General features: G+C 71.8%; 52 protein-coding genes (2 of these 52 cut by a window edge). 26 read left to right on the top strand and 26 right to left on the bottom strand.

The window, feature by feature from the left end; genetic code table 11:
- Positions 1–576: the start of a penicillin acylase family protein gene (locus K1J60_RS35780; protein WP_220649831.1), read on the bottom strand. It extends 2,238 nt beyond the left edge of the window; only the first 576 of its 2,814 coding nucleotides appear in the window; the start codon lies at positions 574–576; its stop codon lies beyond the left edge, outside the window.
- A 368-nt stretch (positions 577–944) separates the two neighbouring features.
- Here K1J60_RS35780 and K1J60_RS35775 point away from each other — a divergent pair, with 368 nt between their 5' ends.
- Positions 945–1,547: a hypothetical protein gene (locus K1J60_RS35775; protein WP_033531609.1), complete on the top strand. Its 603-nt coding sequence runs from the start codon at positions 945–947 to the stop codon at positions 1,545–1,547.
- A 73-nt stretch (positions 1,548–1,620) separates the two neighbouring features.
- On the opposite strand, the gene K1J60_RS35770 is transcribed toward K1J60_RS35775, so the two are convergent.
- Positions 1,621–2,142, bottom strand: a complete 522-nt coding sequence (locus K1J60_RS35770) for a hypothetical protein (protein ID WP_220649830.1) — start codon at positions 2,140–2,142, stop codon at positions 1,621–1,623.
- A gap of 233 nt (positions 2,143–2,375) precedes the next feature.
- Here K1J60_RS35770 and K1J60_RS35765 point away from each other — a divergent pair, with 233 nt between their 5' ends.
- The gene (locus K1J60_RS35765; RefSeq protein ID WP_220649829.1) at positions 2,376–3,452 is read left to right on the top strand and encodes an RNA ligase (ATP); all 1,077 of its coding nucleotides are present in this window, start codon (positions 2,376–2,378) and stop codon (positions 3,450–3,452) included.
- Between the two features lie 127 nt (positions 3,453–3,579).
- Here the strand turns inward: K1J60_RS35765 and soxR are convergent, their stop codons facing one another.
- On the bottom strand, positions 3,580–4,065 hold the full coding sequence (gene soxR, locus K1J60_RS35760) for a redox-sensitive transcriptional activator SoxR (RefSeq protein WP_220649828.1): 486 nt from the start codon (positions 4,063–4,065) through the stop codon (positions 3,580–3,582).
- Positions 4,066–4,172: 107 nt separating this feature from the next.
- On the opposite strand from soxR, the gene K1J60_RS35755 reads away from it, so the two are divergent.
- On the top strand, positions 4,173–4,634 hold the full coding sequence (locus K1J60_RS35755; protein ID WP_220649827.1) for a MaoC family dehydratase: 462 nt from the start codon (positions 4,173–4,175) through the stop codon (positions 4,632–4,634).
- A gap of 48 nt (positions 4,635–4,682) precedes the next feature.
- On the opposite strand, the gene K1J60_RS35750 is transcribed toward K1J60_RS35755, so the two are convergent.
- The 5 genes from K1J60_RS35750 to K1J60_RS35730 all read right to left on the bottom strand — a co-directional run bounded on the left by K1J60_RS35750 (position 4,683) and on the right by K1J60_RS35730 (position 8,602).
- On the bottom strand, positions 4,683–5,396 hold the full coding sequence (locus tag K1J60_RS35750) for a polysaccharide deacetylase family protein (protein ID WP_220649826.1): 714 nt from the start codon (positions 5,394–5,396) through the stop codon (positions 4,683–4,685).
- Entirely contained in the window at positions 5,393–6,097 is a 705-nt protein-coding gene (locus K1J60_RS35745) for a glycoside hydrolase family 11 protein (RefSeq protein ID WP_259408065.1), read from the bottom strand. The genes K1J60_RS35750 and K1J60_RS35745 overlap by 4 nt, the downstream gene beginning before the upstream one ends.
- Positions 6,098–6,302: 205 nt before the next feature.
- Positions 6,303–6,929: a TetR/AcrR family transcriptional regulator gene (locus tag K1J60_RS35740; RefSeq protein ID WP_220649825.1), complete on the bottom strand. Its 627-nt coding sequence runs from the start codon at positions 6,927–6,929 to the stop codon at positions 6,303–6,305.
- 124 nt (positions 6,930–7,053) lie between these two features.
- A complete protein-coding gene (locus K1J60_RS35735) occupies positions 7,054–7,341 on the bottom strand; it encodes a YiaA/YiaB family inner membrane protein (protein WP_220649824.1) in 288 nt (95 codons plus the stop codon).
- Positions 7,342–7,450: 109 nt separating this feature from the next.
- The gene (locus K1J60_RS35730) at positions 7,451–8,602 is read right to left on the bottom strand and encodes an acyl-CoA dehydrogenase family protein (RefSeq protein ID WP_220649823.1); all 1,152 of its coding nucleotides are present in this window, start codon (positions 8,600–8,602) and stop codon (positions 7,451–7,453) included.
- A 73-nt stretch (positions 8,603–8,675) separates the two neighbouring features.
- On the opposite strand from K1J60_RS35730, the gene K1J60_RS35725 reads away from it, so the two are divergent.
- Positions 8,676–9,314 (top strand): TetR/AcrR family transcriptional regulator, encoded by a 639-nt coding sequence (locus K1J60_RS35725; protein ID WP_220649822.1) that lies wholly within the window; start codon positions 8,676–8,678, stop codon positions 9,312–9,314.
- A gap of 128 nt (positions 9,315–9,442) precedes the next feature.
- Here the strand turns inward: K1J60_RS35725 and K1J60_RS35720 are convergent, their stop codons facing one another.
- The 10 genes from K1J60_RS35720 to K1J60_RS35675 form a co-directional block, all read right to left on the bottom strand.
- Entirely contained in the window at positions 9,443–10,768 is a 1,326-nt protein-coding gene (locus tag K1J60_RS35720) for an MFS transporter (protein ID WP_220649821.1), read from the bottom strand.
- Positions 10,769–10,965: 197 nt separating this feature from the next.
- On the bottom strand, positions 10,966–12,051 hold the full coding sequence (locus tag K1J60_RS35715) for a Zn-dependent alcohol dehydrogenase (RefSeq protein WP_220649820.1): 1,086 nt from the start codon (positions 12,049–12,051) through the stop codon (positions 10,966–10,968).
- 23 nt (positions 12,052–12,074) lie between these two features.
- Complete coding sequence (locus K1J60_RS35710; RefSeq protein WP_220649819.1) at positions 12,075–13,463, bottom strand: aldehyde dehydrogenase family protein; 1,389 nt, start codon at positions 13,461–13,463, stop codon at positions 12,075–12,077.
- Positions 13,464–13,705: 242 nt separating this feature from the next.
- Positions 13,706–14,194, bottom strand: coding sequence for a DUF3574 domain-containing protein (locus K1J60_RS35705; protein ID WP_220649818.1), 489 nt, complete (start codon positions 14,192–14,194; stop codon positions 13,706–13,708).
- A gap of 179 nt (positions 14,195–14,373) precedes the next feature.
- Positions 14,374–15,255, bottom strand: a complete 882-nt coding sequence (locus K1J60_RS35700) for a class F sortase (RefSeq protein ID WP_259408064.1) — start codon at positions 15,253–15,255, stop codon at positions 14,374–14,376.
- Positions 15,256–15,313: 58 nt separating this feature from the next.
- Entirely contained in the window at positions 15,314–16,021 is a 708-nt protein-coding gene (locus K1J60_RS35695; protein ID WP_220649816.1) for a hypothetical protein, read from the bottom strand.
- Between the two features lie 100 nt (positions 16,022–16,121).
- On the bottom strand, positions 16,122–17,444 hold the full coding sequence (locus K1J60_RS35690) for an MFS transporter (protein ID WP_220649815.1): 1,323 nt from the start codon (positions 17,442–17,444) through the stop codon (positions 16,122–16,124).
- A gap of 78 nt (positions 17,445–17,522) precedes the next feature.
- Positions 17,523–18,995, bottom strand: coding sequence for a CitMHS family transporter (locus tag K1J60_RS35685; RefSeq protein ID WP_220649814.1), 1,473 nt, complete (start codon positions 18,993–18,995; stop codon positions 17,523–17,525).
- A gap of 121 nt (positions 18,996–19,116) precedes the next feature.
- Positions 19,117–21,372 carry a molybdopterin oxidoreductase family protein gene (locus K1J60_RS35680; RefSeq protein ID WP_220649813.1) on the bottom strand — a complete coding sequence of 752 codons (2,256 nt, stop codon included), beginning with the start codon at positions 21,370–21,372 and terminating at the stop codon, positions 19,117–19,119.
- 233 nt (positions 21,373–21,605) lie between these two features.
- A complete protein-coding gene (locus tag K1J60_RS35675) occupies positions 21,606–22,223 on the bottom strand; it encodes a TetR/AcrR family transcriptional regulator (protein WP_220649812.1) in 618 nt (205 codons plus the stop codon).
- Between the two features lie 316 nt (positions 22,224–22,539).
- Between K1J60_RS35675 and hmgA the strand changes: the two genes are divergently transcribed.
- From hmgA to K1J60_RS35660, 3 genes are read left to right on the top strand one after another with little or no spacing between them, the layout of a single operon-like run.
- Complete coding sequence (gene hmgA / locus K1J60_RS35670) at positions 22,540–23,865, top strand: homogentisate 1,2-dioxygenase (RefSeq protein ID WP_220649811.1); 1,326 nt, start codon at positions 22,540–22,542, stop codon at positions 23,863–23,865.
- Positions 23,866–23,893: 28 nt separating this feature from the next.
- Positions 23,894–24,643 (top strand): GntR family transcriptional regulator, encoded by a 750-nt coding sequence (locus tag K1J60_RS35665; protein ID WP_220649810.1) that lies wholly within the window; start codon positions 23,894–23,896, stop codon positions 24,641–24,643.
- A gap of 12 nt (positions 24,644–24,655) precedes the next feature.
- A complete protein-coding gene (locus K1J60_RS35660; protein WP_220649809.1) occupies positions 24,656–25,849 on the top strand; it encodes a type ISP restriction/modification enzyme in 1,194 nt (397 codons plus the stop codon).
- Between the two features lie 5 nt (positions 25,850–25,854).
- Here the strand turns inward: K1J60_RS35660 and K1J60_RS35655 are convergent, their stop codons facing one another.
- Positions 25,855–26,562 (bottom strand): TetR/AcrR family transcriptional regulator, encoded by a 708-nt coding sequence (locus tag K1J60_RS35655; protein ID WP_220649808.1) that lies wholly within the window; start codon positions 26,560–26,562, stop codon positions 25,855–25,857.
- Between the two features lie 63 nt (positions 26,563–26,625).
- Here K1J60_RS35655 and K1J60_RS35650 point away from each other — a divergent pair, with 63 nt between their 5' ends.
- The 3 genes from K1J60_RS35650 (at position 26,626) to K1J60_RS35640 (ending at position 29,718) form a co-directional block, all read left to right on the top strand.
- Positions 26,626–27,594 carry an ATP-binding cassette domain-containing protein gene (locus K1J60_RS35650; protein ID WP_220649807.1) on the top strand — a complete coding sequence of 323 codons (969 nt, stop codon included), beginning with the start codon at positions 26,626–26,628 and terminating at the stop codon, positions 27,592–27,594.
- A complete protein-coding gene (locus tag K1J60_RS35645; RefSeq protein WP_220649806.1) occupies positions 27,591–28,373 on the top strand; it encodes an ABC transporter permease in 783 nt (260 codons plus the stop codon). The genes K1J60_RS35650 and K1J60_RS35645 overlap by 4 nt, the downstream gene beginning before the upstream one ends.
- 121 nt (positions 28,374–28,494) lie before the next feature.
- On the top strand, positions 28,495–29,718 hold the full coding sequence (locus K1J60_RS35640) for a CaiB/BaiF CoA transferase family protein (RefSeq protein WP_220649805.1): 1,224 nt from the start codon (positions 28,495–28,497) through the stop codon (positions 29,716–29,718).
- A 40-nt stretch (positions 29,719–29,758) separates the two neighbouring features.
- On the opposite strand, the gene K1J60_RS35635 is transcribed toward K1J60_RS35640, so the two are convergent.
- The 3 genes from K1J60_RS35635 to K1J60_RS35625 all read right to left on the bottom strand — a co-directional run bounded on the left by K1J60_RS35635 (position 29,759) and on the right by K1J60_RS35625 (position 31,530).
- On the bottom strand, positions 29,759–30,025 hold the full coding sequence (locus tag K1J60_RS35635; RefSeq protein WP_220649804.1) for a hypothetical protein: 267 nt from the start codon (positions 30,023–30,025) through the stop codon (positions 29,759–29,761).
- A gap of 115 nt (positions 30,026–30,140) precedes the next feature.
- Positions 30,141–30,953, bottom strand: coding sequence for an anti-sigma factor (locus K1J60_RS35630; RefSeq protein WP_220649803.1), 813 nt, complete (start codon positions 30,951–30,953; stop codon positions 30,141–30,143).
- Between the two features lie 34 nt (positions 30,954–30,987).
- Positions 30,988–31,530 carry a sigma-70 family RNA polymerase sigma factor gene (locus tag K1J60_RS35625; RefSeq protein ID WP_033531579.1) on the bottom strand — a complete coding sequence of 181 codons (543 nt, stop codon included), beginning with the start codon at positions 31,528–31,530 and terminating at the stop codon, positions 30,988–30,990.
- Positions 31,531–31,763: 233 nt separating this feature from the next.
- Between K1J60_RS35625 and K1J60_RS35620 the strand changes: the two genes are divergently transcribed.
- The 4 genes from K1J60_RS35620 (at position 31,764) to K1J60_RS35605 (ending at position 39,346) form a co-directional block, all read left to right on the top strand.
- Positions 31,764–33,287 carry a DUF4331 domain-containing protein gene (locus tag K1J60_RS35620; protein WP_220649802.1) on the top strand — a complete coding sequence of 508 codons (1,524 nt, stop codon included), beginning with the start codon at positions 31,764–31,766 and terminating at the stop codon, positions 33,285–33,287.
- Between the two features lie 654 nt (positions 33,288–33,941).
- Positions 33,942–35,708: a tetratricopeptide repeat protein gene (locus K1J60_RS35615; protein ID WP_220651857.1), complete on the top strand. Its 1,767-nt coding sequence runs from the start codon at positions 33,942–33,944 to the stop codon at positions 35,706–35,708.
- A complete protein-coding gene (locus K1J60_RS35610; RefSeq protein WP_220649801.1) occupies positions 35,705–37,504 on the top strand; it encodes a nickel transporter in 1,800 nt (599 codons plus the stop codon). Before K1J60_RS35615 ends, K1J60_RS35610 begins: the two co-directional genes overlap by 4 nt.
- Positions 37,505–37,576: 72 nt before the next feature.
- On the top strand, positions 37,577–39,346 hold the full coding sequence (locus K1J60_RS35605) for a serine/threonine-protein kinase (RefSeq protein WP_220649800.1): 1,770 nt from the start codon (positions 37,577–37,579) through the stop codon (positions 39,344–39,346).
- A 43-nt stretch (positions 39,347–39,389) separates the two neighbouring features.
- Here K1J60_RS35605 and K1J60_RS35600 read toward each other — a convergent pair whose 3' ends face one another.
- Positions 39,390–40,196: an SGNH/GDSL hydrolase family protein gene (locus K1J60_RS35600; RefSeq protein ID WP_220649799.1), complete on the bottom strand. Its 807-nt coding sequence runs from the start codon at positions 40,194–40,196 to the stop codon at positions 39,390–39,392.
- A 314-nt stretch (positions 40,197–40,510) separates the two neighbouring features.
- Between K1J60_RS35600 and K1J60_RS35595 the strand changes: the two genes are divergently transcribed.
- From K1J60_RS35595 to K1J60_RS35565, 7 genes are all read left to right on the top strand, one after another.
- The gene (locus tag K1J60_RS35595; protein WP_220649798.1) at positions 40,511–41,716 is read left to right on the top strand and encodes a S8 family peptidase; all 1,206 of its coding nucleotides are present in this window, start codon (positions 40,511–40,513) and stop codon (positions 41,714–41,716) included.
- A 233-nt stretch (positions 41,717–41,949) separates the two neighbouring features.
- Positions 41,950–42,312 carry a hypothetical protein gene (locus tag K1J60_RS35590; RefSeq protein WP_317619734.1) on the top strand — a complete coding sequence of 121 codons (363 nt, stop codon included), beginning with the start codon at positions 41,950–41,952 and terminating at the stop codon, positions 42,310–42,312.
- A 3-nt stretch (positions 42,313–42,315) separates the two neighbouring features.
- On the top strand, positions 42,316–43,437 hold the full coding sequence (locus K1J60_RS35585) for a GNAT family N-acetyltransferase (RefSeq protein ID WP_220649796.1): 1,122 nt from the start codon (positions 42,316–42,318) through the stop codon (positions 43,435–43,437).
- Positions 43,438–43,789: 352 nt separating this feature from the next.
- Entirely contained in the window at positions 43,790–44,593 is an 804-nt protein-coding gene (locus K1J60_RS35580; protein WP_220649795.1) for a glycosyltransferase family 2 protein, read from the top strand.
- Positions 44,590–45,612 (top strand): glycosyltransferase family 2 protein, encoded by a 1,023-nt coding sequence (locus K1J60_RS35575; RefSeq protein ID WP_220649794.1) that lies wholly within the window; start codon positions 44,590–44,592, stop codon positions 45,610–45,612. The genes K1J60_RS35580 and K1J60_RS35575 overlap by 4 nt, the downstream gene beginning before the upstream one ends.
- Positions 45,609–46,433, top strand: coding sequence for a polysaccharide deacetylase family protein (locus K1J60_RS35570; protein ID WP_220649793.1), 825 nt, complete (start codon positions 45,609–45,611; stop codon positions 46,431–46,433). Before K1J60_RS35575 ends, K1J60_RS35570 begins: the two co-directional genes overlap by 4 nt.
- Positions 46,426–50,298 carry a lipopolysaccharide biosynthesis protein gene (locus K1J60_RS35565; RefSeq protein ID WP_220649792.1) on the top strand — a complete coding sequence of 1,291 codons (3,873 nt, stop codon included), beginning with the start codon at positions 46,426–46,428 and terminating at the stop codon, positions 50,296–50,298. Before K1J60_RS35570 ends, K1J60_RS35565 begins: the two co-directional genes overlap by 8 nt.
- Before the next feature lie 3 nt (positions 50,299–50,301).
- Here the strand turns inward: K1J60_RS35565 and K1J60_RS35560 are convergent, their stop codons facing one another.
- The gene (locus K1J60_RS35560; RefSeq protein WP_220651856.1) at positions 50,302–51,717 is read right to left on the bottom strand and encodes a GH39 family glycosyl hydrolase; all 1,416 of its coding nucleotides are present in this window, start codon (positions 51,715–51,717) and stop codon (positions 50,302–50,304) included.
- Between the two features lie 146 nt (positions 51,718–51,863).
- Between K1J60_RS35560 and K1J60_RS35555 the strand changes: the two genes are divergently transcribed.
- Both K1J60_RS35555 and K1J60_RS35550 read left to right on the top strand, forming a co-directional pair.
- Positions 51,864–52,958, top strand: coding sequence for a DUF5925 domain-containing protein (locus K1J60_RS35555; protein ID WP_220649791.1), 1,095 nt, complete (start codon positions 51,864–51,866; stop codon positions 52,956–52,958).
- A 30-nt stretch (positions 52,959–52,988) separates the two neighbouring features.
- On the top strand, positions 52,989–53,765 hold the full coding sequence (locus K1J60_RS35550) for a DUF72 domain-containing protein (protein ID WP_220649790.1): 777 nt from the start codon (positions 52,989–52,991) through the stop codon (positions 53,763–53,765).
- A gap of 28 nt (positions 53,766–53,793) precedes the next feature.
- Here K1J60_RS35550 and K1J60_RS35545 read toward each other — a convergent pair whose 3' ends face one another.
- Entirely contained in the window at positions 53,794–54,162 is a 369-nt protein-coding gene (locus K1J60_RS35545) for a GntR family transcriptional regulator (protein WP_220649789.1), read from the bottom strand.
- 71 nt (positions 54,163–54,233) lie between these two features.
- On the opposite strand from K1J60_RS35545, the gene K1J60_RS35540 reads away from it, so the two are divergent.
- Complete coding sequence (locus K1J60_RS35540; RefSeq protein WP_220649788.1) at positions 54,234–55,163, top strand: GNAT family N-acetyltransferase; 930 nt, start codon at positions 54,234–54,236, stop codon at positions 55,161–55,163.
- Positions 55,144–55,656 carry a DUF402 domain-containing protein gene (locus K1J60_RS35535; protein WP_220649787.1) on the top strand — a complete coding sequence of 171 codons (513 nt, stop codon included), beginning with the start codon at positions 55,144–55,146 and terminating at the stop codon, positions 55,654–55,656. The genes K1J60_RS35540 and K1J60_RS35535 overlap by 20 nt, the downstream gene beginning before the upstream one ends.
- Positions 55,657–55,727: 71 nt before the next feature.
- Here the strand turns inward: K1J60_RS35535 and K1J60_RS35530 are convergent, their stop codons facing one another.
- Positions 55,728–56,417, bottom strand: a complete 690-nt coding sequence (locus K1J60_RS35530; RefSeq protein ID WP_220649786.1) for a class I SAM-dependent methyltransferase — start codon at positions 56,415–56,417, stop codon at positions 55,728–55,730.
- Between the two features lie 138 nt (positions 56,418–56,555).
- Here K1J60_RS35530 and K1J60_RS46300 point away from each other — a divergent pair, with 138 nt between their 5' ends.
- Positions 56,556–56,589 carry the 5' portion of a hypothetical protein gene (locus K1J60_RS46300; protein WP_086785113.1) on the top strand. It continues 101 nt past the right edge of the window, so the window shows 34 of its 135 coding nt (coding positions 1–34); it begins with the start codon at positions 56,556–56,558; the stop codon falls past the right edge of the window.

Raw genomic sequence — 56,589 nt, 5'->3', positions numbered from 1 at the left:
GACGTGCCGGAAGACGTCCATCAGCCACAGCCGGTCCTGTGCGGCGGCGTAGCCCGCGCCGAACTCCGTGCCGTAGCGGGTGGTGCCCGTGATGTGCGGCACACCGGTCTTCTTGTCGCGGACGATCGTGACGTCGGTGCGGCCGGCCGGCTTCAGGGTGGAGGCGACCTGGTCGGAGGCGACGCCGAAGGAGGCGTCGTTGAAGAAGGTGTTGATCGTGGAGTTGGTGAGGCCCGGGTAGCCGGTGGCCAGGTTGTTGTAGGGGCCGAGCTGGTTGCTCGCGTTCTCCGGCATGGAGCCGAACCCCTGGTTGAGGAGGATCTGGGCGAGGGTGGCGTTGCCGTTCTGACCGGGCGGCAGGATGTCGGAGCACTGTCCGCCGCAGTGGTCGGTCACGGCTGCCGCCTGCACGGCGTCGGTGTCGGCGGCCGCCGCCGGGGAAGCCGGGGAAAGAGGCGACAAAAGACCGGCAACGAGTGCGCATATGGAGGCGGCCTTGAGGAACTCCGGGAATCTGTGGGGAGTTCTCAGTCCGTCGGGTGCGGTTCGTGAGGTGCGTGGGGTGCGCCAGGGCATGGCAGCTCCTCCTGACGGGGGTGGGCCGGATGTTACCGCCGGTATCCCCGACTTTGAAGATGAACATGCGTCACGTTTTTGGGAGCACCGTCGACGGACAGGTGGCTGACAGCGTGAACAGGTACTCAGAAGTAGTCGTAAGCCCAAGAGGAAGCACAACAACAAGCGCAAGAAGAAGCACCACGAGAAGTCAGAGGCAGTCAGACGTAGGCAGGAACGGTCCGTGAACGGCTCAGCAGACGACTTATGGAGGTCATCGGAAATCGGATGGAGCCGAATCGCGTGTCGATACGTCTATTCGGCGACGTCCCGACGACGACGCCGAAGTGACCGAAGTACAGGTGCAGGTGTGACGGAGGTGCAGGGCGATGGCCGGTTTCCGGAGTCTGGCAAGACAGGTGCGAGATCCGAGGTGCGACCTGGCGCTGCGGCGTTATTCGCTGCGCAAGTGCCTTGAGCGTTTCGCCCCCTACGGGCATCGGGCGACCTGGGACCACTTGTGCTCCCGGGCCGGGTTCGGTCCCGAGGACCGCGACCCCGATCCAGCGCGGCTCGTGGCCGCACTGGACGAGTTGGAGGAGGCCCGCTCCGTCTGGCTCGACTACGAGGTGCAGTTCGCGCAGCGCCGCAAGAAGGAGAAGCACGACGGTCTGCGCAGGCCGGGCAGTGTCGACGACTGGCACCGGCTGACCTGGGGCGGTTTCGGCGTCGCGTGGTGCGACGACCCGAAGGTCCATCCCCGGGAACCCCTGGCGGAGGTGTTGCGCCGGCTCATCGCCGCGCTGGAGCGCGAACCGGGCTCGACCTGCCCGGTGTGCGAGGGCGAGCGCCTCGTCTGGATGTACGACCTGGCCCATGAACCGTCCTCGGGCCCGGTCTGTACGGAGTGCGGAATCGTGGTGCCCCGACCGGTGCTCACGCCCGAGGCCCTGGCGGAGTCCAGGCGCGGACGGCTGCTGGTCTCGGCCTAGCGCGGCGGGGGTGCGCCGGGGATGCCGCACCCCCGTGTATGTGCGTGTACGACGCTCCGGAACGGGGTGACGACTACGGTCTTTTGACGTCCGTGTGGATGGCGAGCTTGAACTCGGCGAGGGTGATCGCCGTGGCCCGTTTGACGTCCCCCGCCCCACGCGCGGATATCTTCAGGCCCAGCGGCATGCCCTTGTGCACGAACATCTGCCACACGCAGGTCCGGTACTGGCCGCCCCGGGTGCTCACGCTGTCCGTCGTGCCCGTGGAGTCGTACTTCTTCTTCGTCAGGTTCAGGGGATCGCGCACGAAGCGGGTGCGGTACTCCAGCGTCCTGGCGTCGGCCTCCCAGAACACCATGGCCGACAGCACGCCCCAGCCGTCGTGACTGGGCCAGATCAGCCCGGAGCGCGGGTCGGGGAACTTCGAGGGGGTGCCCCCGCCGCCCGCCGGGTCGTGCATCTTCCAGGGGTCGTACGACTCCTCGGTCGCCTCGTACGGGAAGCGCACCAGGTGGTAGCCGTCCGAGTCGTAGCTGATCCGCTGCGTCCCGGAGTGGGCCTTCTCCCACTTCAGCGAACAGATGACGACGCTCATCGGCGCTCCTTGCCCTTGCTGTGTCCTTACCCTGCCCTCTGCCGGGGGACGCACCGCGCCACCCCTCCGTGTCCATGACACAGTTTCGGTGAAAGCGGTTGCGGCGTGGGACCGGAAAGCACCGGGCGCGCGCCCTCTTACCAGTCCGAAATCCGGTCGCTCCACCCCTTTCCCGTCCGGACAGTTGGGGGCGATGAGACAGCCCTGAGGGACCCCGGACCGAGGAGAGGCCGATGTCGACGCTGCGTGTCACCGCCGAAGTGCTGACGATCCACGAGCACCCGAACGCCGACGCGCTCGAACTGGCCCAGGTGGGCCTGTACCGCGCGGTCGTGGCGAAGGGGGCGTACCGCACCGGTGACACCGCCGTCTACATCCCGGAGCAGTCCGTGCTCCCCGCCCCGCTGATCGAGGAGCTGGGGCTCACCGGACGGCTGGCGGGCGGCAACGCGGACCGTGTGAAGGCGGTTCGGCTGCGGGGCGAGCTGTCGCAGGGCATCGTCTGCCGCCCACGGGCCCTCGCGGACGTCGATCTCACGGCCGCCGTCGCCGACGGCACGGATTTCGCGGAGCGGCTCGGCATCGTCAAATGGGTGCCGGCGATCCCGCCCACGATGAGCGGGGAGGTCGAGTCGGCGCCGGATCTGCTGCCCTGGGTCGACATCGAGAACATCCAGCGCCACCCCGGCATCTTCACGCCCGGCGAGCCGGTCGTCCTGACGGAGAAGCTGCACGGCACGGCCTGCCTGGTCACGTACGCCACCGGGGACGGCCGGATCCAGGTCTCCTCGAAGGGCTTCGGGTCGAAGTCCCTCGCCCTGAAGGAGGATCCGCGCAATCTGTACTGGCGTGCCGTCCGCGGCCACCGGGTGGGCGAGGTCGCCGCCCGGCTCGCCGAGCGGCTCGGCGCGCGCCGGGTCGGGATCTTCGGCGAGGTCTACGGCGCCGGGGTGCAGGACCTGACGTACGGCGCGGACGGCCGCCGCGACACCCTCGGGTACGCCGTGTTCGACGTGTCCGCGGACATCGACGGCCGGGTCCGCTGGCTGGACTCCGCGGAGCTGTCCGACCTGCTCGACGGTGAACTGCCGCTGGTGCCACGGCTGTACGAGGGTCCGTACGCCATCGACCGCGTCCTGGAGGTGGCGAGCGGTCGGGAGACGGTCTCCGGGCGCGAACTGCACCTGCGCGAGGGCGTCGTGATCCGGTCGGCCACCGAGCGGTACAGCCCGGTGACCGGCGGGCGGGCCGTCGCCAAGGCGGTCAGCCCGGCGTATCTGACCCGCAAGGGCGGCACGGAGTACGAGTGAAGGCCCGGGGCGGGTGAGACCGGGTCCGGAGGGGACCCGGTCGAAACGCGGGCCGAGGCCGGGTGACATGGGCCCCCCACGGGATCTCCGGGGGACTCGTGGGGTCCGGGGCCCGGGAGCTGCCGCGTCAGCTCCCGGGTTCCCGCTGTTCGGACCTGCGGCGCTCGACCAGGAGGCGGGAGCCGCTCTGCCGTTCGCCGAAGATGTCGTCGGGGTTGGAGAGCACACAGGTGTCCATGGACAGACAGCCGCAGCCGATGCAGTCGGTGAGATGGTCCCGCAGCCGGTTCAGCTGCTTGATCCGTTCGTCCAGCTCGGACCGCCAGGCCTCGGAGAGGTGGGCCCAGTCCTCGCGGGTCGGCGTCCGCTCCTCGGGCAGTTCGGCGAGCGCCTCGCGGATCGTGGCGAGCGGGATGCCGACGCGCTGCGCGGCCCGGACGAAGGCCACCCGCCGCAGGGCGTCCCGGCTGTAACGGCGCTGGTTTCCCGTGGTGCGGCGGCTGCTGATCAGCCCTTTGGACTCGTAGAAGTGCAGCGCGGAGACGGCGGCACCGCTACGGGCCGACAGCTGGCCGACGGTCAACTCGTGGATCTTCTCAGGGATCTGGGGCACCCCTCCGAGCCTACCCACACCCGACAGGGGCACGGTCCGTTGACAGGGATCGCACGGCCGACCATGCTAAGCAGTCGCTTAGACATCAGGATCAGGGAGGCCGAGACATGGCAGAGCCGAGGATCTTCACGTCCGCCGAGGAGCTGAAGGCGGCGGTGGGTGAGTCGCTGGGGCACAGCGACTGGCTGGAGGTCGACCAGAAGCGGATCGACCTCTTCGCCGAGGCCACCGGTGACCACCAGTGGATCCACGTGGACCCGGAGAAGGCGGCGGCCGGGCCCTTCGGGACGACCATCGCCCACGGCTATCTGACCCTGTCCCTGCTGCCGTTGCTCGTTCCGCAGATCCTCAAGGTCGACAACGTCACCATGGGCGTGAACTACGGCACCAACAAGGTCCGCTTCCCGGCGCCGGTCCCGGTCGGTTCCCGGTTGCGTGCCACCGCGACCCTCCAGGACGTCACGGAGGTCGGCGGGGGCGTCCAGGTGACGGCCGCGGTCGTCGTGGAACGCGAGGGCGGCGAGAAGCCGGTGTGCGTGGCCGAGTCGGTGTCCCGGTACTACTTCTGAGCTCGCCGGTGGCGCGGCGTTCGCGACCGCCGCGCCACGAGCGGAGCCCTACCCGGGCGCCACGGCGCGGCCGGTCTGCGGCGAGATCATCCCCGCGCACAGGCCGCGGCCGGACAGTTGCTGCGCGATGCGCGGCAGCGCCGCGCGCGCGTTCGCGGACCAGTCGTGCATGAGGATGACCTGGCCGTTCGTGAGCCGGGCCGCGGCCTGCACGATCGCGTCGGTACTCGCGCCGTTCCAGTCCTGCGAGTCGACGTTCCAGAGGATCTCGGTCAGGCCGTACCTGGCCGCCACCGATCTCACCGTCGCGTTCGTCTCGCCGTACGGCGGCCGGAACAGCTTCGGAGTGCCGCCGCCCGCGCCCGCGACCGCCTGCTGGGTGCGGGAGATCTCCGAGTCGATCTGCGCCTGGCTCAGTTGCGTGAGGTGCGGGTGGGTGTAGCTGTGGTTGGCCACCCACATGCCGGCGGCGACCTGTGCCCGGACCAGGGCGGGGTTGGCGGCGGCGTACTGCCCCTGGTTGAACATGGTGGCCCGCAGTCCGTTCTGCCGGAGCGCGTTCAGCAGGGCCGACGTACTGCCGGACGGACCGTCGTCGAACGTGAGCCCGACATAGCCGGTGCAGGCGGCGGCCCGCTCCGGTGCGGCGGTGGCGGCGGTGGCGGCGGTGCACGTCAGGGGGACGACGCTCGCCAAGACCGTCGCGACGACGGCCAGCCGTCTGACCGAGCGACGCGGCGAGCGGCGCGGCCCGGTGTTCACGGGGACACCGTGATACTGGAGCTGCCGCTGCTCTGGTACCCCTCGGTGGCCATGATCATGTAGTACCGGAAGCTGCCGAGGGGCATCCCCGCGCGGGCCCAGGCGTCGAAGTGGTTGCCGGTGGTGATGTTTCCGCCCGTCCGCTTCGACTGACGCACGCTCCAGTACTGGTCGAAGGTGCGGGTGCCCTCGACGGAGGGGGCGTTGTACCGGGTGGTCCTGTAGATGTCGTACGTGCCGCCGTCGCTGGCGACCGTGCCCTTGTACGTTCCCGTGGGCCGGTAGGTGCCCCAGTTGTCGACGATGTAGTACTCGATGAGCGGACTGGCCGTCCAGCCGTAGAGGGTCAGATAGGCGTTGCCGGACGGACTGAACGTGCCCGAGTAGGTCACGGTCCTGCGGGAGCCGTTGCTCCAGCCCTTGCCGGCGACGAAGTTTCCGGTGTTCCTCCAGGAGGTCCGGTAGGTGCCGCCGGCGGCCAGGGTCATCGAGACCGTGCCCGGGGCGTCGGTCCAGAACGAGTAGTAGAAGCCGTTGTCGGTGCCGGTCCGGTTGCTGGTGATCACCGTGTCCGCGCGGGCCGTGCCGGGCAGGGCCAGCGTGGTCGCGGCGGCCATCGCGGTCGCGCAGACACCGCTCATGAAGAGCCTGCGACTGGGGGGCGGGATGGGTGCGGGGGTGGGTGCGGGTGCGTCGCTCATACGCGCGCGTCCTCCTCGGGCTTGGGGGGTTCGCCCTGTCACCCCGGGAGTGTTGGCCTGCCCCTGCCAACTGTCAATGCTTCGGCACCGATCCCGAAACATTCGCTCCCCGCACCAGCGACAATGCGCCAAGACCCTCGGAGGAGGAATCAGCGGACCGGCCCGAATCCTCGAATGTTGCGAAGGCCGGCCCGATCGCCGAGGTTCACTTCTTCGCGCCCACCATGCGCAGGACGAGGTCCGCGTACAGCGCGCCGACCTCGTCCGGGGTGCGGGAGCCGTTGACGTTGAACCAGCGGGCCACGTCGATGCAGAGGGAGAGGATGGCGATCGTCGTGCCGCGGACGTCGGGGACGTCGAAGTCGCCCGAGGCGACGCCGTCCTCGATGATGCCGCGCACGGCCGCGTCGTTCTCGCGGCGCAGGGTGACGATCTCGGCGCGGGCCTCGGGCCCGAGGGCGTCGAGTTCGTACTGCACGACACGGGCCACGGTGTGCTGCCCCGCGTGCCAGCGGACGAAGGAGCGCACAGCCTCGGCGAGCCGGTCGGCCGGGCCGCCCTCGGACCGGGCCGCCGTACGCAGTACGTCGAGGGCCTTCTCGTGGCCGATGCGGCTGATCCGGTGGAGCAGCTCTTCCTTGGTCTTGTAGTGGATGTACAGCGCGGCGGGGCTCATCCCCGCGCGCCCCGCGATGTCCCGGGTCGTCGTCGCGTGATAGCCGCGCTCGGCGAAGGCCTCCACGGCGGCCACCAGCAGCCGCCGGGCCGCGTCCGGGTTGACCTCGCCCCACGGCTGCGGCTCGCCGCCCGCCGTGTCCTCCGCCGTACTCATCGCTCGTTCGCCCCTTCCGATGGCTCGGCACCACCATACCGCCGAAGGTGAGCGGGCGCTTAGAAGCCCCGCTCAGGGCTGTGGCGTAGGGAAGCCGGGCGCGCGCCGGGGTCGCGCGCCGGCCTCAGAGCTTCTCGAAGGGGTCGTGCTCGGCGAGGAGCTTCTCCAGCCGGGCCTGGTCGACCCTGCTGACGATCCGCCCGGCCTCCTGCCGGTCGCGGATCACCTTGGCCAGGGTGAAGGACGAGGTCACGAGGTAGAGGACCGCGATGGCCAGGAAGGCGCGGACCCAGGTGTCGGCGTCGAGGTGGTAGATGCCGACGGTGGTGGCCGCCATGGCGACGCCGAAGGAGGCGACGGCCTGGCCGTAGAAGGCCGCCGTGTTCTGCTGCTTGACCGGTGTCTCACTCATGGGGACATGGTCCGACGGATGTGGCCCGAACCACATCCGTCGGGATACTCAGTCGCCGGCCCTCGCGTACTCAGCCCACAGGCGCCCGAACTCGCGTACGGACCGGGGCTCAGAAGGCCGAAACGCCCGTCAGCGCCCGCCCGATGAGCAGCTTCTGTATCTGACTGGTGCCCTCGTAGAGGGTCATCACCCGGGCGTCGCGCAGGAGCTTTCCGGCCGGGTACTCGTCGATGTAGCCGTAACCGCCGAAGACCTGGAGAGCGTTGTTCGCGGCGCGGACGGCGGCCTCGGAGGCGAACAGCTTGGCCTTGCTCGCCTCGGTGGCGAAGGGCTGTCCCCGGTCGACGAGATCGGCGACGCGCCAGGTCAGCAGCCGGGCCGCGTCGACGTCCACCGCGATGTCACTGAGGAGTTCCTGGACGAGCTGATGGTGGGCGATGGACCTGCCGAACTGCTCGCGCTCGCCCGCGTATCGGACCGCCGCGTCGAGCGCGGCCTGGGCTATGCCGACACAGCCGGCGGCGACCGACATCCGGCCCTTGGCGAGCGCGGACATGGCGACGGTGAAGCCCTTGCCCTCGGGGCCGAGCAGGGCGGAGGCGGGGACGCGGACGTCCTCCAGGACCAGCTCGGCGGTGGCCTGGCCGCGCAGGCCGAGCTTGCCGTGGAGGGTGCGCCGGGTCAGGCCCGGGGCGCCGGTGGGGACGAGGAAGGCGGAGACGCCCTTGTGTCCGGGGGCGTCGGTGGAACGGGCGAAGAGCAGGACGACGTCGGCCCAGGTGCCGTTCGTGATGAAGGTCTTGGTGCCGCTGATGACGTAGTCGTCGCCGTCGCGGACGGCCCGGGTGGCGAGGTTGCCCGCGTCGGAGCCGGTGCCGGGTTCGGTGAGACCGAAGCAGCCGACGTACTCCCCCGCCGTGAGCCCCGGCAGCCAGCGGCGTTTCTGCTCCTCGTCGCCCCAGGCCGCGATCGTCTTCGCGACCAGGCCGAGGGAGACGGAGACGATGCCGCGCACGGAGGAGTCGCCGCGGCCCAGCTCCTCGGTGACCAGGCAGTACGTGACATGGTCGCCGCCGGAGCCGCCGTACTCCTCGTCGACGGTGAGCCCCAGGAAGCCGACCTCGCCGAGCTTCTTCACGATCGCCCGGTCGACGTTCTCGGCGCGGTCCCATGCGATGACGTGCGGGGCGATCTCGCGCTCCACGAAGTCGGCCGCGAGCCGGCGCGCGGCGGTCTGTTCCTCGCTGAGCTCCAGGTTCACGCGGCCCGCCTCTCGTCCGTTCCCCGTTAAATTATCACTGCTAGTTTTAGGCTGCAGCCCTACTATGTGCGCCATGGCCCGACCGCGCAAGCCCCTGTTGAGCACCGACCGCATCGTGGAGACGGCGCGGGCACTGGTGGACGCGGAGGGGCTGGCGGCGGTCTCCACGCGACGGCTCGCCGCCGAACTCGGGGTGAGCGGACCCTCCCTCTACAACCACTTCCGCACCATGGACCAGATCCTGGAGGCGGTCGCCGACTCGGTGAGCGCGCAGGTCGACCTGTCGATGTTCCGGGACGGGCGGGACTGGCGGACCGCGCTGCACGACTGGGCCGTCTCGTACCGGGCCGCGCTGCGCGACCACCCCAACATCGTGCCGATCCTCGCGCGGGGACCCGGTCGGCGGCCAGCGGGGCTGCGGGTCGCCGACGTCGTGTTCGGGGCGATGGTCGAGGCGGGGTGGCCGGCGGCCCAGGCCACGTCCATCGGGGCGCTGATGCGGTACTTCATCATGGGGTCCGCGATCGGGTCGTTCGCCGGTGGGTTCGTGGACGACGAGAGCGCCTACGACCCCGACGACTACCCCCACCTCGGGCAGGCCCACCTGCTGGCCGAGCAGCAGCAGAAGGTCGACGAGCGGGCGTTCGAGGTGGGGTTGCGGGCACTGCTGGACGGACTGGAGCAGCAGTATGAGCGGGTCGCGCCCCGATAGGGCCGCGAGGAGCCGCGCCCGACAAGCCACGAACGGCCCGGTTCCCGCGGCCCCGGAGGATTCCGGAGCCGCGGACCGGGCCGTCGGCGCGCGGCCGGAGCCGGAGCCGGAGCCGGAGCCGGAGGTGCCTAACCCTCCGCTCGTGAAGTCGCCCTCCCCGCAAGGATCTTGATCGAGACGAGGGCGATCACCGAGAGCCCGATGATGTACGCCGACACCGCCATGGACGTGCCGGTGGCCTCCAGCAGGAGGACCATCAGGAACGGGGCGAGGCCGCCGCCGAACACCGCCGCGATCTGGTAGCCGAGGGAGGCGCCGGTGTAGCGCATCTCGGGGGTGAACAGCTCGGCGAACAGGGCCGCCTGGGGCCCGTACATGATGCTGAGGAAGCAGCTGGCGACGAACGTGCCGACGGCGAGCCACAGCAGGGAGCCGGTGTCGATGAGCAGGAACAGCGGGACGGCCCACAGGGCGATGCCGGCCGCGCCGAACGCATAGATCCGGATCCTGCCGACGCGGTCGGAGAGGGCCGCGGCGGCGGGGATCAGCACCAGCTGGGTGAGGCTGACGCACAGGGAGACCGCGAGGACGGCGCTGCGCTTCATGTCGAGTTCGCGGGTGGTGTAGTCGAGGACACCGGTGATGAGGATGTAGAACGTCGCGGTGTTCACGGCGAAGGAGCCGCCGGCCAGGAAGACCGTGCCGAGATGACCGCGCAGGATCGTCCTGAGCGGAGAACTCTTCTCGCCCTTCTCCTTCTCCGCCAGCTGTCGCTCCGCCGCACGGAATTCGGGGGTCTCCTCGACGTGGCGGTGGATGTACCAGGCGAGGCCGAGGACGAACAGGCCGACCAGGAAGGGCACCCGCCAGCCCCATGCGGCGAAGGCCGTGTCGCTGGTGGCCGCGCCGACGACGAGGAACATCGTGTTGGCGCTCACCACACCGATGGGAACGCCGAGTTGGACGAAGCTGCCGTACACCCCGCGCTTGCCCTCGGGGGCGTACTCGGTGGCCAGCAGCATCGCGCCGCCCCACTGGGCGCCGACGGCCACCCCCTGGGCGACACGGAGGAGGACGAGCAGGACCGGAGCGGCGATCCCGATCGTCTGGTACGTGGGGAGGAGGCCGATGCCGGTGGTGGCGACGCCCATCAGGGTGAGCGCCAGGACGAGCATCGGCTTGCGGCCCCGTTTGTCGCCGAGGTGACCGGCGACGACACCGCCGAGGGGGCGGGCGAGGAAGCCGACGGCGAAGGTGGCGAACGCGGCGAGGACTCCCGCGGAGGAGCTGCCGGCCGGGAAGTAGAGGTCGCCCAGGACGAGGGCGGCGGCTATGCCGAAGACGAAGTAGTCGTACCACTCCACCGCCGAGGCGAGCGCCGCGGCGGTGGCCACCTTGCGGTGGCTCTGGGGGCGGGAGGTGGTGACGGGGGCGGAAACGGGAGCGGTGTCCATGCGAGCACACTCCAGTGGGTGCGGGGACGTTGCCCGGGAACGTACTGACCGGACGGTATGTAGGTCAACGGTCGTGCACGGACGGGTTCAGGTGAGGGGGTGGTTCGTTCAGGTGAGCGAGTGGTTCGTTCGGTCGCGGGTGGGTGGGGGCTGGTCGCGCCGTTCCCCGCGCCCGGCCCCGCTCACCCGCGGGTGGATCAGAACGTCACCAGAGCTCTGCCGCCCTTGCCGGCGCGCATGTTGTCGAAGGCCACCGGGATGTCGTCCAGGGAGATGCGGTCGGTCACCAGGGCGGACAGGTCCAGGCGGCCGGCGCGCACATGGTCCGCGAGGACCGGCACGTCGCGTGCCGGGTCGGAGTTGCCGTAGACGCACCCGGCGAGGGTGCGGCCCCAGTGGAAGATCTCCAGCGCGTTGAAGGTGACCTGCTGGTCCCTGCCGCCGATGCCGACGACCGTGGTGCGGCCGCCACGCCGGGTCGACTCCCAGGCCGTCCGGATGGTGACCGCGCGGCCGACGCACTCCACGGCGACGTCCACGCCCTGCTTGCCGGTGAGCCCGCGGATCTCGCGGGCGGTGTTCTCCGAGGCGACCACGTACTCCGTGGCCCCCGCCGCACGGGCCAGTTCCTCCTTCGCCGGGGAGACGTCCACGGCGACGATCCGGGACGCGCCGGCGATGCGCGCGGCCTGGAGCGCCGCAAGCCCGACACCGCCCGCCCCGAACACGGCGACGGTCTCGCCCTCCCGGACCCGCGCCGCGTGGTGGACCGCGCCGTAGCCGGTGAGGACGGCGCAGCCGAGCAGGGCCGCTTCGGTGAGCGGAACCCCGTCCGGTGCGGGGAGCACACAGCCGGCGGCCACGACCGTCTCCTCCGCGAAGGCGGCCACGTTCAGACCGGGGTGGAGGTCGGCGCCGTCCGAGGCGCGCCGGGCGTACACGTTCCCGGAGCCGAGCAGCGCGTTCGCGCACAGCCAGACCTCACCGAGCGAGCAGGCGTGGCAATTCCCGCAGGCGGGCGCCCAGTTGAGGACGACTCCGTCACCGGGCGAGACATGGGTGACCCCGTCGCCGACCGCCAGGACGGTGCCGGCGCCCTCGTGGCCGAGCACGGCGGGCACCGGCACCCGCATGGTGCCGTCGGACAGCGACAGGTCGGAGTGGCAGACCCCGGCGGCGGCGAGCCGCACCCGGACCTGGCCGGGCCCGGGGTCCGGCAGCTCGATCTCCGTGATCTCCAACGGGGCACCGACGGCGGGCAGTACAGCGGCTCGAACGGCCATGGCGACGACTCTCCTCGAACCGGTCAGAACTGAAGGGACTTGGTCTGGAGGTACTCCGCCAGACCGTGCGCGCCCAGCTCGCGCCCCACTCCCGACTGCTTGTACCCCCCGAACGGGGCGCGCGGGTTGAAGCGACCGCCGTTGATGTCGACCTGGCCGGTGTCCATCCGGCGGGCGAAGGCCACGGCCTCGCTCTCGTCGCCGGCCCAGACCGCGCCGGCCAGCCCGTACACCGTGCCGTTGGCGATCCGCAGGGCGTCGGCCTCGTCCTCGTAGCGGAGGATCGACAGGACCGGGCCGAAGATCTCCTCCTGGGCGATCGTCATCTCGGGGGTCACGTCGGCGAAGACGGTGGGGCTGACGAAGTAGCCCTGCTCGCGCGGGGATTCGGGGCCGCCCGCGATCAGGCGGGCGCCCTCGGCCACACCCTTCTCGATGTAACCCCGCACCCGCGCCTGCTGCTTGGCGTTGACGAGCGGGCCGATGCGGTCGCCGTACTTCGCGGCGGCCTGGGCGGCCAGCTCGACGGCCTCGTCGTACTGGGAGGTGTGGACGAGCATCCGCGTCCAGGCACTGCACGTCTGACCGGAGTTGGACATGACGTTGGCGACGCCGACGCTCACCGCCTTGGCGAGGTCGGCGCTCGGGAGGATCACGTTGGCGGACTTGCCGCCGAGTTCCAGGGCCACCTTCTTGACGGCGGCCCCGGCCGTCGCGGCGATGCGTCGGCCCACCGCCGTGGATCCGGTGAAGGAGACCAGGTCGACGCCGTCGTGCTCGGCGAGCGCCTGCCCGGCGACCGGGCCCAGACCGGTGACCAGGTTGAACACTCCAGCGGGTACGCCCGCCTCGTGGACGGCCTCGGCGAAGAGCTGCGCGGTCAGCGGGGTGTCCTCGGCCGGCTTCAGGACCACGGTGCAGCCGGCGGCGAGGGCCGGGGCGACCTTGGCGACGATCTGGTGCAGCGGGTAGTTCCAGGGGGTGATCGCGCCGACGACGCCGATGGGCTCGTGGTGCACGGTGGAGTTGCCGACCCTCTCCTCGAAGGCGTGCTCGGCGGCCAGCTCGGCGTACGAGCCGGCGACCGTGACCGGCAGGTCCGCGTGCACCCTCTGGGAGAGCGGCAGCGGCGCGCCGAGCTCCGCCGTGACCGTCTCGGCGATCTCCTCCCGACGCGCGGCGAGCGCGTCGCGCAGCGCGCCGATGATCGCTCCCCGCTCGGCGGGCGGGGTCGCGGCCCAGCCGGGCAGAGCGGCGCGGGCGGCGCCCACGGCGGCGTCGACGTCCTCGGCGGTGCCCGCCGGGACGCGGTCGATCACCTGCTCGTCGGCCGGGTTCACGACCTCGATCGTGTCGGTCCCGGCGGCGGGGCGCCAGGTACCGCCGATGTACATGCCGTCGTGTGCCTTCATCGTGCTGCCTCCCGGGCGGGCGTGGTCGTCCGCCCAAAAACTAGCCCTGATAGTTTTCCGGCACCAGGCCTTCGGGGAGTGAGGCGGGACTCGTCGACGGCGGCGGGCGGCGGGCGGCGGGCGGCGGGCGGCGGGCGGCGGGCGGCGGGCGGCGGGCGGCGGGCGGCGGGCGGCGGGCGGCGGGCGGCGGGCGGCGGGCGGCGGGCGGCGGGGAGCCTAACGCGCCTCCGCGCCTCCGCGCCTCAGAAGTCGACCCGCTTCCTGTCGTCGACCCGCGCCACGGCCTCCTGCGCGAACTCCTCGCGATAGTCGCCGCGGATCTCCTCGATCCTCCGGTCGCTCGCGGTGGCCGACGACACCGGATACAGCAGGATCAGCTCGTACGACCGCTCCTTCTCGATCGTCCCGGTCGCGTCCCGCCACTGCCCACGCCCCTCCTGCACGGTCAGCCCGTCCGGAAACCCGGGGGTGACCTCGCGGTCGACGAAGGTCATGAACTGCTCGTCGGTGACGGCCGGACCGCCGCCTGGCCGTTCGGTGCCGAAGAGGAGCCGCGTCTCGATGTAGGGCGTCCCGCGCGCCGGGGCGACCACGGAGCCGACGGGGGCGTCCTCGGCGAGGGTGGCGTACGCGGTCGGGGCGCCCACCACCAGCAGACAGGCGGTGGCCGCGAGGGCGACCCGGGCGCGGGTGACACGGCGGGCGCGGGGGGAGGCGGGGTGTACGTTCATGCGTCCACCTCTAGCGGTACCGCTGCTTCCGGTTGCGTCGGCCGCGCCGGGGCGGGTGCCCGTGTGCGTCCGTACGCCCCCAGGGCTCGGCGAGGCGGTCGGCGTGCGCCCTGAGCGCCGGTTCACGGCCTGCGCGCCTGGTTCACGGCCTGCGCGCTCGTTCAGGCTGACGCGCTCGTTCACGACTGGCGCGCCGGTTCCCTGGTCGCGGTGAGGTGGGCGAAGACGACGACGTTGCTCCCGTAGCCCTTCCGCCGGTCGTACGTGCCACCACAGGTGATCAGGCGCAACTCGGGGCGCCCGCGATGGCCGTACACCTCCTTGCTGGGGAAGCGGTCCTTCTCGTACGACTTCACGGCGTCCACGGTGTAGACGGCGGTGCGGCCGTCCGCCCGCAGGACCTCCACCAGACGGCCGGGCTTGATCACGTCCAGCGCGGCGAAGACGGCGGGGCCCGTCCGGGTGTCCCGGTGACCGACGACGACCGCCGTGCCGGGTCCGCCGGGCGCGGGCCCCTCCGTGTACCAGCCGACCAGCTTCGGCTTGTCGTCCGGCGGCGCGGGGAGCCGTCGACGGTCGTCGAGGCGGAGACCGGTCACCGGCGCCTCGATGCCGAGGTAGGGGATGGTGACGGTCGTCGCCGGGGAGGACGGCAGCGTACGGGGACGGGCGGGCTTCCTCGGCTCGGCCGGCCTGGGGGTGGGCGGCACGGACCGTACGGACTGGGCGGGCGTGGACGATGTCGGCCGGGCGGGCGTGGACGACGTCGGCCGGGCGGGTGTCTGGGGCGCCCACCGGTGCGAGGGCCGGGAGCCCTCCGCGGTGCCGGGTCCGGTCGGCACGGTCGGTTCGGTGCGCTCGGCCCGTTGCTCGGCGGTCGCCGGCGGCGGGGGTGCGGACTCCTCGGGTGGAGGGGGCGTGAAGTACAGGGACGCCCGGGCGCGTGGTGCCCCCGCACCGCGCGCCCCGGAGTCGGCCCAGGCGGAGCCGGACCCTGCGGTCCCGGTCCGCTCCCTGCCCTCCGCCAGATGGACGCCGCCCACCACCAGCGCGGTGGCCATGACGACCGTCCGCGTCAGGCGGTAGGCGCGCGTCCGGTGCCAGGGCCTGCGCCGGCGTCTACGCGGCGCCATCGGCGCGGCGACGGCGCAGCCGCAGATAGGCCACGCCGCCGACCGCGGCGAGACCCACGGCGGCCGCGCCGGCGACCGGCGAGAAGTTCTGGCTGAGGGCGAGACCGCCGCCACCGGCCGGTACAGCACCTTCCGGTACGGCACCCTCCGGTACGGCGCCTGCCGATACGACGCGGTCGGGCCCCGCACCTTCGGGCCTGCCGGCTCCGGGCCTGCCGGCTCCGGGCCCGGTGAGCGGACAGTCGACGTTGATCTCCCTGCGCCCTTCCTCCAGCGTCCCGCCGATGGTCCGCCAGGTGAGCACGTAGTTCCCGTTGGGCAGCCGCGCCGCCGTCTCGGGCGCAACGGGCGTGCTGTGCCCGGCGCCGTCCGGCCCGAGGGGGATCTCGCCCGTGGCGACGGGATCGGTGCGCGGCGCCGGGGGCTGCCGGTCGATCGTCCAGTTGATGCGCTGGGTCGGCGTGGGGTCCCTGGGGAAGTTGAAGGCCGCGAGGTAGAAGTCGCAGACCAGCTGCTGGTTGCGCTGGTTGTCGAACGGGAAGCCCACCTTGTGGATCACGACGTCGGGGTCGCCCGGGGCGGCGACGGCGGCCGGTGCCGTGATCAGGCTGGCTCCCGTGACGGTGAGGGCCGCGAGGACGGCGGCGGCACTCGCGCGCACTCCGGCGGGGCGCGGGCGGGACGAGGTGGACATGCAGAACCTCCGAGTCAGACGATTTTCACACAAATCGCTCTTTCGCCTGACTCTCTGTCACATCCCACCGGGCGCGGGAGGAGCCGCGCCCGACGACCCGTCAGATATCCCCCTGACGGCCCAGGGCCGCGTCGGGCCGGGAGCTCTTCCCTGCCTCCTCCCCCTCCCCCTTCACCGTCCCCTTCGCCGCCCCCTTCCGCTTGTTCCGATTGTTCCGCTTGTTCCTCTTCTCCCTCGGCGCGCCGCTCCCCCGCCCCTGCTCCGCAGGCGAGCGCAGGGCGATGACCGACGACACCAGCAGCAGCGCGCCCAGCATCACGAAGGGCGCGGCCACGCCCGCGACCCCGGCGATCAGACCCGCGGCGGCGGGCGCCCCGGCCTGTCCCAGCCGGTTTCCGGTCAGTCGCAGCGCGAGGGCGGTGGACCGGGCGTCGTCCGGCGCGGCCTGGACCACCGTCGTCATGGACAGCGGCTGCCCCACCCCGAGGCAGAAGCCGAGGGCGGCGAGGATCAGGGCGAGCGCCCACACCGGCACCGGCAGCGCGATCCCGGCGCACAGCAGGGCCCCCAGCACACAGGTGACCGTGAGCAGCGCGGTCCGGCCGAGCAGCCGCAGCATGGGCGTCATCACCAGACGGCACGCGATGGTCGCCGCCGCCCGCAGGCTCAGCAGGAGGCCGATGACCGACGGCGCGATGCCCCGGTGTTCACCGACCACCGGCAGATACGCGGTGAGGATGTCCGTCGCCGAGAGCACGGCGAGGCTGATGAAGATGCCCCCCGGCACGCCACGGGTACGCAGAATGCGGTGCACGGGCACGCGTTCGCCCTGCGCCGTACGGGAGTCGGGGTCGACGGGGCGCTCTATCCGCCACAGCGAGGTGACCGCGACCGCCGCCCCGGCCCCCGCGACCACCAGCGCCAGGGCGCTCGTCCGGGCCATGTCCGGGCCGCCGATCAGGGCGCCCGCGGCGATCGGGCCGACCAACTGGCCGAGGGAGGCGCCGATGGTGAAGTGGCCGAAGTTGCGGTCGTGTTCGTGCGGCGCGGACTGGCGGGCCACCAGGGACTGGGCACCGATCACGAAGGAGAGGTGACCGAGGCCCATCACACCGCTCCAGACAGCCATCGCCACCAGGGAGTCGGCCAGACCGCTCAGCACGCAGCCACCGGATATGAGGACGACCCCGATCGGCAGCAGGGGCGCGCACCGGCCCTGGTCGGTCCTGCGGCCGAGCGGGATGGCGGCGAAGAGCGGGAGCAGGGCGTAGACCCCCGCGATCACACCGACGGCCCGTTCGTCGGCGCCCAACGCGAGGGCCCGGTAGGACACGGCGGGCCGGGCCATCGACACCGCCCCCTGCGCGAAGCTGAAGGCGATGACGAGGCGGAGCAGCCAGCCGCGGTTCCTACCGGGCCTCATGATGCGGTTCCTCCTGGGGGAAGTTCATGCCGGTTCGAGGGAACTTCGCTCCGGTGCCGGGGAGTCGGGTCCCATGGTTCAGATGATGCCGAACAGCACGCCGGCGGCGAGGATGATCAGCGAGGTCGCCGCCGCCCACTTCACCACGAACTTGGTGTGGTCGCCGAACTCGACCTTGGCCATACCCACGAGCACGTACACGGCCGGGACCAGCGGGCTGGACATGTGCAGCGGCTGACCGACGAGGGAGGCGCGGGCGATCTCCAGCGGCGAGACCCCGTGGGCGGCACCGGCCTCGGCGAGGACCGGCAGGACGCCGAAGTAGAAGCCGTCGTTGGACATGAAGTAGGTGAGCGGCAGGCTCAGGAAGCCGGTGACCAGGGCCATGTGCGGTCCCATGCCGCCCGGGATGCCGTCGACGATCCACTTGGCCATCGAGTCGACCATGCCGGTGCCCTGGAGGACGCCGGTGAAGACGGCGGCGGCGAAGACCATGCCGGAGACGTTGAGGACGTTGTCCGCGTGGGCGGCGAGCCGGTCCTTCTGGTCGGGGATGTGGGGGAAGTTGACCGTCAGCGCGAGCGCGGCACCGAGCAGGAAGAGCACCGGGATCGGCAGCAACTCCATGATCATGGCGGTCAGCAGCGCCACCGTGAGCAGCGCGTTGAACCAGTACAGCTTGGGGCGCAGCGTCGGGCGGTTGGGGTCCAGCCCCTGGAGGCGGACGTCGTCGACGTCGTCGTCCTCGGACTCGGCGTCGGTGCCGGAGCCCGCCGCGCCGGTGGCCTTCGTCGTACGGACCTTGTCGTCACCGGAACCGGAACCGGATCCGGCGGCCGACGAGGCGCCCGCGCCGACGAGCACGGTCTCCTCGGAGCCGGACTTCTCCTCGTCCTTGACGATCTTCTCCTGCTCCAGCACCTCGTCGAGGCTCAGCACACCGAGGCGCTTGCGCTCGCGCAGACCGAGGAAGTAGGCGAGGACGAAGACGAAGAGCAGGCCGACGAGGAGCGCCGGGATCATCGGGACGAAGATGTCACCGGCGTCGAGCTTGAGCGCCGTGGCGGCGCGGGCGGTCGGGCCGCCCCAGGGCAGCGTGTTCATCACGCCGTTGGCGGTGGCGGCGACACCGGTCATCACGACCAGGCTCATCTTCAGGCGCTTGTACAGCGGGTACATCGCCGAGACGGTGATCATGAAGGTGGTCGAGCCGTCGCCGTCCAGCGAGACGATCGCGGCGAGCAGGGCCGTGCCGACGACGATGCGCAGCGGGTCGGCCTTGCAGAACTTCAGGATGCCTCGGACGATCGGGTCGAAGAGGCCGACGTCGATCATGAGGCCGAAGTAGACGATGGCGAACATCAGCATCGCGGCGGTGGGCGCGAGATTGCCCACCCCCTCGATGACGTAGTCGCCGAGTTGGGCTCCCTTTCCGACGAACACGCAGAAGAGCGCGGGGATCAGTACGAGTGCCGCGATCGGCGACATCTTCTTCATCATGATCAGGACCAGGAAGGTCGCGATCATGGCGAAGCCGAGGATGGTCAACATGTGGATACCTAACGTTCGCCCTTGAACTCCCACCAGGGCACCGGCGGTGCGACGACGTTAGGGCGGCCCGACAAGTCTTAACAAGACGTTGACATGCGAGCAATAAGCGCAGAACTCCTGGTCACAGCGTTGCGCCTGCTCGGGACAGCTCCACGGGGATGCCGTTGAGGACCGCGTTGCCCGACAGCGGGTCGAGCAGCGAGCCGTCGAGGAGCTGGTTGACGTTGACCCCGGGGTCGACCGCCGCGTGGCTCATGCGGGTGCCCGGACGGTCGTGTCCCCAGCCGTGCGGAAGGCTCACGACACCCTGTCGTACGACGTCGGTGACCTCGGCGGGAGCGGTGACCTCTCCCCCGGCGCCCTTGATCCGTACGGCGTCGCCGTCGGCGAGGCCGAGGCGGTCGGCATCGTCGGGGTGGATGTGGAGGGTGCAGCGGTTGGTGCCGCCGGTGAGGGCGGGGATGTTGTGCAGCCAGCTGTTGTTGGACCGCAGATGGCGGCGGCCGATGAGGACCAGGCCCTCCGGGCGCTCCCGCAGGGCGGTGCGAAGCCTCGGCAGATCGTCGACGATCGGCTGCGGCAGCAGTTCGATCCTGCCGCTGACCGTCTTCAGCGGCTGCGGCAGCCGGGGCTTCAGCGGCCCGAGGTCGATGCCGTGCGGGTGGGCGAGGAGCTTGTCCAGCGTCAGTCCGTCCGGCTGTGCGCCGAAGCCCTCGCCGTACGGGCCGAGGCGCAGCATCATGTCGAGCCGGCGCTCGGGGCCGGTGTCGCCGGTGAGCAGGCCCGCGAGTTCGCGCGGGTCGCGGCCGTGGACGGGTGAGTGGGCCTCCTTCACGGCCTTGCCCAGGGTCTGGCCGATGACGAGGTCGTCGACGGCGGAGGGGTCGGCACCGTGCATACCGGTGGCGGCGAGGGTGAGGCGGGCGAGGATCTCCGTCTCGGCCATGCGGCCGTCCTCCAGGGGGACGGCGGCGCGGTTGTAGCGGACCTGGTTGTGCACGGCGAAGGCGTTGAACGCGAAGTCGAAGTGCGGGGCCTGCGAGGGCGGGGGCGGCGGCAGGACCACGTCGGCGTGGCGTGCGGTCTCGCCGAGGTAGGGGTCGACGCTGACCATGAAGTCCAGCGAGTCCAGGGCCTTGTCGAGGCGGTCGCCGTCGGGGGCGGAGAGCACGGGGTTGGCGGCGACGGTGATGAGGGCGCGGATCGGGCTGCCCTCGGGGGTGGCGGTGTCGATCTCCTCGGCGAGCGCGGACAGCGGCAGTTCGCCCTTGGCCTCGGGGTGGCCGCCGACCCTGCTGTGCCAGCGCCCGAGGGCGAAGCCCCGGCCGGGTCCGGCGGGCCGGGGCGTCTTGTCCGTCGCGGAGTGCGGGAACAGGGCGCCGCCGGGTCGGTCGAGGTTGCCGGTGAGGATGTTGAGGACGTCGACCAGCCAGCTGGCGAGGGTGCCGTGCGGGACGGTGCAGCTGCCGATGCGGCCGTAGACGGCGGCGGTGGGCGCGGTGGCCAGTTCACGGGCGAGTGCGCGGATGGTCCCGGCGTCGACGTCACAGGCCCCGGCGACGGCTTCGGGGGTGAACTCCCTGATGGCGGAGGCGAGTTCGGCTGTCCCCTGGACATGCGGGGCGAGGTCCCCGAGGTCGACGAGCGCCTCCCCGAACAGCGCATGGGCCATCGCCGCCAGCAGCAGCGCGTCGGTGCCCGGCCGGATGGCGATGTGCCGGTCGGCGAGCTTGGCCGTGCGGGTCAGGCGGGGGTCGACGACGGTGAGGGTGCCGCCGCGCGCCTTGAGGGCCTTGAGCTTGCCGGGGAAGTCGGGGGCGGTGCACAGACTGCCGTTGGACTCCAGGGGGTTGGCACCGAGGAGCAGCAGATGGTCGGTGCGATCCAGGTCGGGGACGGGGATGGCGTGGGCGTCGCCGTAGAGCAGTCCGCTGGAGACGTGCTTGGGCATCTGGTCGACGGTGGAGGCGGTGAACAGGCTGCGGGTGCCGAGTCCGGCGAGCAGGACGGGCGGGTAGAGGGCGCCGGCCATGGTGTGGACGTTCGGGTTGCCGAGGACGACGCCGACGGCGTTCGGACCGTGTGTCTCGACGACCGGTCGCAGTCCGGCGGCGACGGCGTCGAAGGCCTCCTCCCAGGTGGCCTCCCGCAGCTCCCCGTCCTTGCGGACCAGCGGGGTGCGCAGCCGGTCGGGGTCGCCGTCGGCCGCCCCGAACGAGGCGCCCTTGGGGCAGATGAATCCCTTGCTGAACACATCGTCCCGGTCACCGCGGGCCCCGGTGACCCGGGTCCCCTCGATGGTGAGGGTGAGTCCGCAGGTCGCCTCGCAGAGCGGGCAGACGCGCAGGGCGGTGCGGGAGTCGGTGGTGGTGGACACGGGTCCTCCCGGAGGGGCGGCGGCGACGGTGACGCTCGGACGGGTGCCGCGCGCAGGGCACGCGGCACCGAGGCCGAGCATACCGACCGGTATGCATCACGGGGAGGGGCTGCGGGTGGTCTTGTCGGGGAATTGCGAAGCGGGGCTGCGCCGGACCCCGGGGCACGGCTGCACGGAGGCGGTCGGTCACGCGGCCGGGCGCCCGGCCGGGCCACCGGGCCCGGCGGCCCGGCTCAGTCCAGTACGCGCGCGAGATAGGCCCGCAGCAGCTCCCGCATCTCCGCGATGATCCGCTCGTCGCCCTCCGGGGAGACCCGGAAGGCCAGGTGCACCAGGGTGTCGGCGGTCTCGACGGCGATCAGGAAGGTGCGGCGCAGGTCCTCGTCGGGGGTGCGGTCGATGAACGCGGAGAGCAGGTCGGACAGGCGGTCGGCGACGCGGTGATTGGGTTCCTGGCGGCTGCCGCCGACCGGGATCTGGTTGCCGAAGTCGATGAGGGCGAAGCCCGGGGTGTTGCGTTTCATGTCGAGGTACTCGTCGAGGACGGCGTCCATGGCGGTGCGCCAGTCCCGGCCGCCCGTCGCCTGGAGACGGCGGGTGACCCGGTCGGTGAAACGGTCCAGGTTGCGTTCGGCCAGCGCGTCGGCCATCGCGCGCTTGTTGCCGAAGAAGCGGTAGACGGAGCCGATGGGCACACCCGCGCGCAGCGCCACGGCACGGGTGCTCAGCGCGTCGTAGCCGACCTCGTCGAGGAGGTCGGCGCAGGCGTCGAGGATCCTGGTCAGTCGTTCGGCACTGCGCCGTTGCACGGGGGCGCGGCGCAGGGAGGTCGCCTGGGACACGGGCTTCATGATGCCTTTCCGCCGAGGTCCGATGAACTGTCCGAATATCAGTACGGCCGGTGCCGCCGCTCCCGCTCAGCGCTGGACCGTGCGAACACCGAACATCCGCACGCCCACAGCCTGCCGGGAGACTAGAGCACCGCACTGACAGGACGGATCCCCCCGCGGTCCGGTTCTCCCCCTCCGCCCGATGCACCCGATCTGCGGACGCCCCGCCGACGTCCGGCAGCCGTCCGTCGGCGCCCGTCGTCGCTTCGTCCCCTTGCACCCGACCCGACCGAATCCTACGGTGAAGCACAGGAATCAGGATCGCGAGGGAGCGGGCATGAGCGGGGACGCGAGGAAGACGGCCGAGGGGCTGGAGTACCTCTCCGGCTTCGGCAACGAACACGCCTCGGAGGCGGTCCCGGGCGCGCTGCCGCACGGCCGCAACTCCCCGCAGCGCGCCCCGCTCGGCCTGTACGCGGAGCAGCTCAGCGGCACCGCGTTCACCGAACCGAGGTCGCACAACCGCCGCTCCTGGCTCTACCGGATCCGCCCGTCGGCCGCGCACCCCGCGTTCACGCGCACGGACAACGGCGCGCTGCGCACGGCCCCTTTCACCGAGACCGTCCCCGACCCCAACCGGCTGCGCTGGAACCCGCTGCCGGAGCCCCCGGCGGGCACCGACTTCCTCGACGGCCTGTGGACCCTCGGCGGCAACGGCGACGCCGCGCGGCGCACGGGCATGGCCGTACACCTGTATCACGCCGATTCCGCCATGGAACGGGTCTTCGGCGACGCGGACGGCGAACTCCTGATCGTCCCGGAGCGGGGCGGCCTCCTGCTGCGCACGGAGTTCGGCCTGCTGCGCGCGGAACCCGGTGAGGTCGCCCTGATCCCCCGGGGCGTCCGCTTCCGCGTCGACCTCCTCGACGCCTCCGCCCGCGGCTACGTCTGCGAGAACTACGGCGCCCCCTTCCGCCTCCCCGACCTCGGCCCGATCGGCGCCAACGGCCTCGCGAGCGCCCGTGACTTCCGGGCGCCGGTGGCCGCGTACGAGGACGTCGAGGGCCCGGTGGAGGTGGTGAACAAGTTCTGCGGCAACCTCTGGACGGCCACCTACGACCACTCCCCGCTCGACGTGGTCGCCTGGCACGGCAACCACACCCCGTACGTCTACGACCTGCGCCGTTTCAACGTCATCGGGACGATCTCGTACGACCACCCGGACCCGTCGATCTTCACCGTGCTCACCTCGCCGAGCGACACCCCGGGCCTCGCGGCGGTGGACTTCGTGGTGTTCGCGCCGCGCTGGCTGGTGGGTGAGGACACGTTCCGGCCGCCCTACTTCCACCGGAACGTGATGAGCGAGTACATGGGTCTGATCGAGGGCGCGTACGACGCGAAGACAGCCGGAGAAGGGGGCTTCGTGCCCGGGGGCGGCTCGCTGCACAACATGATGTCGGCGCACGGTCCGGACCGGGAGACGTTCGACCGGGCGAGCACGGCGGAGCTGAAGCCGCAACGGGTGGACGACGGGCTCGCGTTCATGTTCGAGACGCGCTGGCCCGTCCTCACCACCGAGCAGGCGGCCCGCTCGGAGCAGTTGCAGCAGGGGTACGACGACGTGTGGTCCGGGCTCCGTCGTCACTTCGGCCCGTTGCACTGAACACGCCGGGCCGGGTACGGATACCGTCGTGACCTCATTCGCTCCGGACTCGATCGTCCTGAACCGCAAACTGCCGCTCTGGTACCAGGTGTCGCAGTCCCTGCGCGCCTCCATACTCGGCCGGTCGCCGCAGGAGCCCCTGCGGCTGCCGACCGAGGAACAGCTGGCCGGGCACTACGGCGTGAGCGTGCTGACCATGCGGCAGGCACTGAAGGAGCTGGAGGACGAGGGGCTGATCAGCCGGCACCGCCGGCGCGGCACGTTCATCGAGCCGAGCGCCCAGCGGGGCTCACCGGTCCGGCTGCTCGGCTCCGTGGACGCGATCGTGGCCCAGCAGTCGGGGATGACGACCGAGCTGCTGGACCAGGGCAGCACCCCCGTGTCGGGTGAACTCGCGGAGTACTTCCCCGACTTGACCGAGGTGGCCACGTACCACCGGCTGCGCGGCGACGAGCGGACGGGCGAGCCCACCAACCACGCCCGCAACTACGTCCGCCCCGAGCTGGCCGAGCGCATCGACCGCGACGACCTGCTCCGCTGGCCGATGACCAAGGTCCTGCGCGATGTCGTGGGCGTGGCCATCGGCCGGATCACCGACACGGTCGAGGCCCGCATCGCCGACCCGGAGACCGCCCGCCTCCTCCAGGTGCCTCTGCTCAGCCCGATCCTGCACTACACGGGCGTCACCCACGACGAGTCCGGCCGCGTCCTCGACGTGGCGGTCATCCACTACCGCGGCGACCGCTTCTCGTTCACCGTGACCCTCGACGCCCCCTGACGAGGCCGTACGATGCCCAGCGTGACGCCCGACGACGCCCTCCCGCTCGCGGACCTCATGCCGTGGTCCGTCGCACCGCCACGCCTGGGCCGGGGGTGGCCGACGGCCCCCGACGCCGTGTCCCTGAAGGCCCGCTGGGACGCCCTGGTGAAGGCGGAGGGCCCGGACCGCGAGACCCTGTTCGCCCCCACCCGTTCCCGCACGCTCACCTCGGCGGTGGCCCAGCTGCCGGGCCGGACCACCGGTACCGGGCGACTGGCCCGGGAGACGGGTCCCTGCCCGGAGCCGGTCCGTGTCCTGGCCGCCCCCTTCGACGAGCAGTGGCTCATCCCCGACCACCGCCTGATCGACTCCGCCCGTCCCGAGCTGTGGCGGGTGGCGGACGAACGGCAGGTGTTCGTGGTCGAGCAGACGGCCGCGCCGGATTCCTCCGGCCCTCTGCTCCTCGCGTCGTCCGTGCTCCCGCTCGCCCCGCTCCACGGCCCGCGCGTCGGCCGCGTCCGCCCGCTGTACCGCCGCCCGGAGGCCGTCGAACCGAACCTCGCACCGGGCCTGACGGAGTACCTCGGCGAGCGTCTCGGCGCCGGCCCCGTCGCCCCCGTCGACGTCCTCGCCTGGATCCTGGTCGCCGCGCGCCCCGGCCCCGGCCGGGTCGAGGTGCCCCTCCCCGCCGACCCCGACGTCTGGTCGCGGGGCGTCGAACCGGGCCGCCGCGCGCTGTGGCTCATGCGCCGCGACGGCGACCGTCCCAAGCTCCCCGGCGGCCGCCGCCCCTACGTGCGGGCCCCGCTCCCCTCCCGCCCCGTCGAGTTCCGCTACGCCCGAGACGAGGAGACCCTCGTCGTCGGCGAGGGCCGCATCTCCCCCGTTCCGTCCGAGGCCTGGGACTTCCACGTCGGCGGTGTCCGCGTGCTGGAGGAGTGGTTCACCCGCAGAACGGAACCGGCCGAGCCGGGCACCCTGGAGGCGATCCGTCCGGCGACCTGGCCCCAGCCCTGGACGTCGGAGCTGCTCGAACTGATCACGGTGCTGGCGCTGCTGGCCGAACTGCGGCCGACGCGGGACGAGTTGACGGTCCCGAACCCGATCACGACGACGGACCTGCGCCGGGCGGGAGTGCTCCCCGTCCCGGACTCCGCCCGTCGGCCCGCCTCGGTCCTGGACCACCAGGAGGAGGGCCCGGAGGGCCAGTTCACTCTGCTGTAGGGCCCCTACGGCGCGAACGACTCCAGCACCCTGTCCAGCATCCACTCGAACGCGGCCTCCAGATCGATCGGCCCGGAGTCCTCCGTGAACGCCGCGGCCAGCCGCGGATACGCCCCGCTCGCGATCTGCCCCCCGAGATACGCGATCCGGACCTCGTTCTCCCGGTCCTCCGACCACGGCAGTGACCGCACCCGCTCGGCGGTCGCCAGCTCGTTCGCGACGTAGGTCGTCACGCACCCGTTCAGCATCCCCAGGAGCTGCATCTTCGTCCCGTACGGGGCGTCGAGCGTGTCCATACAGGTCATGCAGTGCTCCAGATACCGGAGCCCATTGGGGCTGAACCCGTAGACCGGCGACATCAGCCGGGGCATCCAGGGGTGCCGGCGCAGCAGTGCACGCGTCTGGTGGGCCACCCGCCGCAGATCGGCCCGCCAGTCCCCGCCCGGCTCCCACAGCTCGTGCTCCCCGGCGACCGCGTCGACCATCAGCTCGTACAGGTCCTCCTTGCGCGGCACGTAGTTGTAGAGGGACATCGTGCCGCAGCCCAGTTCGGCGGCCACATGCCGCATGGACACGGCGTCCAGGCCGTCCGCGTCGGCGAGCCGTACGGCCGCCGCCGCGATGTCCGCGCGGCTGAACGCGGGCCGCGGGCCCCGGCCGGTGCGCTCGGGGCGCGCCCAGATCACTTCGGGTCGGGCCGCTCGGCCAGCCATCGATCATCACCTCGGCCACCATCCTAGTTACGTACAGCGTACGTAATGCGCTATGGTCGACCCATGACTACTACGTACGCTGTACTTAGTGAGGGTCTGGAGAAGAACTTCGGCGACGTCCGTGCCGTGCGCGGCCTCGATCTGGCCGTGGAGGAAGGCACGGTGGTCGGGATGCTCGGCCCGAACGGGGCGGGCAAGACGACGGCCGTGCGACTGCTGGCGACACTGCTGCGGCCGGACGCGGGATCGGCGCGGATCGCGGGCCACGACCTCGTGCGGGAGCCGGCAGCCGTCCGGCGGGTGATCGGGGTGACCGGGCAGTACGCGTCGGTCGACGGCGACCTCACCGGACGGCAGAACCTCCGGCTGTTCGCCCGGCTGCACCGGGTCCGCGACGCGGCGGCCCGCGCGGCCGAGCTCCTCGACCGTTTCGGTCTGTCCGAGGCCGCCGACCGGCCGGCCTCCACCTACTCGGGCGGCATGCGCCGCCGGCTCGACCTCGCGGCCAGCCTCGTCCGGCGTCCGGCGGTGCTCTTCCTCGACGAGCCCACCACCGGCCTCGACCCGGTCAGCCGGAACCGGACGTGGGACGCCGTGCGCGCCCTGAAGGCGGAGGGGACCACCGTGCTGCTGACCACGCAGTACCTGGAGGAGGCCGACCAACTCGCCGACCGGATCGTGTTGATGGACCGGGGCCGGATCGCGCACAGCGGTTCGCCGCCCCAGCTCAAGGCGCTCATCGGCTCGTACGCGGAGGTCGTCGTGGCCCACGCCGACGCGATGACCGCCGCCGCAGGCGTCCTCGATCAACTCACCGGTGGGCGACCGTCGTTCGACCACGACCGGCACGCCGTCGGCGTGATCGCGCTGGACCCGACGCTCACGCTCCCCCGGCTGGTGCGTGAACTCGACGCGGCGGGTGTGCCGTTGCTCGACGCGAGCCTGCGCCCGCCCACCCTCGACGACGTGTTCCTCCGCCTCACCGAGGGCGCCCCGGCGAACCTCCACGAGCTCAAGGAGCGTGCGGCATGAGCGCGTTGGCGTACGACGGCACGGCGATGCTGGGCCGGCAGCTGCGGCGGGTCCGCAACAATCCGGGGCTACTGATCCTCACCCAGATCATGCCCGTCTCGATGCTGCTGTTCTTCGGGTACGTCTTCGGCAGCGCGCTCGCCGTGCCGGGCGAGGAGTACCGGCGGTTCCTGGTGCCCGGTCTGCTGGTGGCGACCGCCTCCGGCGGCATCATGACCGGGATGTTCCAGGCCGCCCAGGACACCCACCGGGGCGTGATGGACCGCTTCCGGACGCTGCCGATGAGCCGGGCCGCCGTGCCCCTGGGCCAGGCGCTGGCGGACCTGGTGGTCACGGTCGCGGGGACGGTGCTCTTCCTGCTCGTCGGGCTGGCGGTGGGCTGGCGGATCGAGGGCGGCGCGCTCGCGGCGGCCGGCGCGTTCGGGCTGTTGCTGCTGTTCCGGTTCGCGTGCGTGTGGATCGGCATCTTCCTGGGTCTGCTCACCCGTAACGAGGAGGCGTCCGGGCAGCTGGGCGGCGCGACCTTCCTGCTGCCGCTGCTCTCCAGCGCGTACATCCCGACCGAGGGTCTGCCGGGCTGGCTGCGCACGGCCGCCGAGTGGAACCCGATCAGCGCGGTCGCCACGGCCCTGCGCGACCTCTTCGGGAACACGGCCGTCCCGGAGGGGGCCGCCTGGCCGGTGACGCATCCCGTCGCCGGGTCGCTGCTCTGGTGCGCGCTCCTGCTCGCGGTGTTCGTACCGCTCGCGGTCCGCACCTACGCGGCGGGCCCCAGGTGACCTCCGGCCCGTTCGGGGGACGGGCCGGAGGCCGCCGACCGGGAGGCCGCCGCCCCGGGGGCACCGCGCCGGAGGCGTGACACGCGGCACTTGCTGGTGACAACCGCGCCCCGACGGGGACATGATCCACGGCATGCGTCCACTCCCCCGCACCGGTGATCCCCTGCCCCTCGACGGCATCACCGTCGTCGCCGTCGAGCAGGCCGTCGCGGCACCTTTCGCCACCCGGCAGCTCGCCGACCTCGGGGCACGGGTGATCAAGGTCGAGCGGGTGGACGGCGGCGACTTCGCCCGCGGCTACGACACGGCGGCCCGGGGCCTGGCCTCGCACTTCGTGTGGTGCAACCGGGGCAAGGAGTCCCTCGCGCTGGATCTGAAGGACCCGCGCGGCCTGGCCGTCGTACGCCGGCTGGTGGCGGACGCGGACGTGTTCGTGCAGAACCTGGCGCACGGCGCGGCGGCCCGGCTCGGCCTGGACGCGGCCACGCTGTGCGCCGCGCACCCCCGGCTGATCGCCGTGGACATCTCGGGCTACGGGGCGTCGGGTCCGTACGCGGACAAGCGGGCGTACGACATGCTCGTGCAGTGCGAGGCCGGGCTGGTGTCGGTGACGGGGACACCGGAGCGGCCCGTGAAGGCGGGCATCCCGGCGGCGGACATCGCCGCCGGGATGTACGCGTTCTCGGGGGTCCTCGCGGCGCTCGTCCGGCGGGGCACGACCGGACGGGGCGGGCCGGTGGAGGTGTCGATGCTGGAGGCGCTGGCCGAGTGGATGGGACACCCGCTGCACCACGCCATGCACGGCGGAAGCGCTCCGGCCCGCACGGGACTCGGGCACGCGGTGATCGCGCCCTACGACGCCTATCCGACGGCGGACGGCGGGCGGGTGCTGCTGTCGGTGCAGAACGACCGGGAGTGGCGGCGCCTCGCCGAACAGGTCCTGGGGCGACCGGAGTTGGCGGACGACCCGGCCTTCGCGACGAATCCGGCCCGGGTCGAGCGCCGGGAACGTACGGACGAGCTGGTCGCGAAGGCGCTGGGACTGCTGGACACCGACGAGGCGCTGGCGCGACTGGAGGCGGCCGGGATCGCCTGTGCTCGGCTACGGGATGTGACGGAGGTGGCGGAGCATCCGCAGTTGGCGGCCCGGGACCGGTGGCGGGAAGTGGAGTCGCCGGTGGGGCCGCTACGGTCGCTGCTGCCGCCCATCACGCTGCCGGGCGGGGAGGAGGCGCGGATGGGTGCGGTGCCCGCGCTCGGGGAGCACACCGGGTCGCTGCTGCGTGCCGCGGGGATGACGGACGACGAGATCGCAGCGTTGCGCCGGGACGGCGTGGTGGCCTGAGCGCGGGCCTCCTGCGGGGAATGCCCTTGGTGCTGTGGTGCTAGCGGCTGCCGAAAAGCGAGCGGCGCAGCCTCTTCAGGGGGGCGAAGAGCGAGACCCGCCCGACGCGCGTGTCCTTGCGGCTGCTGCGCTCCTGCGCGGAACGTGACGTTATCTCGCGCATCAGCGAGGTCGCCTCGGCCGCCTCGCGCTGTGGCACGGCGGGGCCGCTCAGCACCGAGAGATGTCGGTCGAGGCGCGAGCTGGTCGCGCTGCTCCCGCACGTGATCGCAGGGACTCGCGCCCTGCGCACTGTTATCTGTTCCATGTCACTCCCCACCCGTACGAGTCCACCCGGCCCGGGCAGCGTAACCATATCGCCCCGTTGGAGCACTCGGGAATCACGGTCCCGGTATTCACCTACCCCGTAACAGCGTTGTTGACTACTCTCCGAATCCGACCGATTCCAGGGCGAGTTGGACAACTGGCTGGCTGGTGGGCTGCGGTGATCCACCGTCGGGTTCGACGGTCACGGCGAGTGACGTCGCGTCGGCGTTCATTCCGCTGGTGACCAAGGGCGTGTCGCCGTCGAAGAGACCCAGGGAGCGTGGTTGCACGTCGGGGCGCATGAGCCAGAGCTGGTGCACCTGGTTCTTCGGGAGGTCCTCGAATCCGCTGAGGGTCACGATCGCGCTCCGCTCCTCAGCGGAAGCGATCACTCCGATTCTGTGGCCCTCCGCGTCCCGGTCGCTGGTCGCGCGGGCGTCCGGCGCGGCGAGAACGTGGGCGATCTCACTCGCCTGCGCGCGCTCGGCGGCCAGCTCGTCGCGGGTGCGGTCGGCCTGGACGGCGAAGAGGGAGGCCACCACGAGTGCGGCGGCGGCCGTGACGGTGGCCAGCGGGACGAGCAAAGAGCGCAACCGGGGCGCACGGGCGCGCGACCTCGGCGGCGGCTCGGCGCCCCACACATGCCGCGGCAGATGCTGGGGCCGCGACGGCTGGGCGCTCCAGGACCGGTCCTCCTGAGGGGTGTTGCGCACGGCGGCGAAGACCCGGTCGCGCATCGCGGCCGGGGCCGGCACGGCCGTCGACCAGGCGAGCCGGACCGCGTCCTCGGACAGGGCGCGCACCTCGGCAGGACAGCGGTCGCAGCGCCCCAGATGCTGCTCGAAGCGGCGCCGCTCGTCGGGCTCCAGGGCGTCCAGTGCGTAGGGAGCGGCGAGCGAGTGGAGGTCCTCGCGGCGGAAGAGGCTCACTCGGCACCTCCCCCGGGCCGGCCGTACAGGGCGCTCATGCGACTCCTCCCAGGCATTCGCGCAGCCGTGTGAGTCCGTCGCGCATACGGGTCTTGACCGTGCCGAGCGGCAGTGAGAGCCGCTCGGCCACTTCACGGTAGGTGTAGCCGTCGTAGTAGGCGAGGGTGACGGACTCGCGCTGGAGGGTGGTGAGCTTCTCCAGGCAGTGGCGCACCCACTGGCGTTCGAGTCCGGCCTCGACCTCCTCGGCGACCTGGTCGAAGGCGGTGTGGTGGTTGCGTCGGCCCTCGCGCTGCTCGCGCTCGGTGGCGGCGCGGGCGCTGCGCACCCGGTCCACCGCGCGCCGGTGCGCGAGGGTGAGTATCCAGGACAGGGCGCTGCCCCGCTCCGGGTCGAACCGGCCCGCGGAGCGCCACAGTTCGAGCAGCACCTCCTGGGCCACCTCCTCCGACTGCGCCGGGTCCCGTACGACCCGGCGCACCAGCCCGAAGACCGGGCCGGACACCAGGGCGTACAACTCCTCGAACGCCCGTTGGTCGCCTCCGGCCACCCGGACCAGAAGCCTGTCCGCCTCCACTCGCTCCCCCTCGCCTCCGACCGAGCACGGCCATCCCCGCGCGTAAGGCATTCGCAACCAACCCACCTCCGGATGGGGTTACGGATCCGGACGAGATCCCGATCAACAAATCCCGCTCTCCGCTGAAACAACCTTTCAAACGCGCCGTAAGAACGTTTGGGATTCGACCAATCCACCCTGCCGACCGCTCCGAATGGCGTTCGTCAGGCAAGTTGGGACAGAGGACGGACGGCATGACGACACCTACTTCCAGGAGCGGCGCGGGACGGCGGAGCATCGCGTCCCTCATCTGTGCTTCGCTGGCCGCCGGAGGACTCGCGGCCGCCGGCGTCACCGTGTTGCAGCCGGGGGCGGCCTCCGCCTCCAGCCACCGGGAGGCCCCGCTGATCTCGGGGGAGCCCCAGTTCGACAACACCGACGTGTACGCGTTCGTCAGCCCCGACAAGCCGGACACGACGACGGTGATCGCGAACTGGATCCCCTTCGAGGAGCCGGCGGGCGGACCGAACTTCTTCACCTTCTCCGAGGACGCGGAGTACGACATCCGCGTCGACCAGGACGGCGACGCCCAGGAAGACCTCATCTTCCGGTACACGTTCAAGACGAAGACGAAGAACGACAGGACCTTCCTGTACAACACGGGCGTCGTGGAGAGCCTCGACGACCCGGACCTGAACATCACGCAGACGTACGACATCGACCTCATCAAGCTGAAGAACCGCCGCGCGGTCTCCAAGACCAAGCTCGCGGACGACGTGTGGGTGGCGCCGTCGAACGTCGGCAAGGCGTCGATGCCGGACTTCAAGAAGCTGCGCGACGAGGCCGTCTACAAGACGGCGAGCGGGGTGACCACGTACGCCGGCCAGGCCGACGACCCGTTCTTCCTGGACCTGCGCGTCTTCGACCTGCTCTACGGCGGTGACCTCTCCGAGGTCGGACGGGACACGCTCAAGGGCTACAACGTCAACTCGATCGCGCTGCAGATCCCGAGCGAGGCGCTCGTCCAGTCCAAGGACCAGCCCATCGTCGGCATCTGGTCGACGACGCAGCGCGAGGGCGCCGACGGCCAGTACCACCAGGTGTCGCGCCTCGGCATGCCGCTGGTGAACGAGGTCGTCAACCCCATCGGGGACAAGGACAAGTTCAACGCGTCCTCGCCGGTGGACGACGCCCAGTTCCTGAAGAACGTCACCGAGCCCGAGCTGCCCAAGCTCATCGAGGCGATCTACAAGATCCCGGCGCCCAAGGAGCCGCGCAACGACCTCGTCGACGTCTTCCTCAAGGGCGTCGAGGGCCTCAACCAGCCGCCGCACGTGACCCCTTCGGAGCAGCTGCGGCTCAACACCTCCATCGAGCCCACCAAGAAGCCGAAGCGGCTGGGTGTGCTGGACGGTGACAACCAGGGCTTCCCGAACGGGCGCCGGCTCACCGACGACGTGATCGACATCGCGCTCCAGGTCGTCGAGGGCGAGTTGGTCGACGCGCCCAACGACCTGGGTGACGCGGTCGACAAGAACGACAAGAAGTTCGGCAAGTCCTTCCCGTACGTCGGTCTCCCGACGGCCGGTTCGCGGGGCAAGACGGTCAAGGGCAACACCACGAACAACGTCCGCAGTGCGCTGGGCGGCGGCGTCGAGAGCGGCACCGACGACACCACGCTGATCGCCGCCTCGGCCGGCGCCGGCGCGGCCGGTGTCCTGCTGATCGGCTCGGGCCTGCTGTGGTGGCGCCGTCGGAACGACCGCGCGTACTACTAGCCGGCCCCGCGTCCGGGCCCTTCCCCATGGGGCCCGGCCGCCGTGACCGGCGCGGCCCGCTCGTATCCATCCCCCACGGCGCGGGCCGCGCCCCACGACCCCGATCACCGCACTCGGCAAGGATGTTGAGGAGAGGGCATGTCCCCGCGTACGAACGAGAGCGCGCCGCAGGACGGACGCCGGCGTCCCGACGAGGGTGCTCCCGAGCACGACCGGGGCGACCTCGCCGAATCCGGGTCGGCCTCCGCCACCGGGTCGGCGCGCGACGCTGGGGCTGCGTCGGAGGGCTTGGCCGCGTCGGACGCCGAGTCCACGTCCGGGTTCGATGCCGAGCCGAGGCCGGTGGCCGACGCCGCTTCGGACGCCGGGGCCGCGTCAGGCAACGAGCCCGACGCCGAGGCCACTCGCGACAGCGAGCCCGACGCCACGTCCGACGCCCCATCCGCATCCGCGCGCGACGCCAAACCGAGCCCCGCGCCCGGCACCGAGTCCGACGCCGCATCCGACACCGGGGCGGCGCCCGGCACCGAGTCCGACGCCGCATCCGACACCGGGGCGGCGCTCGACGCCGTATCCGACACCGGGACCGCTTCGGACACCCGGCCCGACGCCGCATCCGCATCCGCATCCGCGCGTGACGCCAAGCCCAGCCCCGTGTCCGAAGCCGCAACGGACGCCGAATCGAGCCCGGTGCCCGACACCGAAGCCGACGCCGCTTCGGATGCCGGGGCCTCGCCCAACGCCGCATCCGACGCCGAGGCCGCGCCAGAGACCGAGCCCGACGCCACGCCCGACGCCCCATCCGCATCCGCGCGCGACGCCAAACCGAGCCCCGCGCCCGGCACCGAGTCCGACGCCGCGTCCGGCGCCGAGCCGAACCCGGTGTCCGAAGCCGCGTCCGACGACGAGTCCGGGCCCGTGTCGGACACCGAAGCCGGTTCCGCGTCCGGTGCCGGGGCCGGGGGCGGGCCCGGAGTCGGCATCGTCGCGGCCGGGGCCGTGTCGAAGAGTGAGGTGGGTCCGGAGACCGGTCCGGTTCTCGGGCGCGGGCCGGCCGGCGGGCCTCGCCGCAGGCCCGCGCCCGAGTCGGCCCGTCGACGGCTGGCGCGGCTCACCGCGTGCGCGGCGGCGCTGGCCGTCGCGTTCACCGGCTTCGCTGTCGCGCTGGGCGCCAGGGACGACGACCGGACAGTGGCCATGTCCTCCTCGCCGGGTGTCTCGGCGGCCCAGCTCGCCGGCGGCGACCTCGACACGGCGGTCGAGCGGCTCCAGGCCCATCTCAAGGAGCAGCCCAAGGACTTCGGCTCCTGGTCCACGCTCGGCCTCGCCTACGTCGAGCAGGCCCGGGTCAAGGGCGACCCCTCCCGCTACCCACAGGCCGAGAAGGCCCTGAAGCGCTCGCTGGAACTGCGGCCGGACAACGACCCGGCGCTCGCCGGACTCGCCGCCCTCGCCGCCGCCCGCCACGAGTTCGAGGACGCCCTGCGGTACGCGGACCAGGCACTGAAGGAGAACCCTTACAGCGAACGGGCGTTGTGCAGCCGCGTCGACGCCCTGGTCGAACTCGGCCGTTACGACGACGCGTTGAAGGCGGTCCGCCTCGCCGACACCCGCCGCCCCGGCATCCCGGTCTTCACCCGGTACGCCTATGTGTACGAGCTGCGCGGCGACGTGAAGACCGCCCGACGCGTTCTGGAACGGGCCCTGGACTCGGCGGCCACGCGCGGCGACATCGCCTACGTGGCCACCCAGCTCGGACAACTCGCCTGGAAGCAGGGCGACTACAAGACCGCACTCGACCACTACGCCCGCGCCCTCGGCGCCGACGACACCTATCTCCCCGCCCTGGAGGGCCGCGCCCGCGCCCAGGCCGCGAGCGGCGACGGCGCCCAGGCGATCAGCGGCCTGGAGCAGGTGGTGTCCTCCTATCCGCTGCCGGGGCCGCTCGTCGTGCTCGGTGAGCTGTACGAGGCCGAGGGCGACAAGACCAAGGCGGGCGACCAGTACGCGCTGGTCGACGCCTACACCGCCATCGCGCGCTCCAACGGCGTCAACGCCGACCTCGACACCGCGCTCGCCGCCGCCGACCACGGGGACACCAAGGCCGCGCTGCGGGCCGCCGAGGCCGAGTGGAAGCGCCGGGAGACGGTACACACGGCGGACGCCCTCGCCTGGGCGCTGCACGTCAACGGCCGAGACGAGGAAGCCCTGCCGTACGCCCGCCGGGCCACCGCCACCGGATACCGGGACGCGACGTTCCTGTACCACCGGGGCATGGTCGAATACGCGGCCGGCGACAAGAAGGAGGCCCGTGCCTCGCTGAAGGCGGCGCTCGACCTCAACGCCGGTTTCTCGCCGCTCGGCGCGGCCGAGGCCCGAAAGACCCTGAAGGCACTGCAGGCTCTGGAGACCGCCAAGTGACCCCTCCCCGGCGCGTGTTCGCCACCGGCACGGCGGTCCTCCTGGCCGCCTGCGCGCTCGTCCTCGCCGGACCCACCGGTACGGCGAGCGCGCACCCCCTTGGCAACTTCACCGTCAACCGGTACGACGGTCTGGTCGCCGCCCCCGGCCGGCTGAAGATCCTCCATGTCGAGGACCTCGCGGAGATCCCGGCGACCCAGGCCGGGCCCGCCATCGAGCGTCAGGGCATGGCGAGTTGGGCCCGGGAGCGGTGTGAGAAGGCCGCCGAGGGCAGTGAGGTCACCGTCGACGGGGGTGCCGCCGAGGTGGCGCTGAAGTCGAGCCGGGCCGAGGAATGGCCGGGCCAGGCGGGTCTGAAGACTCTGCGTGTGGAGTGCCGGTTGACGGCCCCGCTGCCGGACCGGGCCGCCGACGTACGTTTCCACGCGGCCGTGGACTCCGGGCCCGGCTGGCGCGAGGTCACCGCACGGGGCGACCGGACGACCCTGGCCGGGTCGGATGTGCCCGAGGAGTCGGTGTCGAAGCAACTCACCAGCTACCCCGAGGAGTTGTTGCAGTCACCGGAGGACACCGCGACGGCCTCGCTCCAGGTGCGGCCGGGCGGTCCGGCGCTGGCCGAGCGGGAGAACGACGCGCCCGGCGCCTCGATCCTCCCGCGCGGCGCGGACCGCTGGACCAGGGCCCTCGACGACCTGGTCTCCAGCCAGGACCTGACCTTCGGCTTCGGCGCCCTGGCGTTCGGTATCGCCCTGTTCCTGGGCGCCATGCACGCGCTCGGACCGGGCCACGGCAAGACCCTGATGGCCGCGACGGCCGCCGCGCGCGACCGGGCCCGGATGCGTGACGTCCTGCCCATGGCCGCGTCCGTGACGGTCACCCACACCCTGGGCGTCGTCGCCCTCGGCCTCCTCGTCCTGGCCGGTTCCGCCGCCGCCCCGTCCGTCATCACCTGGCTCGGCATCGCGAGCGGCCTGTTCGTGATGGGAGCGGGCGTCACCCTCGCCCGCCGCGCGTGGCTGAACCGCAAACTGGCGCTCACCCACACGAGCGGGCACGGACACGGGCATGGGCATGGGCATGGGCATGGGCACTCACACGATCACGACCACGACGATGCCCACGGCCACAGCCACCACAGCCATGAGCACGACCACGACCACAGTCACGACCACGGCCACGAGCCGGAGCCCAGCCGGGAACTCGTACTCGCCCAGGCCGCTCCTTCACACACCCACGCGCACAGCGAGACCCACACGCACACCCACACGTCGGTCGTCCCCCACGACCACGGGCACACCCACGACCACGACCACGACCACTCCCACACACACGAGCCCGACGACCACCAGCACGACCACGCCCACGCCCACGCCCCCCAAGAGAAGCGCTCCCTCTTCGGCGGCGGAATCACGCACACCCACGGCGGCTTCACCCACACCCACCCCACCGCGCCCACCCTGCGCGGCACGATCCTGCTCGGCTTCGCGGGCGGCATGGTGCCGAGCCCGTCGGCCGTGGTCGTCCTGGTCGGCGCGGCGGCGCTGGGGAAGGCGTGGTTCGGGCTGCTGCTCGTGCTGGCGTACGGCATCGGGCTGGCACTCACACTGACGGCGGCCGGGTACGCCGTCGTGAAGGCGGGCGGCTGGGTGACGCGGGTGATGGACCGGGGCGAGGGCCGGCTGGGCGGGCCGACGGCCGCGCTGGTGCGCAGGACCGTGCCGCTGGCGTCGGCTCTGCTGGTCGTCGCGCTCGGGGCCGTTCTGGTGTTCAGGGGGGCAACATCCGCACTCGGCTGAGCTACTTTTGGGGAGAAATCGCACGGAGTGGAGATTCCGGGCCGATGCGCGTGCGGATGCGAGTGACGGGGGATGGCCGTGTCCGAAGAACCGGGCAGTGAACGGGTGATCGCGGGCCGCTACCGGCTGCTGACCCCGCTGGGCGAGGGCGGCATGGGCACCGTGTGGCGGGCCCGCGACGAGGTGCTGCACCGCGAGGTCGCCGTCAAGGAGGTGCGGGCGCCGGGCGGTATCGCCGTCTCCGACGTGGAGCGGATGTACGCCCGTCTGGAGCGGGAGGCGTGGGCGGCGGCCCGGGTCGCCAACCGCAATGTCGTCACGGTGTACGACGTGGCCATGGAGGACGGCCGTCCGTGGATCGTGATGGAGCTGGTGCGCGGTCTGTCGCTCGCCGATCTCCTCGACGGCGAGGGCCCCCTCCCTCCGCAGCGCGCCGCGCACATCGGTGCCGAGGTGCTGTCCGCGCTGCGCGCCGCGCACGAGGCCGGGGTCCTGCACCGGGATGTGAAACCGGCCAACGTGCTCATCTCCAACGACGGCCGGGTCGTCCTCACCGACTTCGGCATCGCCACGGTCGAGGGCAGCTCCGCGCTGACCATGACCGGCGAGGTCATCGGCTCCCCGGAGTTCCTCGCCCCCGAGCGGGCGCTCGGCCGGGCGTTCGGCCCCGAGTCGGACCTGTGGTCGCTCGGGGTGCTGCTGTACGCGGCGGTCGAGGGCAACTCGCCGTTCCGACAGAACACTCCGCTGAGCACGCTGCGCGCGGTCGTGGACGAGGAGCTTCCGCCGCCGCACCGGGCCGGTCCGCTGGCCCCGGTGATCGAGGGCCTGCTGCGCAAGGATCCGGCCGAACGGATCTCCGCCGAGCAGGCCGAGCGGGATCTGCGGATCATCGGCGCCGGGGGCACCCCCTCCGGCGGAGTCACCCCGCACTCCGACACGGTCGCCACGGCCCCGTACAGCCCGACGGTGGCGGCCTTCCCGAGTCCGGGCGCGCGGACCGGACCGGGGCCTGGCACGAACGAGTTCGGGCCGCCGACCCCGCCGCGCCCCACCCCGGCGGCGCCCCACCCTTCCCCGGTGCCGGGCCGCGAGCCGGACCGCAACCGCCGGGCCCTCGTCTTCTTGGTCGCGGGGATCGCGGCGATCGCCTTCGCCATCGCCGGCCTGACGTACGCCCTGGTCAACCGGGACGACGGCGGGAAGGACGGCAGTCCGACCAACGGGGCGGGCACCGTGGGCGGCACCGACGACCGGACGGACGACGGCGCTTCGGGCGAGGAGCCCGGCGGGGGCGACGCGACGACCGACGAAGGCGACTCCCCCTCGAAGTCCCCCGACGAGCCGCCGACCAGCAAGCCGCCCGCGCAGACGGTCGAGGTGACCGTCGAGGGCGTGCACACCGACTATGCGGGTGCCTGTCCGCCGCAGGACGCCGAGGCGCCCACCTTCACCGCGACGTTCACCGTGGGCAGTGTCCCCGTGGACGTCGACTACCGGTGGGTGGCGAAGAGCGGCGAGGTCGAGGACGAGGGCTGGAAGACCCTGTCGTTCGCGTCCGGCGGCGAGAAGACCAAGCAGGACCGGGTCGTCGTCTCGACGAACAGCAGCCACGCGGACGAGATCAGCGTGGAGGTCCGGGGCCCGGTGAAGACGGAGTCCAACACGGTCGCGTTCTCGGTGACGTGCGAGTCGGAGGCCCCGACCACGGGCGGGACCTCCCCCTCCGACGACTCGGAGGACCCGGACGGCTACAGCGGCTCCGACGCCGACTACGACGGCGATGCCGACGCCGGAGCCGACGCCGGAGCCCTGAACGGGGCCGTCAGGCCGCGTTCCTGACCTCAGGCCACATCCCTGGCCTCAGGACACCGCGTTCCCGACCTCAGGCCACGTTCCCGAACACCGGCAGATACCCGCCCGACTGGCCCGCGGCCTTCGGGTGGTACGACTCGCCGATGTTCAGCAGGTTGAGGCTGTGCAGCCACGCGCTGCCCGAGCACAGTTCGTGTCCGGTGAACGCGGAGCGGACGTCGCCGAAGGTGAACCCGTGGTCGGCGGCGCGTTTGGCGATCGCGGTGTTCAGGTAGTCGGCGGCGTTGTTGATGGCGGACCGCTTGGCCTGGGAGAGGCCGGGGCAGGTGCCGCCCAGCTGGTAGAAGCGGGGGTAGCCGAGCACCACCACATGGGCGGCCGGTGCCTTCGCGCTGATCGCCGAGTAGACCTTGTCGAGTTGGCCGGGGAGCGTCGAGTCGACGTACGCCTTCGCCGTGTTGATGCGGGAGACGCAGGCGCTGTCGGACTGCAGGACGCACGTGGTCATGACGTCGGAGAAGCCGGCGTCGTTGCCGCCGACGGAGACGGAGACCAGCCCCGTGCCCGCGCCGAGCGGCCCCAGTTGACTCGCCAGAACATCACCCGTTCGGGCGCCCGAGCAGGCCGTGAAGTGGAAGGTCGAGGGAGCGTTGGCGGCCGCCCAGAGGTAGGGGTAGGCCTTCGTGCTGCGCTTGCAGTCGCCGCTGGAGGAGAGGTAGCTCCCCGCGCCGACACCGGAGGAGTAGGAGTCGCCGAGCGCCACATAGCCGGTGGCGGCGGCCTGTTGGGACGCCTGCGCCGTCGCGGCCCCGGTGAGGCCTGCGCCGACGGCGAGGAGGAGTGAGGTCATGTATGCCGCAAGTCGGGAACGTCTCATGGAACCTCCCTTTAGCAGGATCTCTGCCTCAACCGTCGTAGCAACTACGCGTGTTGATCGGAAGTGTTCATGTCAATACTTTCCCACTCTCAAGCGAACACACCCGCCGTGTTCCACCCCTGTTCGATTTCAGAATCGTGACAGAAACATGACAACGCTGCACGTCTCTTGATCTACCCCCGTAGAGCACCCAATCTGCTTACAGCCGCGAGCGGAACGCGACGCCTGCGGCCGTGAGTGCGATCCCGCACGCACCCCCCACGAACGCGCGCCACACCCATGCGCGCGTCGCCTATGAGGAGGAAACCCTCGTAATGGCACACCTGCGTAGCAAGAACCTCCGCGTCGCCGCCGTCACCACCGTGGCGACCGCCGCCCTGCTCGGCGGTCTGACCGCGTTCCCCGCCCAGGCCGCCCCGGCCGAGGGCAGGGTGCTCGCGGCGGACTCCCCCACCGCCGTCAAGGGCAGCTACATCGTCACGCTCAAGAAGAGCGCGGGCCTCAAGGCCGCGTCGAGCGCCGGCAAGGACCTGGTCGAGGAGTACGGCGGCTCGGTGAAGCGGACCTTCAAGTCCGCGCTCAACGGCTACTCGGCCGAGCTCTCCGCCACCGAGGCGAAGAGACTCGCCGCCGACCCGGCGGTCGCCTCCGTCGAGCAGGACCAGGTCTTCACGGCGGACGCCACCCAGACCAGCGCCCCGTGGGGCCTGGACCGCTCCGACCAGGCGTCGCTGCCGCTCTCCGGCACGTACACCTACCCGGACAGCGCGGGCAGCGGTGTGACGGCGTACGTCATCGACACCGGCGTACGCATCTCGCACGCCCAGTTCGGCGGCCGGGCGTTCAACGGCTACGACGCCGTCTCCAACGACAACGTGGCGCAGGACGGCAACGGCCACGGCACGCACGTCGCGTCCACCATCGCGGGCTCCACCTACGGCATCGCCAAGCAGGCGAAGATCGTGGCCGTGCGCGTGCTGAACAACGCCGGCTCGGGCACCACGGCCGGTGTCGTGGCCGGTATCGACTGGGTGACCGCGAACCACAGCGGCCCCTCGGTCGCCAACATGTCGCTCAGCGGCGGCGCGTCCACCGCCATCGACACGGCCGTCCGCAACTCCATATCCAGCGGAGTGACCTACGCCGTCGCGGCCAGCAACAACAGCGCCAACGCCTCCTCGTACTCCCCGGCCCGCGTCACCGAGGCGATCACGGTCGGCGCCACCACCAACACGGACGCCCGGGCGAGCTACTCCAACTACGGCTCGGTCCTGGACATCTTCGCCCCGGGTTCGTCGATCACGGCCGGCTGGTACACCAGCGACACCGCGACGAACACCATCTCCGGCACCTCGATGGCCACACCGCACGTCGCGGGCGCGGCCGCCGTCTACCTGGCCGGCCACACCTCGGCCACCCCGGCCCAGGTCGCCTCGGCCCTGATCGCCGGCGCCGTCACCGGCAAGGTGACCAGCCCCGGCACCGGTTCCCCGAACCGCCTGCTGCAGATCGTCCCGTAAGGGCGACCGCTCCACCGTGAAGAGAAGTTTCCCCGGAGGCGTGGGTCGCCTCCGGGGATTCCTCGTGTGCGACCGCGCATGTCCTCGCCGACGCATGAGGATCGGGCGTACGGTCGGGTGTGGCGGGTCTCGACGTATTGACTCCCCCGCGCCGCCTGAGCGACATTGAAGCCCGGCATCCGGCGCTTCAGGGGGCAAAGTCGCCAATGCAGACCTCGGGTATCAAGCCATCGTTGTCAGGCAGCGGCGGACCGCTGCTGGCGGGCGTGGCCGCGGCCGTGGCGGGGGTCGGCGCGGTGCTCGCGTTCGCCGACACCGACTCGGTGCTGCGCGGCCCGTTCACCCTGTTCTTCCTCCTCGTCGCGCCGGGAGCCGCCATCGGGGCCGTGCTGCGCGGACTGGAGCCGTTCGGCCGGGTCGTGACGTCCCTCGCGGGCGCGATCGCGGTGAACCTCCTCGTCGCCCAGGGCATGATCGCCACCCACTCGTGGTCGGTGACCCGTGGGATCACGGCCGTGACCGTGATCAGCTCGCTCGTCATCCTGCCGAGTCTGGTACGGCGCCTCGGCGCCCGTACGGAGAGAAGACGGACCTGAGACGTGGACATCAGTGTGTACCGCCCCGGCGAGCTGACCGCCGCGGACCGGGCGGCCTGGACCGCTCTGCAGTCGAAGGCCCATCTGCACGGCGCTCCCGAGCTGGCGAACCCCTTCCTGTCCCCGGAGTTCGCCCTCGCGGTGGGCCGCTGCCGCCGCGGCGTACGGATCGCGGTCGTGCGGGAGGGCGGCGAGCCGGCGGCCTTCTTCCCGTACCAGAGATCCACCGTCGGGGTGGGCAGAGCCGTCGGTCTCGGCCTCTCCGACTGCCAGGGCGTGGTCCACCGGCCGGGCTTCACCTGGGACGCCGAGGAACTCCTGCGGGCCTGTGGGCTCGCGGTGTGGGAGTTCGACCATCTGGCGGAGGGCCAGACGCCGTTCGCGGCCCATGTGACGGGCACGTTCCCGTCCCCGGTCATGGACCTGGAGCAGGGCTACGAGGCCTATCTCGGCCGGCTGCGGGCCGGCTCACCGAAGTTCGTCCGCTCGACGTTCGCCAAGGAGCGCAGGCTCGGCCGCGCGGTGAGCGAGGTGCGCTATGTGCACGACGAGCGCGACCCGAGGGTCCTGCGCACCCTGATGGCCTGGAAGTCGGCGCAGTACCGCAGGACCGGCCGCAGCGACCGCTTCGCGCACCCGTGGATCACCCGGCTCGTGCACCAGCTCTTCCACACCCGCACCGAATCCTTCGCCGGCCAGCTGTCCGTGCTGTACGCGGACGGCAAGCCGGCCGCGGCTCATTTCGGACTGCGCTCCGAGCGGGTGCTGACATGCTGGTTCCCGGCGTACGACCCGGCGTTCGCGAGGTTCTCGCCGGGCCTGCTCCTGCATCTGCACATGGCCGAGGAGGGCGCCGCCGACGGCATCGCCTACCTGGATCTGGGCCGGGGGCAGAAGCAGTACAAGGACTCCCTGAAGACACGGGAGATCTCCGTGTCGGAGGGGTGGGTCACCCGGCGCCATCCGGTGGCGCTCGGGCACCGGGCACGGCGGGCACCGGTCCGGGCTCTGCGAAACACGGTGCTGGCGCGACCGGAACTGTTCGAACCTGCCGACAAACTGCTGAAGCGGATGGGGAAATTCCGGTCGGGAGGTCAGGTAACGGACACATCATCAAAAACGTGAGACCTCGTAAGAGGTCTTGCCATATGGTCTCAATCATCAATACCGTCTTGCATCGCTGTAAATAAACCCGCATCGGTCCGTCGGCACATGCTCCTGGGGGAGGGCTCAAGGAGCGCGGCGGTCCCGGCGCGGGGCGCGGTAGGGGGGTGCCGTGCTCGGTGACCGCACCGTTTACCGAGTCGTGCCGCGCGACCGACTGCCGAGTCGCGACAGTCGGCCGGCTTTGCCAGCTCACCCGGCATGCACGGAGATCGACTTCGCCATGCCGTAAGTGAGAACCCCCCTTTCGAACCGGACAACATTCCGAACCACCCAGGGGCGGGTGGTTCACCGGACGAGAGGGACCAGACTCATGAGCTCAGTTCTGCGCCCGGCGATACCCGAGCCGGTCACGTACCGGCCGATCTCCGACCACCTGGCCATCGCGCCGCCGGTGAGTGTGGTGATTCCCGCCATGAACGAGGCGGAGAACCTTCCGTACGTCTTCAAGACGCTGCCGGGCTGGATCCACGAGGTGGTCCTGGTCGACGGCAACTCCACCGACGACACCGTCGCGGTGGCCCGCGAACTGTGGCCGGACGTCAAGGTCGTGCCGCAGCGGGGCAAGGGCAAGGGGGACGCCCTGATCACCGGCTTCGAGGCGTGCACCGGCGACATCATCGTGATGGTCGACGCGGACGGCTCGGCCGACGGCCACGAGATCGTCTCGTACGTCTCCGCCCTCGTCTCGGGCGCCGACTTCGCCAAGGGCTCGCGCTTCGCCAACGGCGGCGGCACCGACGACATGACCCTGATCCGCAAGCTCGGCAACTGGGCGCTGTGCACCACCGTGAACCGCAAGTTCGGCGCCCGCTACACCGACCTGTGCTACGGCTACAACGCGTTCTGGCGGCACTGCCTCGACGAGATCGACCTCGACTGCACCGGCTTCGAGGTGGAGACCCTGATGAACATCAGGGTCGTCAAGGCGGGCCTGAAAGTGCAGGAGATCCCCAGCCACGAGTACCTGCGCATCCACGGCGCGAGCAATCTGCGGGCCGTCCGCGACGGACTGCGCGTGCTGAAGGTGATCCTGCAGGAGCGCTCCAACCGGCGTGCCCTGCGCCGCCGTTCGCACGCGACGACGCTCACCGCCGGGCGAGGAGAGTCGTCTTGAACGAGCCGACCGTCTCGGTCGTGATCTGCGTGTACACCGAGGACCGCTGGGAGGACATCCTCGCGGCGGTCTCCTCGGTGCGCGCCCAGTCCCGGCCGGCCCTGGAGACGCTCCTGGTCGTGGACCACAACCAGGCCCTCCTCGAGCGTCTCACCAGGGAGTACAAAGAGCATCAGGAGAGCGGCGAGGTCCGGGTGCTCGCCAACGCGGGTCCCCGCGGGCTGTCCGCGGGCCGCAACACGGGGATCGCCGCCTCGTACGGGGAGATCATCGCCTTCCTCGACGACGACGCCGTCGCCGAGCGGGACTGGCTGCGCTACTTCGCCCGGGGGTACGCCGACCCCCGGGTCATGGCCGTCGGCGGCCGTACGGTGCCCGTGTGGGCGTCCGGCCGCCGCCCGGCCTGGTTCCCGGAGGAGTTCGACTGGGTGGTGGGCTGCGCCTACAAGGGGCTGCCCGGCGGTGTCGCCGAGGTCCGCAACGTCCTCGGCGGCAACGCCTCGTTCCGCCGCAGCGCCTTCGACGCGGCCGGGGGCTTCGCCACCGGTATCGGCCGTGACGGGGACAAGCGCCCGCTGGGCTGCGAGGAGACGGAGCTGTGCATCCGGCTCTCCCGGGCCCGGCCGGAGGCGGTGCTGCTGCTCGACGACCGGGCGGTGATCCACCACCGGGTGCCCGACGCGCGGGAACGCTTCGGGTACTTCCGCGCGCGCACCTACGCCGAAGGCCTGTCGAAGGCGCTGGTGGCGCGGAGCGTGGGCGCGGGCAAGGGACTGGAGTCGGAGCGCCGGTACACCACCCGGGTGCTGCCCGCCGGGGTGGCGCGCGGACTGCGGGACGCACTGCTCGGCCGCGCGGGGGGCGCGGGACGTGCGGGCGCGATCGCCGTGGGGGTGGCGGCGGCGGCCGGAGGGTACGTTGTCGGGAGCGTCCGGGCCCGCAGGGGCGAGGTCACGTTCTCGGTCGGCGAGATTCCGGGCGGCCCGGTCGGCAAGGGGGGCGAGGGGGGCTCGTCATGACGGAGACGACGGGGACGGCGAGCGCCGCGACGGCGGCCGTGCCGATCCTGATGTACCACGCGGTGTCCGCCGCGCCGAACGACGCCACCAGGGACCTGTCGGTGACCCCGGAGGCCTTCGCGGCACAGATGGCGCTCATCGACGACCTGGGCCTCACCCCGGTGGACACCGCGGCCCTGGCGGCGGGTTGGCGGCTCGGCCGCCCGCTCCCCGCCCGGCCCGTGCTGATCACCTTCGACGACGGCTACGCGGGCGTGCACCGGCACGCCCTGCCCGTCCTCGCCAAGCACGGCTTCGCGGCCTCGCTGTTCGTCACCACGGGCTGGATCGAGGGCCCCTACGACAACGGCGGGGCCCTCGACACCATGCTCGGCTGGGACCAGGTCCGCGAGCTCGCCGACAACGGCGTGGAGATCGGCGGGCACAGCCACACCCACCCGCAGCTCGACATGCTGGACGACGACCGGCTCCGGTTCGAGCTGCGGCGCTGCCGGAGCATCGTCGCCGACGAACTGGGCACCCGGCCCGTCTCGTTCGCCTACCCGTACGGCTACTCCAGCCGCCGGGTGCGCGTCGCGGTGCGGGAGACGGGGTTCGCCCAGTCGCTCGCGGTCGGCAACGCGCTGGCCCGGCGCGCGCAGGGGCCGTACGCGTTGCGGCGGGTCACCGTGCGGCGCTCCACGGGCATCGCGGAGTTCGAGCGGCTCCTCGAAGGCCGCGCGCTCGCCCGCGCCTTCGCCCGGGACCGTGCCCTCACCAAGGGGTACGCCATGGTCCGAAGAGCACGACAGGTCCGGAAGGCCATCCGTTCCCGTGTCTGACACGACGACCACCACGGCTCACGAGGCCGAGAACACCACGACCGAGGCGGCCGGGGCCGGGCCCGGGCCCGGCCGCAGGCTGCGCCTGCCCGGGCTGGGCAAGGGGGCGGGGGGCGACCAGCTGTTCCGCAACGCCTACGCCCTGATGCTGAACACCGGCATCTCGGCCGTGCTCGGCCTCGGCTTCTGGCTGGCCGCCGCCCGCTACTACACCGAGGCCTCGGTCGGTCAGGGCTCCGCCGCGATCGCCGCGATGAAGCTCCTCGCCGGGCTCACCGCGCTGACGCTGACCGGTGCCCTGGCCCGGTTCATCCCGGTCGCCGGGCCCGGCACCGGACGGCTGATCTTCCGCACGTACGCGGGCAGTGCGGTGATCGTGGCGCTGGCGGCGGGCGTGTTCCTGCTGACGCTGGGCCTGTGGGGTTCGTCGTACAGCTTTCTGCACGATCCGCTCTACGCCGTGTTCTTCGTGCTCGCGGTGGTCGCCTGGTCGACGCTGACGCTTCAGGACGGGGTGCTCACCGGGCTGCGCAGCGCGGTGTGGGTACCGGTCGGCAACACCGTGTTCTCGGCGGTGAAGCTGGTGCTCCTCGTGGTGTTCGCCGCCGCCGTCCCGACCATGGGCGTCTTCGTCTCCTGGGTCGCGGCGATCGCGGTGTCGGTGCTGCCGCTGGGCTGGCTGGTGTTCCGGCGGCTGATCCCGCGACATGTGCGGGCCACCGAGGGTCACGCCCACCCGCCGTCGCTGAGGGAGATCGGCCGCTTCCTGGCCGGTGACTACACGGGCTCCCTCTTCTCGCTCGCGGTGGTCTATCTGGTCCCGGTGATCGTCGCCGCACAGGTCAGCTCGGCCGACAACGCGTACTTCTACATCACCACCACCATCGGCGGCACGGTCAACCTGCTCGCCATCAACATGGGCGCCTCGCTCACCGTCGAGGGCGCGCACGAGCCGGCGCGCCTCGCCGCCAACACCCGGGCCGCGCTGCGGCGGATGGCCCGGATCATGCTGCCGGTGTGCGCGGTGCTGTTCTTCGGGGCGCCCTGGATCCTGGCCGTGTTCGGGCAGGCCTACGCGGACGCGGCGACACCGCTGCTGCGCTGGTTCGCGATCGGCGCGGTCCTGCGGGTCGTGATGGAGACGTACTTCGCGGTGCTGCGCGCCCAGAGCCGCACGGCCGGACTCGCCTGGCTGCAGGGCCTGTTGTGCGCCCTGGTCCTCGGCCTGACCCTGGTCCTGCTGCCGCGGATGGGGCTGACCGGCGCAGGCGTCGCCGAGATCTCCAGCCTCGCGGTGATCGTGCTGATCGCCGCGCCACGGCTGTACCGGATCCTGCGCGGCGCCGGGCCCGCGGAGGTGCCGGCGGACGCGGCGCCCGACGGGGACCTCGCCGACCTGGGCCGGGTGGCCTCGGCCGCGAGGAAGCGCGGCGGCGCCTGGTCGGGGCGCCTGGACTCCGACACCCTCGCCCTCGGCGTCCACGTCGACTTCGACCATCTGGAGCGCCGCCCGGACGTACGGCCCGGCCCCGGCACCCCGCCCACCGGAACCGCGGTGCCCCGGGGGGACCACCGGCCGGCCTGGGCCCAGGACCGGCCGACCCGTCCGCTGAGGCCTCCGTCCTCGCCGGGCCTGCCGGTGGAGGACCGTGAGCCGGGTTCGGAGTCCTCCCTGGGCCCCGCGCGGGTCCCGGAGGTGGACGCCCCGTTCGAAGAGGCCGTAGGGGAAGCGGCCTCGGCAGGAGAGGCCGGGAAGCTGGAGAAGTCCGTACGGGAGCCGGTGAAACCCCCGGCCCAGGAGGCGCCGCCCGCCCAGGACGCGCCTCGGGTGCCCCTGCGCGAACGACCGCACCCCACGATCACCGGGCTGGTCCTCGGCTTCCTGCTGCTCTGCGCGCTGCTGCTCTACTGGGTGCCCGCGCTGGCGCTGGACGACTCCGACCTGGACCGCATGGGCGGCCTCGGCCTGATCTCCGTGCTGCCCACGCCGACGCTGATCGGGGCGGGCCTGCTGGCCGTCGTGTTCGCCGCGCTGCTGTGGCCGGCCCGGGAGCACCGCGGTCTGCTGCTGATCACCCTCCTGGCCACCGTGTTCTCCCTGCACGCGCTGCCGGCCGTGATCGAGACCGAACCCCGGTTCGCCACCGCCTGGCAACACCTGGGCTTCATCGACTACATCGACCGCACCGGCTCGGCCGTACCCGACCTGGACGCCCGGTGGAGCTGGCCGGGGTTCTTCGCGGCGGCGGCGTTCGTCGCGCGGGCCTGCGGGGTCACCGACTTCACCGAGATCATCCGCTGGTGGCCGACGGCCGTCCAACTCCTCTATCTGGCGCCGATGTTCCTCCTCGCCCGCCATATGCGCGCGAGCTGGCGCGCCCGGTGGACGGGTGTCTGGATCTTCGTCCTGAGCGGCTGGGTGGGCCAGGACTACTTCTCCCCCCAGGGCTTCACCTACCTCCTCTACCTGGTCTTCGTCGCGATCCTCCTGGTGTGGTTCCGTGCACCGCACATGCTGTGGGGCACGGTGCGCCCCGGCGAGGCGGAGGTGGAGCCGACGGACCGCCGGCAGCGCGCGGTGCTCCTGGCGGTCCTGATCGCGCTGTACGCGGCGACGGTCCCGGCCCACCAGCTCACCCCGTTCGTGATGCTGGGCGTCCTCGCGGCCCTCGTCCTGATCGGCCGCTCCGAACTGCGCGGCCTGCCGATCCTGTTCGCCGTGCTGGTCGCCGTCTGGGTGGGCTTCCTCGCCGAGCCGTACTGGTCGGGGCACTTCGACGAACTCTTCGGCGGGGTCGGCGGGGTGGGCGGGAACGTCACGTCCTCGGTCTCCGGCCGCATCGGCGAGGGAAGTTCGACCCACAAGCTCGTGCTGTACGCGCGCGTGGCGCTCGCCGGAACGGTCATGCTCCTCGCCTGCTACGGCTTCTGGCGCCGCCGCGAGAACAGGTACCGCGAACGCTCCGTGCTCGTCCTGACGTTCGTGCCGTTCCTGGGCTTCGGGATGCAGTCCTACGGCGGTGAGATGGCCCTGCGGGTCTTCATGTTCGCGCTGCCGGGCGCCGCACTGCTGGCCGCTCTCGGCCTCTTCCCGCGCACCGGCGTCACCGCCGAGGAACGCGACAAGGACCGGGTGAGCCTCGCCCCGCTGGCCGCCCTCATGGCCGGTCTCGTCCTCATCGGCGGCTTCCTGGTCGCCCGCTGGGGCAACGAGCCCTTCGAGCGCGTCCGCCCGGGCGAGGTCGCCGCCATGGAGTACGTCTACGCCCACGACGACCCGACGGTACGGCTGCTCTGGCTCAGCGACGACCCGGTGAACAACGTCACGCCCGCGATGCCGTGGGGCGCCCGGGACATGGAGAAGATCGAGTACGTGCCGACGCTCGCGCCGAGCGACCCGGTCCTGGTGTCCGGTGTGGCCAAGGCGCTGAAGGACGCGGGAGCAAACTCCTTCCTGATCGTCAACCGCAGCCAGGTCACCAACCTCCAGATGGACGCCGGTTACTCCGAGAACTGGGAGTCCCGGCTCATCCGGAACCTCGACAGGCGCGCCGACATCGAGCAGGTCTTCTCCCACGCGGACGCCACGATCTTCGCCCTGCGCGACCAGCCCGGAAAGGCCCCGGACCCCGATCCCGGCCCGATCGGCCCCCAGGTCACCTGGACCCCGTGGTCGGTGGTGGGCGGCCTGGCCGCGATCGCCCTGATCGTGCTGCTGAGCGTCCGCGAGCTGGTCCGCGTGGCGGTCCGTCCCGGTGTCCGGCAACTCCGGTGGCTCCAGGGCAGCTTCTGGTTCAGCCTGCCCCTGCTGGCGCTCCTGCTGGCATCACTGGTGCAGCGCTTCCTGACCATGGGCGCGCCGTGAGGCTCACCTCTTCAGCCACTTCACCTCGTAGGCGGCCATGTCGAACTTCTGACCGTCGATGTCCGCGCTGATCTTCCGGTCGAGGGTGTTGACGACGAGCACCGCCTCGTCGTCGGCGAGCACGCGGACGTTGGGCTTGTCATCGGCGGCGACGGACACCGTCTCGTACCGCGTGCCCGGCGGGAACTCCTCGGCGAACCGGGACAGCAACCCGTACATGGGCAGTTCCTCGCCGCCGTCGCTCTTGTCGGTCGGAGTCCACAGGCACCCCGGGCACTCCCCGGTCCTCTCCTGCGGATTCCAGTAGAACCCGGAGGTGGCACCGCCCTTGGCCATCGCCATCAGCCCGGAGGCCTGCACGGCGACCCGGCGGTTCTCGGACCAGCCGTGCCGGTTGTCGTCACCGTCGGCGGGCTCGACGTAGTACTCGGCCCACCACAGCGGCAGATCACCGGACCGCTCCCTCACCCACCGGCTCACGGCCGTGAACTTGTCGGTCGCGGCGAACTCGTCGGGGACCAGCTCGTCGTCCCTGGTGTAACTGGAGCCGTCCACCACCACGAAGTCCGCGCCGGCCTTGTTCTCGTTCCAGTAGTCGAAGGCGTCGAGGACCCGCTGGTCCAGTGCGCCCCACGGCCCCTTCAGCGACGTCGACGCGTCCTGCTCCTGCCGTGGATCGAGGCTGTCCATGACGAGATAGGGGCCGCCGACCATGATGTCCTCGTCGACCTTCTTCAGGGCCTTGTACACGAGGTTGTACAGCTCGGTGTATCCCTCGTAGTCCCAGCGGGCCTCCGCGTCGTTCCAGAAGCCCTTGAACTCGTTCCACACGATGAAGTGCCGTACGTCCGGGTAACGCTTGGCGACGGTGGCGGCGAGGGCGGCGTAGTCCGCGAAGTGCTCGGGCTCGGGCGCGGTCTCCAGCGCGGCCTGACTCCAGTCGGTCTTGTCGGCGCCGGACCTTCCGCCCTTCATCCAGTCGGGCGCGCAGCACAGGGTGACGACGGGGGTGCCGCCGGTGGCGCGGACGAAGTCGATGCGCCGGTCCATCTCCTCGAAGTCGTAACGCCCCTCGACGGGTTCGGGGTTGTCCGCGCCCCAGCCCATGATGTGCTGGATCTGCGGCAGGGGCTGCTCACCGAGCCGCTCCTCGACGCGTTCGACGGCCGTCCCGCTGCCTTCGTCCGCGCTGAACTGGGTGTGGGTGAAACCCCAGCCCACACTGGGTCCGGTCTCCCCCGGCGGGGTCGCGGGCGTGCCGTGCACCTTGTCGCCGTCGGGCGTGGTGCCGGCGGTGCTGCCGTCCCCGGGAAGTGTGTGCAGCAGCGTCACGACGAGGGCCAGCACGGCCACCCCCACGCCGACAAGCGCGGTGAGCCGCCACCGCCGGTCCCCCGCATACCACCCATGACGTCCCATCATGGGCAACAGTAACCGCGCGGACCCGCGCGGGGGGAGCTTCCGCCGGTGAACTCCTGGGCGATCGGGCGGCTCACGGACCGACACCACCGGCGCGCCACGGAAAGCGGATGCACGGGGAGCCCTCGGTGACGGATCATGGCGACATGTCTGCCAACCCACACGACGCACTGCCGATCCGGCTCAACGTCGACGACAGCGACTCCCCGTCCGACGTCGTCGACGCGCTGTTCCTCGGCCGTTTCGCGACGGGCGAGCAGCCGTACGCGCACGCGGCGAACATCGACCGGGTACGGTCCGGGGCCACCCTGCTGCCACCGGGCGCCCGGGTGCTGCGCGCCGCGCGGGACGACGACCGCAGCGCGACCCTCGCCGAGGGCGACGGCTGGACGGTGCTGATCTCCCGCTGGAACCGGGGCGCCGACGTCACGGTGACCGCGACCACCGCCGAGCTGGCGGAGAAGGTGCTCGGCCAGGCCACCGACGGCGCGGCCGACGAACCCGAGCCGCAGCCGGAGAACGTGACGATGGGCTTCTGGTACGTCTCGCCGCGCCGGGGCCCGCACCGCACGACCCGGCAGATCTCGGCGGGCACGTGGGAGGAGGTACGGCCGAACTACACGGCCCCGGTGGCGGACGCGATGGACCGCCTGATGAAGACGACCCCGGAGGACATCGCGGGCCGTCTTCTGCTGCTGCACGGCCCGCCCGGCACCGGCAAGACCTCCGCGCTGCGCACGCTGGCCCGTTCCTGGCGGGACTGGTGCCAGGTCGACTGCGTCCTGGACCCCGAGCGGCTCTTCTCCGACGTCGGCTATCTGATGGACATCGCGATCGGCGAGGAGGACGCGGCGGGCAAGGGCCGTTGGCGGCTGCTCCTGCTGGAGGACTGCGACGAGCTGATCCGGGGCGAGGCCAAGCACACGGCGGGCCAGGCGCTCTCCCGGCTGCTGAACCTGACGGACGGCCTGCTCGGTCAGGGCCGCAACGTCCTGGTGGGCGTCACCACCAACGAGGACCTGGAGCGCCTCCACCCGGCCGTGGTCCGCCCCGGCCGCTGTCTGGCGCGGATCGAGGTGGGGGCGCTGACCCGCGCGGAGGCGGTGGGCTGGCTCGGCACGGACGAGGGTGTCGGCCGCGAGGGCGCGACCCTGGCCGAGCTGTACGCGCTGCGTCGCGGCACGTCACCGACGTCGCTGCCGGAGCCGCGGGGCGGGGCAGACGCGGGGCTGTACCTGTAGGCGATCCCACTTCGGTGTTTTCATGGATGTATGACCGTGTTCGTCGGCACGTCGGGGTGGCAGTACAAGGACTGGCGGGGCGCCCTCTACCCGGAGCGCTGCCCCACCCGGCTGTGGCTGGAGGAGTACGCGGAGCGCTTCGCGACGGTCGAGCTCAACAACGCGTTCTACCGGCTGCCCACAAGGGAGAACTTCGAGGCGTGGCGGGACCGGGTGCCGGCGGACTTCGTGGTCGCGGTGAAGGCGAGCCGGTACCTGACCCACATCAAGCGCCTGCGGGACCCGGAGGAGCCGGTGCACCGGCTGATGAGCCACGCGCAGGGTCTGGGCGACCGTCTGGGCCCGGTCCTGCTGCAGCTCCCCCCGACGCTGCGGGCCGACCCCGGTCTCCTGGACACCTGCCTGGGCTGCTTCCCCTCCGGCACCCGGATCGCGGTCGAGCCCCGCCACGACTCGTGGTGGACCCCCGAGGTCCGCGAGGTCCTGGAGTCCCGCGGCGCGGCCCTGTGCTGGGCCGACAGCCGCTCCCGCCCGGCCACTCCCCTGTGGCGCACCACCGACTGGTCCTACCTCCGCCTGCACCAGGGCCGGGCCCGCCCCTGGCCCCACTACGGACGCCAAGCCCTGACGACCTGGGCCCACCGCATCGCCGACACCTGGCCCGTCACCGCCGACGCCTACGTCTACTTCAACAACGACCCCCACGCGGCGGCGGTGAGGGACGCGACGACGTTCGCGGACGCGGCACGGAGCGCGGGCCTGCGGCCGACCCGCACACCGGAACCGCGACGGCCTGCGCGGACCTGAGTCACCGGCGGGGACCCAGCCCCGGGCGCTACTCCGCGTAGGCGGCCCGCAGGGCGTCCCGGGCCACCGCCAACGCCTCCGCCTCGCCCAGCCCGAGGCGGCGCGCCCTCTCCGCGTACGCCCCCGCGGCCACCGCCGCCTCGCGCTCCGCGGCCGACCCGGCGGCAGCCACGAACGTCCCGTTGCGCCCCCGCGTCTCGATCACCCCGTCGGTCTCCAGCGCCCGGTACGCCTTGGCGACGGTGTTGGCCGCGAGCCCGAGCTGCTCGGCCAGCCCCCGTACGGTCGGCAGCCGGTAGCCCACGGGCAGCGCGCCGGAGCGGGCCTGTTCCGAGATCTGGGCACGCACCTGCTCATAGGGTGCGCCCCCTTCCACGATGCGAATCTTCAAGGTCACGCGGCGATTGTCCCGCACCCGCCGGAAAATCGGAGGCGACTCCCGGCGCCGCCCGCGTAGCGTGCGCACACATGACACTGATCGTGCGCGACCTCCGCGCCGCCGACCCGGCGGACGCCGAGGCCTTCGCCGATGTACGACGGCGCGCCCTGCCCTTCCTGGTCGGCACCGCCGAGTCCCTGCTCCACGAGGCGACGCTCGCGCCCCCCGAGGCCCACCACCGGCAGTTGGTCGCCGAGGCGGACGGCGAGGTGATCGGCACCGCACAGCTGTCCATCGCCCACGACAGCCCCGTACCGGGCCAGGGCGACATCAATGTGTACGTCCACCCGGCGCACCTGCGCCGGGGCGCGGGCGCCCTGCTGGCGCGCACCGCCGAGGAGCGGCTGACGGCGGTGGGCGCGCGGCGGCTGCTGTCCTGGGTGCTGGACACCCCGGAGAACCGCGGGTTCGCCGAGCGCCGCGGCTACACACCGAGCCGCTCCGCGCACTTCCTCCGCCTGGACCTGGCCCACGGCTCCCTCCCCCCGCCGCACTCCCCGCCCGAGGACGTGGAGCTGCGTACGGCCGCCGACTTCGCCGACGACCCGCGTCCCCTGTTCGACCTGGACGCGGAGACCACGGCGGACGAACCGGGCGACGTCGAGGCCGAGTTGGACGACTACGAGCACTGGGTCGAGGAGATCTACCGCCACCCTCTGCTGGACCGCGCCCTGAGCACGGTGGTCGTCGTGGACGGCACACCGGCCGCCTTCACCGCGGTCCGCACGGACGGCCGGGACCGCTATTTCACCGCGATGACGGGCACCGCCCGTGCCTTCCGCGGACGGGGCCTCGCCAAGCTCGCCAAGAACGACTCCCTGCACCGGGCCCGCGCCGCCGGCTACGCGGAGGCGTTCACGGGCAACGACGCCGGCAACGGCCCCATGCTCGCGGTCAACAAGTGGTTCGGGTACGAGGTGTGCGCGACGGAGGTGCGGTATGTCCGTGAAATCGGCTGAGCCCTGGGTGGAGGGGAGCGAGGTGGACGTCGTCCTGCTCAAGGCGGGACGCACGAAGATCCGTTACCCCGCGCGGCTGGTGAGCGACGACGGCACCCGGATCGTGGTGCGCGCCGACTGGGCGAGCGAGGGTGTACGGGACTTCGGCTTCGTACGCTTCGAGCCCGGTGACGTGTTCACCGAGTACTACTGGCGCGACCGGTGGTACGCGGTGAAGGAGGTTCGGGATGCCCGGGGCGGGTTGAAGGGCTGGTACTGCGACATCACCAGGCCCGCCGCGTTCTCCGGTGGGGAGGTCGTCGTCGAGGACCTGGACCTGGACCTGTGGCGGTCCGCCGACGGGGGAACCGTACTGCGGCTGGACGAGGACGAGTTCGAGGAGAGCGGGCTCGCGCGCAGCGACCCGGAGGCCGCGGCGGCCGCCGTCGCCGCTCTCGACGCGCTGGAGGCGCTCGCCACCACCGAGGGCGGCCTGGAGTCCCTGCTGTCGTAGCCCGGACCGGTGCGCGCTGTCGTGGCCGCTACCGCTGTGTGGGCCGTCGCAGCCGGTACCGCCGCGGGCGGTCAGAGGTGAGCCACCAGCGCGTACCGCTCGTCCTCGACCTCCCTCCCCCACAGCAGCGGGTCGTCCCCGAGCCGCACCAGCTCCGCGTCGGACACCAGGGGCGCGAGCAGCCCGTACAGCCGCTCGGCGGGTATGCCGACCGGGCTGACCGTGCCCCAGACCCCCTCGACCAGCACGAGTCGCCCTCCCCCACTGCTGAACGCGTGGGAGGTACCCCCAGGCCGCAGCAGTCCGCACCAGCGGCGCAGCACACGGCCCGGGTCGGGCAGGGTCCACAGCACATGGCGGACGAGGATCACGTCGAACCGCTCCTCCCCCACGGGCGGGGCCGCCGCGTCGCCGACGAGGAACACGGCGGGGCGCCCGGCGAGCTTGGCGCGGGCCAGGGCGACCATGGCCGGGGAGGAGTCCACTCCGATCACCCGGTGCCCCTGCTCGGTCGCGAGGAGTGACAGGCTGCCGGTGCCGCAGCCGAGGTCGAGCACGTCCGAGGGACGCCTGGGCAGCCAGTCCCGCAGCCGGGCCGCCCAGGCCTCCCGGACGACGGGTTCCCGCAGGCCATGATCGGGTTCGTCGTCGAAGGCGGGGGCTTCCGCGTCCCAGTCGACGGCCCTCGGAGGGTCATCTGCCGCCGGGTTCTTCGGTGTTCGCGGGGCCGGGGAGGTTTCGCCGTCGTCGATGTTGGTCATGCCGCCAGAGTGACACCTGCCACTGACAGTCCAGATGGTGACAGCCGCCACTGACAGAGCACGAACGATGAGTAACGCTCCCGGAAAAGGTCTACCTCCGTGAAAACGCGGAACACGGGTAGACGCAAGGAGGCAGCCATGCGCCGTACGACCGTGCAGAAGCCCCTGAGGA

The sequence above is a fragment of the Streptomyces akebiae genome, assembly GCF_019599145.1.
GTDB classification, from domain to species: domain Bacteria; phylum Actinomycetota; class Actinomycetes; order Streptomycetales; family Streptomycetaceae; genus Streptomyces; species Streptomyces akebiae.
Note: the sequence above shows the minus strand (reverse complement) of the source record. Positions and strands in the feature narration are given on the sequence as shown.

What these genes read in the sequence shown, in the direction of transcription:
- K1J60_RS35775 (WP_033531609.1), top strand. Translation starts at nt 945, where the DNA reads ATGGCCGGTTTCCGGAGTCTGGCAAGACAGGTGCGAGATCCGAGGTGC.
- K1J60_RS35770 (WP_220649830.1), bottom strand. Translation starts at nt 2,142, where the DNA reads ATGAGCGTCGTCATCTGTTCGCTGAAGTGGGAGAAGGCCCACTCCGGG.
- K1J60_RS35765 (WP_220649829.1), top strand. Translation starts at nt 2,376, where the DNA reads ATGTCGACGCTGCGTGTCACCGCCGAAGTGCTGACGATCCACGAGCAC.
- K1J60_RS35755 (WP_220649827.1), top strand. Translation starts at nt 4,173, where the DNA reads ATGGCAGAGCCGAGGATCTTCACGTCCGCCGAGGAGCTGAAGGCGGCG.
- K1J60_RS35745 (WP_259408065.1), bottom strand. Translation starts at nt 6,097, where the DNA reads ATGAGCGACGCACCCGCACCCACCCCCGCACCCATCCCGCCCCCCAGT.
- K1J60_RS35740 (WP_220649825.1), bottom strand. Translation starts at nt 6,929, where the DNA reads ATGAGTACGGCGGAGGACACGGCGGGCGGCGAGCCGCAGCCGTGGGGC.
- K1J60_RS35735 (WP_220649824.1), bottom strand. Translation starts at nt 7,341, where the DNA reads ATGAGTGAGACACCGGTCAAGCAGCAGAACACGGCGGCCTTCTACGGC.
- K1J60_RS35725 (WP_220649822.1), top strand. Translation starts at nt 8,676, where the DNA reads ATGGCCCGACCGCGCAAGCCCCTGTTGAGCACCGACCGCATCGTGGAG.
- K1J60_RS35720 (WP_220649821.1), bottom strand. Translation starts at nt 10,768, where the DNA reads ATGGACACCGCTCCCGTTTCCGCCCCCGTCACCACCTCCCGCCCCCAG.
- K1J60_RS35715 (WP_220649820.1), bottom strand. Translation starts at nt 12,051, where the DNA reads ATGGCCGTTCGAGCCGCTGTACTGCCCGCCGTCGGTGCCCCGTTGGAG.
- K1J60_RS35710 (WP_220649819.1), bottom strand. Translation starts at nt 13,463, where the DNA reads ATGAAGGCACACGACGGCATGTACATCGGCGGTACCTGGCGCCCCGCC.
- K1J60_RS35705 (WP_220649818.1), bottom strand. Translation starts at nt 14,194, where the DNA reads ATGAACGTACACCCCGCCTCCCCCCGCGCCCGCCGTGTCACCCGCGCC.
- K1J60_RS35700 (WP_259408064.1), bottom strand. Translation starts at nt 15,255, where the DNA reads ATGGCCACCGCGCTGGTGGTGGGCGGCGTCCATCTGGCGGAGGGCAGG.
- K1J60_RS35695 (WP_220649816.1), bottom strand. Translation starts at nt 16,021, where the DNA reads ATGTCCACCTCGTCCCGCCCGCGCCCCGCCGGAGTGCGCGCGAGTGCC.
- K1J60_RS35690 (WP_220649815.1), bottom strand. Translation starts at nt 17,444, where the DNA reads ATGAGGCCCGGTAGGAACCGCGGCTGGCTGCTCCGCCTCGTCATCGCC.
- K1J60_RS35685 (WP_220649814.1), bottom strand. Translation starts at nt 18,995, where the DNA reads ATGTTGACCATCCTCGGCTTCGCCATGATCGCGACCTTCCTGGTCCTG.
- K1J60_RS35675 (WP_220649812.1), bottom strand. Translation starts at nt 22,223, where the DNA reads ATGAAGCCCGTGTCCCAGGCGACCTCCCTGCGCCGCGCCCCCGTGCAA.
- hmgA (WP_220649811.1), top strand. Translation starts at nt 22,540, where the DNA reads ATGAGCGGGGACGCGAGGAAGACGGCCGAGGGGCTGGAGTACCTCTCC.
- K1J60_RS35660 (WP_220649809.1), top strand. Translation starts at nt 24,656, where the DNA reads ATGCCCAGCGTGACGCCCGACGACGCCCTCCCGCTCGCGGACCTCATG.
- K1J60_RS35655 (WP_220649808.1), bottom strand. Translation starts at nt 26,562, where the DNA reads ATGGCTGGCCGAGCGGCCCGACCCGAAGTGATCTGGGCGCGCCCCGAG.
- K1J60_RS35650 (WP_220649807.1), top strand. Translation starts at nt 26,626, where the DNA reads ATGACTACTACGTACGCTGTACTTAGTGAGGGTCTGGAGAAGAACTTC.
- K1J60_RS35645 (WP_220649806.1), top strand. Translation starts at nt 27,591, where the DNA reads ATGAGCGCGTTGGCGTACGACGGCACGGCGATGCTGGGCCGGCAGCTG.
- K1J60_RS35640 (WP_220649805.1), top strand. Translation starts at nt 28,495, where the DNA reads ATGATCCACGGCATGCGTCCACTCCCCCGCACCGGTGATCCCCTGCCC.
- K1J60_RS35635 (WP_220649804.1), bottom strand. Translation starts at nt 30,025, where the DNA reads ATGGAACAGATAACAGTGCGCAGGGCGCGAGTCCCTGCGATCACGTGC.
- K1J60_RS35620 (WP_220649802.1), top strand. Translation starts at nt 31,764, where the DNA reads ATGACGACACCTACTTCCAGGAGCGGCGCGGGACGGCGGAGCATCGCG.
- K1J60_RS35605 (WP_220649800.1), top strand. Translation starts at nt 37,577, where the DNA reads ATGGCCGTGTCCGAAGAACCGGGCAGTGAACGGGTGATCGCGGGCCGC.
- K1J60_RS35600 (WP_220649799.1), bottom strand. Translation starts at nt 40,196, where the DNA reads ATGAGACGTTCCCGACTTGCGGCATACATGACCTCACTCCTCCTCGCC.
- K1J60_RS35595 (WP_220649798.1), top strand. Translation starts at nt 40,511, where the DNA reads ATGGCACACCTGCGTAGCAAGAACCTCCGCGTCGCCGCCGTCACCACC.
- K1J60_RS35580 (WP_220649795.1), top strand. Translation starts at nt 43,790, where the DNA reads ATGAGCTCAGTTCTGCGCCCGGCGATACCCGAGCCGGTCACGTACCGG.
- K1J60_RS35570 (WP_220649793.1), top strand. Translation starts at nt 45,609, where the DNA reads ATGACGGAGACGACGGGGACGGCGAGCGCCGCGACGGCGGCCGTGCCG.
- K1J60_RS35560 (WP_220651856.1), bottom strand. Translation starts at nt 51,717, where the DNA reads ATGGGACGTCATGGGTGGTATGCGGGGGACCGGCGGTGGCGGCTCACC.
- K1J60_RS35555 (WP_220649791.1), top strand. Translation starts at nt 51,864, where the DNA reads ATGTCTGCCAACCCACACGACGCACTGCCGATCCGGCTCAACGTCGAC.
- K1J60_RS35550 (WP_220649790.1), top strand. Translation starts at nt 52,989, where the DNA reads ATGACCGTGTTCGTCGGCACGTCGGGGTGGCAGTACAAGGACTGGCGG.
- K1J60_RS35540 (WP_220649788.1), top strand. Translation starts at nt 54,234, where the DNA reads ATGACACTGATCGTGCGCGACCTCCGCGCCGCCGACCCGGCGGACGCC.
- K1J60_RS35535 (WP_220649787.1), top strand. Translation starts at nt 55,144, where the DNA reads ATGTCCGTGAAATCGGCTGAGCCCTGGGTGGAGGGGAGCGAGGTGGAC.
- K1J60_RS35530 (WP_220649786.1), bottom strand. Translation starts at nt 56,417, where the DNA reads ATGACCAACATCGACGACGGCGAAACCTCCCCGGCCCCGCGAACACCG.